We start from the raw sequence: 54,876 nt of genomic DNA on the forward strand, positions 1-54,876 counted from the left end.
AAATACTGGTCCCCCGTCAACCGCGTCGACAACGCATATGGCGACCGAAACCTCGTCTGCACATGCCCACCAATGGACGCATACGAAGAAGCCGCAGAATAAACACAAAACACAAAACCCCGCCGGAATACCGGCGGGGATTTTCGCCAATAGGAAACCTGTGTTCCAAATTGCGCACCCACCCTATGTCGTTTTCTGCAGGTGAACGGTCTTTTTTGCTTGCTGGATCTGCGAAGGCCTCATACCCCTGTCCGTGGGACACCCCTCCCCAACGAGGGGCGTGTATCTGGAAGGGTAATACACATGACCATCGAACAACCGGCAACGCGGCCGGCGAATCCGCGTTTTTCCTCGGGCCCCTGCGCCAAACCCCCCACATTTGATCTGTCCAAACTGGCCGATGCCGCGCTGGGTCGGTCGCACCGTGCAGCCGTTGGCAAGGACAAGCTGAAGGCGGCCATTGAAGGCACGCGCGAGGTGCTGGGCATTCCGGCGGATTACAAGATCGGCATCGTTCCCGCCTCGGACACCGGCGCGGTCGAGATGGCGCTGTGGTCGCTATTGGGCGAACGCAAGGTCGAGATGCTGGCCTGGGAGAGCTTTGGCTCGGGTTGGGTGACCGATGTTGTCAAACAGCTGAAGATCGACGCCGAGGTGAAAACGGCCGAGTACGGGCAGATCGTTGATCTCGCATCCGTCGATTTCGCCAATGACGTTGTGTTCACATGGAACGGAACCACCTCGGGTGTGCGGGTTCCCAATGGCGACTGGATTGCGGATGACCGTCAGGGTCTGACGATCTGTGACGCAACCAGCGCAGCCTTTGCGATGGACCTGCCCTGGGACAAGTTGGATGTCACCACCTTTAGCTGGCAGAAGGTGCTGGGTGGTGAGGCCGCGCATGGGATGCTGATCCTGTCACCCCGTGCGGTGGAGCGGCTGGAAAGCTACACACCCGCATGGCCGTTGCCTAAGATTTTTCGTCTGACCAAAGGCGGCAAGCTGATCGACGGCATCTTTACCGGTGCCACGATCAACACGCCTTCGATGCTGGCAGTCGAAGATTACCTGTTCGCGCTGGATTGGGCGCGCTCAGTTGGTGGTCTGCAAGGGCTGATCGCCCGAGCTGATGCCAATGCCGGTGCGGTGCATGCATTCTGTGACCGGAACGACTGGATCGCCAATCTGGCCGAGGATGCTGCGACGCAGTCGAACACTTCGGTCTGCCTGAAGTTCACCGATGACCGCATTCAAGATGGCGCAGTCTTTGCCAAAGCCGTGGCGAAACGGTTGGAGGTCGAGAATATCGCGCTGGATATCGGCGCCTATCGCGACGCGCCTGCGGGCCTGCGCATCTGGTGCGGCGGTACGGTCGAAACCTCGGATATCGAGGCGATGCTGCCCTGGCTGGCTTGGGCTTTTGAGGCTGAGATCGCGGCGCAAACCGAAGCCGCCTGACCTTTTTCACCGGGCCCCATCAGGCCCGGACCTTCCCTACAATTCAAGGACCAGAGATATGGCCCCCAAAGTACTCGTATCTGACAAGCTCAGCGAAACCGCCGTTCAAATCTTCCGGGATCGCGGCATCGATGTGGATTTCATGCCCGATCTTGGCAAGGACAAAGACAAGCTGGCCGAGGTGATCGGTCAGTATGACGGTCTTGCCATCCGTTCGGCCACCAAGGTCACGCCGACCCTGCTTGAAAAGGCTGACAACCTGAAAGTCATTGGCCGCGCTGGCATCGGCACGGACAATGTGGACAAAGAGGCTGCCTCGAAAAAAGGCGTGATCGTGATGAACACGCCCTTTGGCAACATGATCACCACGGCCGAGCACGCGATTGCGATGATGTTCGCTGTGGCGCGGCAAATCCCCGAGGCCAGCACCTCGACCCATGCGGGCAAGTGGGAAAAGTCCAAGTTCATGGGAATCGAGCTGACCAACAAGACCCTTGGCGTCATCGGCGCGGGCAACATTGGTGGTATCGTCTGCGAACGTGCCTTGGGTCTGAAGATGAAGGTTATCGCCTATGATCCCTATCTGGGCGAAGAGAAAGCCGCCAAGATGGGCGTAGAGAAAGTCGAACTGGACGAACTGCTGTCACGCGCTGATTTCATCACCCTGCACGTGCCGCTGACGGACCAGACCCGCAATATCCTGAGCCGCGAAAACCTGGCCAAGACCAAGAAAGGCGTGCGCATCGTCAACTGTGCCCGTGGTGGTCTGGTCGACGAGGACGCGCTGTCCGAGGCGCTGCAATCCGGTCATGTGGCCGGTGCGGCCTTTGACGTGTTCAGCGAGGAACCGGCCAAGGAAAACGCCCTGTTCAACCTGCCCAACGTCGTCTGCACGCCGCATCTGGGTGCGGCCACGACCGAGGCGCAGGAAAACGTGGCGCTGCAGGTGGCCGAGCAGATCTCGAACTATCTGCTGACAGGAGCGGTGGAAAACGCGCTGAACATGCCCAGCGTCACCGCCGAAGAAGCCAAGATCATGGGGCCGTGGATCAAGCTGGCCGGTCACTTGGGCAGCTTCATCGGTCAAATGACGGATGAGCCGATCAAGGCGATTAACATCCTCTATGACGGTGTCGCCTCCGAGATGAACCTGGCGGCCCTGAACTGCTCGGTCGTGGCGGGGATCATGAAGAAGTTCAACCCCGAGGTGAACATGGTCTCGGCTCCGGTCGTCGCCAAAGAGCGTGGCATTCAGATCTCGACCACCAACCAGGACAAGTCCGGTGCGTTCGAAGGCTATATCAAAGTGACCGTGGTGACCGAAAAGCGCGAACGCTCGATCGGGGGCACGGTCTTCAGCGACGGCAAGCCACGTTTCATCCAGATCAAGGGTATCAATATCGAGGCCGAGGTGGGTGCGCACATGCTCTACACCACCAACGAGGACGTGCCGGGCATCATCGGTGCACTGGGTCAGACCATGGGTGACAATGACGTCAACATCGCCAACTTTACCCTTGGCCGGGCGGAAGCAGGCGGCGAAGCCATTGCGTTGCTTTACGTGGACGAGCCGGTTCCGGCCGAGGCGCGCGCCAAGCTGGCGGAAACCGGTCTGTTCACCCAGATCAAACCGCTGGAGTTCGACGTCGCCTAAGCAGTGTTGAATTTCTGGAACAATTCTTGCCCGCGCCCTTCAAGGCGCGGGTATTTTCTTTTCCTGACGCGCATTTCGCGCCAAAAGCCGGGTACGCGTTTATCCGAGGGATTTTCATGACATCCGCCATCTACGCCATCGGCGATATCCACGGGCAGTTAGAGATGCTTGAAAATGCGCTGCACCTTATCGAACAGGACGGTGGGCGGGATGCGCGGATCGTGTTTTTGGGTGACTATGTAGATCGTGGGCCGGATTGTCGTGGCGTTCTGGACCTTTTGGTCGCTGGGCAAAAGGTCGGACGGAACTGGGTTTTTCTGTTGGGCAATCATGACCGGATGTTCGCCAGATTCATGCACGATGGTTCGACCGCCGAGGCCAAATTGCGGATCGGCGAACACTGGCTGCATGCGCGTTTGGGCGGGACCGAGACGTTGGCGTCGTACGGTGTGACGTACACCGAAGAAGAACGCGTTTACAAAATTCTCGACCGCGCAAGGGCAGCGGTGCCGTCGGACCATGTCGACTTTCTGAACCGGCTGGTGACGTACCATCACCAGGATGAGGTTCTGTTCGTCCATGCCGGGATTCGCCCCGGTGTATCGCTGGCCGATCAGACCGAGGAAGACCTGATCTGGATACGGGGCGAGTTTCTGGATGATCCGCGACCGCACCCGTGGCTGGTGGTCCATGGGCACACACCTGCGGAACAGGCTGAGCATCGCGGTAACCGGATCAATCTGGACGGAGGTGCCGGGATGGGGCGACCGTTGGTTCCGGCGGTGTTTGAGGGCCGGGATTGCTGGCTGCTCACCAACGATGGCCGTGTGCCGCTGATCCCTTAACCCTTGGTGAACAGGTCCTTGTAGTTCTCACGCAAGAAATTCTTTTGCACCTTGCCCATCGTGTTGCGGGGCAGCTCTTCCAGCACGATCAGTTTGCGTGGGTGTTTGAACCGGGCCAGCGAGTTCTGCACGTTGGCCAGAATGGCCTCGGGGTCCAGTGTCTGTCCCGGCTCGGGCACCAGAATGCCGACCGGTGTTTCACCGAAATCCGGGTGCGGCACGCCGATCACGGCGCTTTCCAACACTCCCGGCTGGTCATCCAGAACCAGCTCAACCTCTTTGGGGTAAATGTTGTACCCGCCCGAGATGATCAGGTCCTTGCCGCGCCCGACGATGTGGACATACCCGTCCGCATCCAAACGCCCCAGATCGCCGGTGATGAAAAACCCGTCTTCGCGCAGCTCGGCGGCGGTTTTCTCGGGCATTTGCCAATAGCCCTGAAACACGTTGGGGCCGCGCACCTCAAGCATGCCGATCTCACCCTGCGGCAGGTCTGCACCAGTTTCAGGGTCGGTCACCTTCAGTTCGACGCCGGGCAGGGGAAAGCCTACCGTGCCTGGACGGCGTTCGCCGTCATGGGGGTTCGAAGTGCTCATGTTGGTCTCGGTCATGCCGTACCTCTCAAGGATACGGTGGCCTGTGCGCGCCTCGAACCGCTCATGGGTCTCTGCCAGTAACGGCGCCGAGCCCGAGATGAACAAACGCATGTGCCGGGTCAGATCGCCGGTGAACCGCTCATCGCCCAGTAAGCGGGTGTAAAAGGTTGGAACTCCCATCATCGTCGTGGCCCGCGGCATCAGCCGCAACATGTCTTCAAGATCGAATTTCGGCAAAAAGATCATCGACCCGCCCGCGGACAGCGCCACATTTGTCGCCACGAACAGCCCGTGCGTGTGAAAGATCGGCAGCGCATGCAGCAGCACGTCATCCGCCGTGAACCGCCACTCCCGCACTAGCGTTTCAGCGTTTGAGAGCAGATTGGCCTGCGTCAGCATCGCGCCCTTCGATCGTCCCGTTGTGCCCGAAGTATAAAGGAATGCGGCCAGATCATCCTCGGACCGCTGGACCGGCTCAAACGCGGGCAACATCCCCAGCGCCCGCCGCATAAGGCTTCCCGAACCATCGGCGTTGAGCGTCTCTAACCGGGCGTTTTGGGCGGCGGCGATAGGGGCCAGCCCCTGTTCTTTTGCGGCGTCACAGACAACCAGTTTCGCACCGCTGTTTTCGATGAAATATTGTAACTCGGCCGTGGTGTATCCGGTATTCAGCGGCAGAAAAATCAATCCGGTCTGCACGCAGGCAGCATAGAGCGCCAGCGCCTGGGGCGATTTTTCAACCTGTACGGCCACGCGTTCACCGGGCTCAAGTTCGTATCCGCTTAGGGTATTGGCGATCTGCGCGGCCATGTCCAGAAAATCGGCATGGGTCAGGATCTGACCATCAGGAAGGTGAAGAAACGGTGTGTGTTTGCCCGCGTGAATGCCAAACAGCCGTTCGTACAGCGGGTTACCCATTTCGTCTTTCCTTTGCGCCTGCTCAATCTTAGGTGAATCTGTATCGGATTGAGCAGAGGGTAAAGAGAAATCCGGGTGCGGTTTAGAATTGCGTGGTCATGCGATACCCGGCGGCAAAGAACATCTTGGCAAAGGTCACGGGCTGACCCTGCAACCAGGTGATGCGCTCTCCGGTAAAGACCGGTTCTCCTTCGGGGACGTCCAGAAACCCGGCGAGTGTTGTATCGGCACGGCTGGCCAGAAAACTCAGTTCGACATTGGTGAAGGGCAGGGTCTGGATCAGCCACTCATTCGGTCCGATCTGCGAGAAATCTGCCTGCTCCACCTGCGGGACCGAGGCCATGACGATCCAGCGATCCTCAAACTGAAACGGCGTGTTGCCGTTGAAATGCATGCAGCGAACATGCATCACGCTTTGCTCCTCAGACAGAGCCAATCGGGCGCTTAGCCATTCCGGAGCAGTCTCTAACTTGGAAGAAACCAGCGCATAGCGATACGTGCCGCCCATCGCCTCAACCTCGTCCCGGACCATGGGGATGGTGAAACGGGCCTGTCGCTGCGGTGCGCTCAACACCCGCGTACCAGCCTTGCGCCGGCGTTCCAGATAGCCCTCGTCGGCTAACTCCCGCAGGGCGCGGTTCACTGTTGTGCGGGTGCAGGAAAACTCGACCGCAAGATCCTGTTCGTTGGGCAACAGAGAGTCGGGCTGCCACTCGCCCGATCGGATGCGGGACAGAACGGTTTTCTTGATGTCTTTGTAGCTGGTGGTGTCACTGGATTGGGGCATGATGACCGTTCCTTTAGACCGAGGCCAGCAGGCCCGCAATCGAGGATCTATAGGCGGATATGATCTGATCACGTGCGACGTGGCGGCCCTGTTTCACCATGTGGCGTCCGGCAGACCACAAGTCAGTTACCAGCCCATCAGGGGCGGCAAAACACAGCCCATCCAGCAATTGATCGTCCGTCAATGCACAGAGCGTCGGGTGGGTCCGGTCAATGGCCATCAGGTCAGCTAACTTGCCCTCGGCAATCTCACCGGCGTCACGTCCAAGCGCTTGGGCCCCACCTCGCGCGGCACCGGTATAAAGCGCATGCCCGACCGAGCCTTCGCCCGGTACTAGGACGGCACGTTGATGATCGCGCAAACGTTGGGAGTATTCCAGGGTGCGCAGTTCCTCGGGCAAGGAAATCCTAATATTAGAGTCTGATCCGACTCCAAATCGCCCGTTTTCCTCGGCATAGGTCGCGCCGTTGAAAATACCATCGCCCAGATTGGCCTCGGTGATCGGGCACAGCCCCGCCACAGCACCGGACTGGGCCAGCGTGCGGGTTTCGGCATCGGTCATATGGGTGGCATGGATCAGACACCACCGCGCGTTCACGTCTGCATTGTCCAGCAGCCAGGCCACCGGACGCTGGCCCAACGCGGATTGTACGTCGGCGACTTCCTGAACCTGTTCGGCGATATGGATATGGACCGGACCCTTGGGTGTGTTTTGCAGCAGTTCGCGCAGGTCTGTCGGTGAAGTTGCGCGTAAGGAATGTGGCGCAACCCCCAATATAGAGTCAGTGTGTGGCAGTTTTTTTTGGCAATCATCCACCAAATTCAAAAACCGGGACACATCATTGCTGAACCGCAACTGCCCACCTGACAGCGGGTCCTGCGCAACGCCGCCATAGGTGTAGAGGACCGGTAAATGAGTCAGACCGATCCCTGACTGGTGCGCGGCGGAAAAGATACGCTGGCTTAGTTCCGAGAGTTGATCGTAGGCCGCGCCGCCGGGTTGGTGATGGACATAGTGGAATTCACCGACCGAGGCATACCCGGCCTCCTGCATCTCCATGAAAACCAGTGCGGCGATGGCTTCGATCTGGTCGGGCGTCAACCGATCCAGAAAGCGATACATCAGGTTGCGCCATGTCCAGAAACTCTCACGTCCGGCCATGCGGGTTTCCGTCATGCCCGCCATGGCCCGTTGAAAGGCGTGGCTGTGCAGGTTTGCCAAAGCGGGCAAAAGAACGTCAACGCGCGTATCATCGGGCAATGCCGACACCTGATACTGCACCTGGCTGATACGCTCATGGTCGATTTCTACTCGCACATCGTGAACCCAATCAGAGCCTAATAAAGCTGTCTTGGCATGAATCTGCATTTTGATTTCCATAATGTGTAGACTTCATATCTTTACACCTATACATAAAAATCAAACAAGAGGGGAGCCGAAAAGAATCGCCATGACCAGAAAAGCGGTCTTACTCAGCGCCAGGATGGCCACGATGTCAGAAGGGGGCACGCCCTATGGGCTGTGTCGGGATGCAGCGATCGCCGTTAACGGGGCAAAGATTGTCTGGGTCGGCGAACGCCAGGACCTGCCGCCGGAATATGCCGATTGGCCGGTCGAGGATTTCGGTGAACGGTTGATCACTCCGGCGCTGATTGACGCGCATACCCATGTGGTGTTTGGCGGAAACCGCGCAACTGAGTTTGAAATGCGGCTGAATGGCGCCTCATACGAGGACATCGCCCGTGCCGGGGGTGGTATCCTCTCCACGGTCAACGCCACGCGGTCCGCCAGCGCTGATATGCTTTTGTCAGATGCTCTAACCCGCGTGGACGCCCTGATTGCCGAGGGTGTCAGCACCCTTGAGGTCAAGTCGGGCTATGGGTTGGATACCGAGACCGAATTGAAGATGCTGCGCGTTGCCCGCCGGATCGGTGAAACCCGCCCTGTCCGCGTCAAAACCAGCTTTCTGGGCGCACATGCGGTGCCGCCGGAATATGCCGAATGCCCCGACGACTATATTCGCGAGGTCTGCATCCCAACCCTGCGCGCGGCCCATTCCGAGGGGCTGGTGGACGCGGTGGATGGGTTCTGCGAAGGAATCGCCTTTAACCCTGCACAAATCGCCCTGGTTTTTGATGTGGCGCAAGAGCTGGACCTGTCGGTGAAACTGCATGCCGAGCAGTTGTCCAATCTGGGCGGCGCGCAACTGGCGGCCTCTTACGGGGCTTTGTCGGCGGATCACATCGAATACCTGGATGCCAATGGTGTATCAGCCATGGCAAAAGCCGGAACCACGGCCGTGCTGTTGCCGGGCGCGTTTTACACACTGCGAGAAACGCAGGTGCCACCCGTTGATCTGCTGCGCCAGCATCAAGTGCCAATGGCTTTGGCGACTGACTGCAATCCCGGTTCTTCGCCGCTGACCTCGCTGCTGCTGACCATGAACATGGGCTGCACACTGTTTCGTCTTACGCCTGAAGAGGCGCTGGCTGGTGTCACCCGCAACGCCGCGCGCGCGTTGGGGATCAACGATGCGGGCACTCTCGCGCCGGGGCATAGGGCGGATCTGGCGATCTGGAATGTCACTCATCCGGCGGAACTGGCCTATCGCGTCGGCTTCAACCCACTGCATAAACGTCTTTTCGGAGGGATCGAATGACGTCTCTGATTTTGCAGCCCGGTCAGGTTTCTTTGGCGCAGCTGGCCAAGATCTATTGGGATCAAACGGCTGTTTCACTGGATTCTGACTGCAAGCCCGCAGTCGATGCGGCGGCGCAACGTATTCAGGCGGCGGCTCGGGGCGATGACCCCGTCTATGGCGTCAATACCGGTTTTGGGAAACTGGCCAGCCTCAAAATCGCGGCGCAGGACACCTCGACCCTGCAGCGCAACCTGATCCTCAGCCATTGTTGCGGTGTTGGTCCCGCCATACCGCAAAGGCTGACCCGGCTAATGATGACACTCAAGCTGTTGTCCTTCGGTCGCGGTGCATCGGGCGTGCGGTGGGAGCTGATCGAGCTGTTGCAGCAGATGCTGGCCCGCGGGGTCACTCCGGTGATCCCGGCACAAGGTTCGGTTGGGGCATCGGGCGACCTGGCGCCGTTGGCCCATATGACCGCAGTGGTCATTGGCGCGGGCGAGGCCGAGGTGAACGGCACTGTCCTGCCGGGGGCTGAAGCACTGAAAACAGTTGATTTAGAGCCTATTCAACTGGGTCCTAAGGAAGGACTGGCCTTTATCAACGGCACCCAGTTTTCAACCACCTTTGCTTTGGCTGGGTTGTTCGAGGCTTGGCGCGCGGCGCAAAGCGCGTTGGTTGTTTCGGCCTTGTCGACCGATGCGATCATGGGGTCTACCGCACCCCTGCGGCCTGAAATTCACACTTTGCGCGGTCATCGTGGCCAGACCGAAGTCGCCGGCGCCATGCGCGCCGTGCTGGACGGGTCGGAAATTCGGGAAAGTCACCGTGAGGGCGACACCCGCGTTCAGGATCCTTATTGCATTCGCTGTCAACCGCAGGTCACGGGCGCAGCAATGGATGTATTGCGGCAGGCCGCCGCCACGCTTGAGGTTGAGGCCAACGCAGCCACCGACAATCCGCTGGTTCTGGCCGACGGGATTGTCTCGGGCGGGAATTTCCATGCTGAACCTGTAGGGTTCGCCGCTGATATGATCGCGCTGGCCGTGTCCGAGATCGGTGCCATCGCGCAGCGTCGCATTGCCTTGATGGTGGACCCGACGCTCAGCTTTGATCTGCCGCCTTTCCTGACCCCTGATCCGGGGTTGAATTCTGGCCTTATGATTGCGGAGGTCACCACCGCTGCATTGATGAGCGAGAACAAGCACCTCGCCAATCCCTGTGTCACCGACAGCACCCCCACCTCGGCCAACCAGGAGGATCATGTTTCGATGGCGGCCCATGGTGCGCGGCGCCTGATCCGAATGGTCGAGAATTTGAACTACATTCTGGGTGTGGAACTACTGTGTGCAGCTCAAGGGGTTGAATTTCGCGCGCCTCTGGTCACCAGCGGGCCTTTGCAGCAGGTCATTGCTCGGTTGCGGGCTGACATTCCGGCCCTGACCGAAGATCGTTATCTGGCCCCTGAGTTGGAGACCGCGAAACAACTGGTAGCCGGGGCGTCGATCCTACGGGCCGTTAGCACCCCAATGCCCGAGGTGGTGTGATGCAGGTGGTTAGCGTACAGCGCGGCGACAGCCCGATTGTTCTGGGCCAACCCCATGGCGGGACATTCGTGCCGGATGGTATTGCGGCTTGTCTCAATGACACAGGGCATACGCTGGCAGACACGGATTGGCACATTAATAGGCTCTATGAAGGGCTTTTGCGTGACGCGACCGTGGTGCAATCCCATATCCATCGCTATGTCATCGACGCCAATCGCGATCCCGACGGTGTTTCGCTTTACCCAGGGCAAAACACGACAACGCTGGTGCCATTGACCGATTTCGATGGGCAACCGATCTGGCGCGACGGGCAGGAACCGTCAGAGGATGAGATAGGTCAGAGGCGCGAAACCTTCCATGCACCCTATCATGCCGCACTTGCCGAAGAGTTGGAGCGCGTGCGGGCAAAGCACGGCGTGGCTGTTCTGTTCGATTGCCACTCGATCCGCAGTCGCATTCCATTTCTGTTTGAAGGCATGTTGCCCGACATGAATATTGGGACGGATTGTGGCGTAACGTGTGCGCCAGAAATAGAGTCTATTGCACATGAATTTGCCGCATCATCGCCCTACAGCACCGTTCTGAACGGGCGGTTCCGGGGTGGCTGGACGACCCGCCACTATGGCCGTCCGGCCGACGGTCTGCACGCCATACAGACGGAACTGGCGCAATCCACTTACCTGACAGCCGAGGCCGCCCCGTGGAGTTATGACACTGCCAAGGCCGACCGCCTACGTCGTTGGCTGCGCGATATTCTGGAAGCCATCCAAGACACTGCATTGGAGACGATCCCATGACCGACCCTCGCAAGAACACGCGCGATATCTATCCGCCGACAGGCCCCGAGCTGAACGCCAAAAGCTGGCTGACTGAGGCCCCGCTGCGGATGTTGATGAACAATCTGCACCCGGACGTGGCCGAAAACCCGCATGAACTGGTGGTCTATGGCGGTATCGGCCGCGCGGCCCGCACTTGGAAGGATTTCGACACTATTGTTGCCGGTTTGAAGGATCTGGAAGAGGACGAGACCCTGATAGTCCAGTCCGGCAAACCCGTGGCGATCATCCGCACTCATAAGGACGCGCCGCGGGTGCTGATCGCCAATTCGAATCTCGTGCCCCATTGGGCGACCTGGGATCACTTCAACGAACTCGATAAGAGGGGCTTGATGATGTACGGCCAGATGACCGCTGGCTCGTGGATTTACATCGGCACGCAGGGCATCGTTCAGGGCACTTATGAGACCTTTGCCGAGGCCGGGCGCCAGCATTATGGCGGCGACCTGACCGGCAAGTGGATTCTGACCGGGGGCTTGGGCGGCATGGGGGGCGCGCAACCGCTGGCCGCCGTTTTTGCCGGTGCCTGCTGTTTGGCGGTCGAGTGTAACCCAGACAGTATCGATTTCCGCCTGCGCACCAAATACCTCGACGAAAAGGCCGAGACTCTGGACGAAGCGTTGGAGATGATCGACCGCTGGACCAAAGCGGGCGAGGCAAAATCCGTGGGCCTGTTGGGTAATGCGGCCGAGGTGTTCCCAGAAATCTTCAAAAGAGGGAACGAAGGCGTCCGCCCGTATCCCGATATCGTCACCGACCAGACCAGCGCCCATGATCCGATCAACGGCTACTTGCCAATTGGTTGGTCCATGGCGCAGTGGCGTGAAATGCGTGAAACAGACCCTAAAGCAGTGGAAAAGGCTGCTCGGGCGTCGATGAAACAACACGTCGCCGCGATGGTTGATTTCTGGAACGCGGGCGTGCCGACGCTGGATTACGGTAACAACATCCGGCAGGTGGCACAGGATGAGGGGTTGGAGAACGCTTTTGCCTTCCCCGGTTTCGTTCCCGCCTATATCCGTCCGCTGTTTTGCAAAGGCATCGGTCCGTTCCGCTGGTGTGCGTTGTCAGGCGACCCCGAGGATATCTATAAGACCGACGCCAAGATGAAAGAGCTGTTCCCCGAGAACGAACATCTGCACCGCTGGCTCGACATGGCGCAGGAACGGATTGCGTTTCAGGGCCTGCCTGCGCGGATTTGCTGGATCGGGTTGGGCGACCGCCACCGCGCCGGGTTGGCGTTCAATGAGATGGTCGCCAATGGTGAGCTGAAAGCGCCGGTCGTGATCGGCCGGGATCACTTGGACAGCGGTTCCGTCGCTAGCCCGAACCGCGAGACCGAGGCGATGTTGGACGGGTCTGACGCCGTAAGCGATTGGCCGCTGCTGAATGCTCTGATCAACACCGCCAGCGGCGCGACCTGGGTCTCGCTGCATCACGGTGGTGGGGTCGGCATGGGGTTCTCTCAACATGCGGGTGTGGTGATCTGTGCCGATGGTACTGAGGACGCAGCCAGACGGTTGGAACGGGTGCTGTGGAACGATCCGGCCTCGGGCGTGTGGCGGCATGCGGATGCGGGGTATGACATTGCAAAGGATTGCGCCCGCGCCCATGGGCTGCGATTGCCTGGCATTCTGGGGTAAACATATCAACTGTCTCTGGTGAATTGGCGGCCCCTGCGTTATGCGCGGGGGAGCCTGCAGGAGACCGATGATGTACGTAGCCACTCTGTTGACCAATCCGAACATGCCGAAGCTCGAGCAGGCTTTGGTCGAGTCGTTGTGCAACGCGTGGGGCGGGGGCGATCTGGTTTGGCTCAGCGAAGATGAGGCGGCGCAGTTCACGTTTCCCGAGCTGCCTGACAATCAGTGGGACGTTTGGGCAGAACTGCAGTTGTTAGAGGTCGACCTGATCGTGCAGCCGTTCGGGAAACGCCGCAAGCTGATGCTGCTGGCCGATATGGACAGCACCATGATCCAGCAGGAATGCATTGATGAACTGGCCGATGAGGCGGGCGTGGGCGATCGCGTCAAAGACATCACCGCACGGGCCATGAATGGTGAGCTTGATTTCGAAGGTGCGCTGATTGAACGTGTCGGCCTACTGAAGGGCTTGGATGAGGCGGTGATCGGCAAGGTTCTGAACGAACGCATTACATTGATGCCGGGCGGTAAGGAACTGGTTGCGACGATGCGCCTGAACGGGGGCTATGCGGCCCTGGTGTCGGGTGGGTTTACGGCCTTCACCGCGAGGGTGGCTGATCTGCTTGGCTTTGATGAAAACCGCGCCAATACATTGCTGGCCGAAAACGGCAAGCTGACCGGCGATGTACAGCGCCCGATTCTGGGCAAACAGGCCAAGGTGGATGCGCTGGCGCAGATTACCAAGCGGCTGGGCCTGTCCGAGGCCGACGTGATTGCCGTGGGCGATGGCGCCAATGATCTGGGCATGCTGAGCCGGGCCGGAACCGGTGTGGCGCTGCATGCCAAACCTTCGGTCGCCGCCAAATGCGATATTCGGATCAACTACGGAGATCTGACGGCTTTGCTGTACCTCCAGGGCTATTCCCGCGCGGCCTTTACCGAGGTCTGATCGCAAGGGGCTTTCATTTATTTAACAAAAATGTTAAACAATGGTCATGAACACGCTTCTGACCGCATTTTCGGCATTGTCCGATGCCACCCGATTCTCGATCGTCGAGCAGTTGATGCTAGACGGTGAACTGCCCGCTGGTGACCTGATCGAAGGTCGCGGCATGTCCGGGGCCGCGATCTCGCGCCATCTGAAGGTGTTGCGTGCCGCCGGGCTGGTGCAGCAGCGAGTGCAGGGCAGTCAACGCATGTATTCCATCCAGCCCGAGGGGCTGCGGACCATCGCGGAATGGACCATCTCGAAACGGCAATTCTGGGAAAGCAGCCTCGACCGTTTGAACGATTTAATTGAAAGGGAGAATTCATGGCCGACCTGAAATTGGAACGCGCGTTTCCCACATCCCAGGAAAACCTGTTTGCCTGGATCAGCGATGGCGCAAAGCTGTTGAAGTGGTGGGGCCCCGAAGGGATGCATGTGCCCGAACATGATTTGGATTTTTCACGCCTTGGGCCGTGGCACTCGGTTATGGTGAATGCCGAAGGGCAGCGATACAAAGTATCCGGGCAGGTGACCCATGTTGATCCGCCGAATTCAGTGGGGTTCACTTGGGGCTGGCATGACGATCAGGATCAGCGCGGAGCGGAAAGCCACGTGACGCTGACGGTCACAGCGACGGAAGCTGGTGCAAAGCTGGTTCTTGATCACCGCGAATTGGCCGATGCCGAGGTCGCGGCCAACCACAACCAGGGTTGGACTTCGTCACTGCGCAAGCTGGAAGCTCAGTTTTAAGATTTTCATTAGGGAGGAAGAGAAATGCCTCAGTTCTTGTTTGTCTATCACGGTGGTCACACCCCAACCGACCCCGCCGAAATCGAAGCGACCATGGCCGCCTGGGGCGCATGGTTCCAGAATATGGGCGATGCGCTGGACATCCCCGGCAACCCGGTGGGCCAGTCCTATACCGTCAGCAACAGCGGTGTTGTCGACAATGGCGGTGCCAACCCGGCCTCGGGGTTCACGGTCATCAGGGCCGACAGCATCGACGCCGCCAACGAGATGGCCAAGGGCTGCCCCATGGTCGTCAACGGATCAGGCTCGGTCGAAGTGGCCGAGATTCATCCGATCGAGATGTGATCGCCTTAGCCGGGGAAACCCGGCGCAGGCTTGATGATGCCACATTCCAGCCCGCGGCGGCTGTACTGAATGGCGTTCATGAATTTGCGGGTGGCCGGGTGTTCGGCCTCCAGCACACCCAGATGGGCCAGAATGGATGCGATGGCGCATTCAGCGGCACGCGTGGTGCCGTCTGTGATCTTCAGTGCCACGCCCATGCGTTTTTCCGGAATGATGGCGATGAAAACAGCTTCGGCCCCGGTCTTGATCGCGGCGCGGCCCTCCATCGCGAGCATCAGTTCGGTACAGGCGCGGCTTTCGCCGGCAACCAGTTCGGGATGCTTGATCATCGCAGCGGTCAATTGCTGCGCCGCATCGCTGGCCCGGTCCGACCGGTCGGCGGCGGAGGCAAACCACGCCATCGATCGCGCCAACCCCACCAGCGAGGTGGCAAAATTCGGCGCTGAACATCCGTCTATCCCATAGGCGGGGCTGGCCTCACCGGTTGTTTCTTCGACGGCTGACAGACAGGCCTGCTGAACTGGGTGGTCGATTTCCAGATACTCAGGCCCGGCCCCCATATGCTGGGCCACGGTCAGGAACCCGCAATGCTTGCCCGAGCAGTTGTTGTGAATCTGGCAAGGCGTGTCGTCGGCCAGAATCAATCCGTCGCGCGCGGCCATATCCTGCGGCTCTTGCGGGCCGCAGCGCAGATCATGTTCGGACAGGTTTAGATGGTCCAACCAGGCGGTCACGCGGTCGGTGTGGATATGCGCGCCGCTGTGTGAGGCGCAAGCCAGTGCCAGATGCTCGCTGTTCAGCCCATATTTCGCCGCGGCACCTGAGGTGATCAGCGGCAGACCTTGGATCATCTTGGCCGAAGAGCGGGGGTAGATAATCGCACTTGGATCACCCCAGCATTGTACGATCTGGCCACTGTCATCGCAGATCACCGCGTGGCCCAGATGCAGGCTTTCCAACAAGGGACCGCGCCATAGTTCTGTCATTGGTACCGGCTGCGTCATCAGGCCTCTCCGTAATATGCGCAAAATTCTGCCAATCGCCCTTTCGCCTGTGGCGAAACCTGCGTTAGTGTGTGTATGTCGACAATCATCGGAATACGCAACTTACAGACGAACCGGCAGGGTGCGCAGGCTTTTCCGATGGGTATGAGGTAATAGGTCGAGCTAGGAGGCTGGACAGATGGGATTGAAACTCGTCCGTGTAATCGCGGGCCTGTGCATGGCAGGGATGGCCACTACGGCAACCGCTCAGCAGGCGTCAAGCACCAACCGTGTGGCAGCCAAAACCGATTGGAGCGTGTTCGTCGAAGACGATCCCACCGAATGCTGGAGCGTGTCTGCACCCAAGGAAACCGTCAACACACGCGGTGGCCGGGTGGTCTCGGTCCGCCGCAGCGATATCCTGCTGTTCGTGTTCTACCGTCCCAACGCCGAGGTGAAGGGGCAAGTGACCTTTACCGGCGGCTATCCGTTCGCGGCAGGCTCAACCGTCAATCTTGAAATCGACGGGACCGAGTTTGAACTGATCACCGAAGGCGAATGGGCCTGGCCTGCAACCGAAGGCGAAGACCTCAAGGTGGTTGCAGCGATGAAGCGGGGCACTGAGGCTGTTCTGACCGCCCGATCCGAGCGTGGGACGCAGACCAAGGACACATTCTCGTTGCTGGGTTTCACGGCAGCGATCGAAGACGCCGAGAAACGCTGCACAAACTGATACGTATCTGAAGACACGCGAGACCCCGTCATTTGGCGGGGTTTTCTTTTTTTGAAGCGCCAAGTGTCGAATTTACGCCACGTCTGTCTGCAAGTTTGATCCGTATCAAAGCGAGCCTCCGACATTTCTGAACTAATTAGTTCAGCTGAATAGAAGGAGCTTACGAATGCTGAATAAGCCTATTGTCGCGCTGATGATGGCAGTCGCCGTGTTGTTGAGCGCGTGTGAAAAAGATTCTGAAACCTACCCCGTATCCGGTGAGCAATGTGGGCCAGAGGATCCGGTAAAAACTTTGGATGCAGCAGATTGCGATATCCTGCCAGTGGGCATCTGAAGCGGCTTACCTGATAGCATTGATTTCGGCCGCATCGGCGTTGACGGTGCGGCCAATCTGTATTTGGGGCGCAGTAGTTCGCGTGCTACCGTCGGCAGTGGGAACCTCTGGCAGGAGCGAGTTATGCGGTACGTATTGATCATATTGTTGTTTTCCTCTGCGGCACTGGCAGACCCAACGTTGGAATGTTCAGACGCAAGTTCTCAGGTGGAAATTGGGGCGTGTGTTGGCGAGATGGAAGACCGGGTCAGTCTGGCGCTGGAGGAGAGCTACGGATTTGCCATGCAATCGGCCAAAGAGTTGGACGAGATCACCGAGCGGGTGGTGGCGCAGCCCGCCTTGGAAGCTTCGCAATCAGCCTGGGCAAGCTACCGCGATGCGCAGTGCGAAGCGGTGGGCGCTTCCTATGGCGGAGGGTCCGGTACTGGCATCGCCATCACCGCGTGCCGGGTCGATCTGGGACGCGCGCGTGTGGACGAGTTGCTGCGCTTTGCGAATTGATTGATACGATTCCTTTTGATCTTTGCCAGCGATCCTATATAGAGGCGCATCCCAAGCCAGAATCCTTTGAGATAGCCACATGTCGCCCAAAGCGCCGATCACTCAAGATGTCATGACCATCCCCCGCAAATTGCCCGAGGGGAAGATTAACCTTGTCGGCCTGACCCGCGCCCAGCTGCGTGAGGTTTTGATCGAACATGGCACGCCGGAAAAGCAGGCCAAGATGCGCACCGGTCAGATCTGGCAATGGATTTATCAATGGGGTGTGCGCGACTTTGCCGAAATGACCAATCTGGCCAAGGCCTATCGCGCACAATTGGCCGAAAACTTTGTGATCGAAATCCCTGAGGTTGTAACGCGTCAGGTGTCCGAGGACGGCACCCGCAAATACCTATGCCGTATTGCAGGCGGGCACGAGGTTGAGGTCGTGTACATCCCCGAAGAAGATCGCGGCACGCTGTGCATTTCATCTCAGGTGGGTTGCACGCTGACCTGTTCCTTCTGCCACACCGGCACGCAGAAACTGGTGCGCAACCTGACCGCGGCCGAGATTGTCGGTCAGGTCATGATGGCGCGCGACGATCTTGAGGAATGGCCGGTTCCAGGCGCGCCCAAGGACGAAACCCGTCTGCTGTCGAACATCGTTCTGATGGGCATGGGTGAGCCGCTGTATAATTTCGAAAACGTCCGCGACGCGATGAAGATCGCCATGGATCCTGAGGGGATTTCCCTGTCGCGTCGTCGCATCACCCTGTCGACCTCGGGTGTTGTGCCTGAAATCGCGCGCACGGCTGAGGAAATCGGTTGTCTGCTGGCGATCTCGTTCCATGCCACCACGGATGAAACCCGTGACGTGTTGGTGCCGATCAACAAGCGCTGGAATATCGAGGAACTGCTGGGTGCGCTGGCCAGCTATCCGAACGCATCGAATTCCGAACGGATCACCTTTGAATATGTGATGCTGGATGGCGTGAACGACAGAGACGAGGATGCGCATCGCCTGATCGACCATATCAAGCGTCATAACATCCCGGCCAAGATTAACCTGATCCCGTTCAATGAATGGCCGGGCGCGCCGTACAAGCGCAGCTCGAACAATCGCATCCGGGCCTTTGCGAATATCATTTACCAGGCAGGTTACGCCTCACCCATCCGTAAGACGCGGGGCGAGGATATCATGGCGGCTTGTGGTCAATTGAAATCGGCCACGGAACGCGCCCGAAAATCGCGCAAACAAATCGAGGCCGAAACCGGGGTGAAAAGCTGAGGCGTGTTATTGTCGCCAAGTGGTCGACAATAAATAAATTCTCGCCTTGCTGTTCTTTGCATTCGAAATTTGGTATGTTTTAAGCGTCGGGGCTGGATCGGCGCATGTCACTCTTGCGCACAAAGCGGTGAAAGCCGTGGTCTGGCCGTGGCGCGTTTGTTCAGGGCCGCTATCTTATTTCAAGCATGATAGGCGGCGTTCAGGCGAACCTTAAGAAACAGGTAGGCCATCCATATGTTTTTACGATTTAAACGTGTGTTTTCGATCTCACTGACAGTGCTGTCAATTTCGGGGTTGTCCGCAACCGACGGGTTTGCGCAATCAACTGGTGAGGACGCGCATATTGCCATCGAGAATCCAGCGGATTTGTCCAAGGGGGAAGCATTGCGCATCTATGAATCCCTGCAGCGGCGCATGGCGCGGGGTTATGGCGCTGCACAGCTGGATTTGCTCCTGAATTATCAGAACTGGCCATTGTTCAACGATGCGCCCTATATCTCGGCCACCCATGGTCAGCGGTATGTGAACAGCTATGCTAATCGCATGGCTCATAACTACGGAACGCTGGCCGAGGGGGAAAAGCTGCCCAAAGGCTCGGTTTTGGCCAAGGACAGCGTGACCGTCACGGATGAAGGCAATATCCATCCCGGCGCTTTGTTCGTAATGGAAAAGCTGGCCCAAGGCGAAAGCCCCGTCACGGGTGACTGGCGTTATATCATGGTGATGCCGGACGGATCGCTGTTCGGGGACACGATGGGTGCGCGCGCAAATTCGGTCGCCTATTGCCATGATTGCCACGAGGCGGTGGCCGACCGGGACTACACCTTTTTCGTGCCCGAAGAATACGTCGTCGACAATTGATCAACTGCGCTTGAGGCGGGCGGCTCCGATCACCTCGATCAGGGTCTGACGCACGGGTTCGGGCTGCGCTTCAACCGCGTTCAGCACCTCGCGCAGTTCTGCGCGCAGGCCGTGCATCTGGTCGATCAGCGAAATCATCATCGACAGCGCGTCGGGTTCCATCTCGTATTGCTCATGCAATTCGCAGGCCAGTTCCAGACGGGCGACGTCGAGGCTGTGATAGACCAAGCCCTTATCGGTTTGTTCGGGGATCACGATCTCGGCGGCCAAGTATTCGGTCAACCGGGTCGAGGTCAGGCGGGTGACGGTTGCGATCAGCTGCTCTTCGGTCAGAGTGCGGGTCATGACGGCATTCCTTTACGCGGATCATAACTGTGGCTCTCGCGCCATGTCTCCATGAATTGCTTTAGGTCTTCGTCGATCTGTCCGGGCATCGCGATGGTCAGTTCGATCAGCTGATCGCCGCGCTCGGTTGAGCCGCGTTTCTTAACCCCTTTGCCGCGCAGGCGCAGTGTCTTGCCGCTGCTGGTGCCCGCAGGAACGCTGACATTAACGCCACCGTCGATGGTGGGTGCAGGGACCTTGCCGCCCAGAATGGCCTCATCAATCGTGATCGGCAGAGTGATATGTATGTCGTCGCCCTGACGATCGAAGACGGGGTGTTTGGCAACCGAGACGGTCACTAGAGCATCACCCGGCGGCCCGTCGCCAAAGCCCGGATCGCCTTTGCCGCGTAGGCGGATGGTTTGGCCGTCGGTGATGCCAGCGGGAATCTTGACTTCGATCCGGTCGCCATCGGGCAGGGTCAGTTTCTGGCTGGCCCCAAAAACCGCATCCAGAAAACTGATCTGCAGGCTGTAGCCTCGATTGTGCCCCGGCGCGTGGAATTCATGGGTACGCTGGCCGTATCCGCCACGGCCCCGCATGAACTCGGCAAAGATGTCCGACATGTCATCGGGGTCTGCAGCCTGTCCCCGATAAGGGTTCCCGGCAGCCTCGGCGTAGTCGCGATAATAATGCTGCTGCGGGCGTTCCTGACCCGAGGCGTCAATCTCACCATTGTCGAATTGCGCCCGCTTTTCGGGGTCTTTGAGCAAGTCGTAAGCGGCGGCTGCCGCCTTAAACTTGGCTTCGGCCTCGGCATCGCCGGGCTTTAGATCCGGGTGGCATTCCTTGGCGATACGCCGATAAGCCTTTTTGATTTCGGCGGCGCTGGCGTCTTTGGCGACACCAAGGGCGGAATAGGGATCGTCGCTCATCTCACCTCTCGCGGGTCGGGCTGAACAGGTTGGTTTTATCATGCGATTTCAAGGACCCAAAAGGAAGAGGCTTTTGAAACCGCTCGCAAAACCCCGCAAGTCTGCTAACATATGCACGTTTCGAATTATTTTCTGACGGAGACCCCTATGACGCGCAGAATCAAATCCGCCTTGGCCCTGCTGGCCGGCAATGCCATCGGGTTGCTACTGGCCACGCTGCTGCTGTCAGGGTTTGCGATCAAGCCGATCTCTTTCATCGTCGTGGTGATCGTCTTTACGCTGGTGCAGGTGGTGGCCGAGCCGCTGATCCTGAAGCTGGGCGAGAAAAAAGCGCCGGCGCTGAAAGGTGGCATCGCGCTGATCGTTACCTTTGTGGGCTTGCTGATAACCGATCTTGTCACTGCCGGGTTGACGGTTGGAGGTATCTCAAACCTGTTGGCGGCCACGCTTCTGGTCTGGCTGGGGGCGCTGATCGCCAGCATAGTGCTGCCGATCTATGTGTTTACAGAATTGCGTGAGTCCAAGAAGAAATCATAGCGCGTTCAGGCTGATTTCAATCGCCTGCCACAGTTCCTCGACCGGTTCACAGCCGACAGACAGGCGGATGAAGGCGGGGTCGACATCGTCGCCCCAGCGCGCGCGGCGTTCTGCTGAACTGTGGACGCCACCAAAGGAGGTTGCGGGACGCAACATCGGGCAGGCGTTGATAAAGGCCTCGGCCTTGGCCTCGGTCTCAAGCGTGATCGACAGCAGGAACCCAAACCGCGACGTCTGTGCTGTGGCCAGCGCATGCGATGGATCGCTAGGTAGACCGGGATAGCGGATTTGCCGGACCATTGAGTGGACGGCCAACCGTTCGGCCAGCACCTGCGCCGAGGAACACATACGGTCGAACCGCACATCCAGCGTTTCCAGTCCGCGATGCAACAGCCAAGCCTCATGCGGGCCGGGGATCGCCCCAGAAACGCGACGCCATTCTACTACCCGTTCCATAATCTGTGCATTGAGGCTGGCCACGTGGCCCATCAACAGGTCGGAATGCCCACCCATGGCTTTCGTATCCGAGGCCACAACCACGTCGATGCCCATATCCAGCGGGCGCTGGCCCAGCGGGGTCAGGGTCGTGTTATCAGCAATCGTGATCCCGCCCGCTACACGTACAGCAGTGGCGATAGCAGGCAGGTCCAGCATGTCCAGCCCGGGGTTTGAGGGGCTTTCGACAAAGACCACATCAAAGCCGTCAAACCCGCCCTCGGTAAAGGTGGCCGTCGGGCGTTCGGTGACCGTTACACCCAGCCCGGACAGGAACTGATCGGCCAGCACGCGCGTGACATAGTACCCATCCGACGGAATAAGCAGGTGCGACCCGGCCTTCAGGGTTGCAAACAATGCGGCTGAAATTGCCCCCATGCCAGACGGAAAAGTCAGGCAGGGCGCACCTTCAAGATGGGCCAGCACATGTTCCAGATGCTCCCAAGTGGGGTTGTCGACTCGGCCGTATGTGGGCAGGCCGTCCGTCACGCCCGGCAGATGATACATACTGCTTTGAGTCAGCGGCAGCGTCACCGGCTCACCCGCGTTCAAGGCATTGCCGCGCAGGTGCAGCATCTCTCCGGTCTTCGGGGCCATGGTTCAGCGCCCCGGTATTTCGTCGCGGGGCGGGGCGGGTTCCCAGTTCTCGATGATCTCGACCGCCTCTTGCGCCGTGTCGACAAACCGGAACAGATCAAGGTCTTCGTCCGAGATGGTGCCCGCGTCCGCAAGCGCCTCCCAGTTGATGACCCTTTCCCAGAACTCGCGGCCAAACAGCAGGAAGGGCACGCGCTCCATCCGACCGGTTTGGATCAAGGTCAGGGATTCGAACAGCTCATCCATGGTTCCGAACCCGCCGGGAAAGATAGTGATGGCGCGGGCGCGCATCAGGAAATGCATCTTGCGGATGGCGAAATAGTGGAAGTTGAAGCTGAGCTCGGGGGTCACGTATTCGTTCGGCGCTTGTTCGTGCGGCAACACGATGTTCAGGCCGATGGAACAGCCGCCCGCATCCTGCGCGCCGCGATTCCCCGCCTCCATCACGCCGGGGCCACCGCCGGTGACGATGACGTTCTCGCGGCAGCCGGTTTCATTGGATTTCTCAGTCATCAGCCGGGCGAATTCGCGGGCCTCGTCATAGTACTCCGACAGGTTGGCCAGCGTCTGGGTCCGGGCGGTGTGTTTCTGCGACGGCTCGGGAATACGCGCACCACCGAACATGACGATGGTCGAGGTGATCTCACGCTCGGTCATGAGCATCTCGGGTTTCAGCAGTTCCAGCTGCAGGCGAACCGGGCGCAGCTCATCGCGGCACAGGAAATCGTCATCAGCAAAGGCAAGGCGATACGCGGGTGAGCGCGTTTGCGGCGTGTCCGGTACCTCGCTCGCGGTTGAGCGGTCGGTCTGCGCGTCGCGAAAAGGGCTGAGGCGGTCTTCTCTCATGTGTGATAGTTCCCTGCTTGCGTGTTCTTGAAACAGCTATAGGGTTCGCGGGCAGAGTGCCAGTCACGGAAGAACAAGAATGAATTGGAAGAGTGAAATATTGGCGGCCGCCGACAGGATCAACGGTTATGCGCAGGTGACGCCGGTGATGGAAAGCTGGGCCTTGGGGTTGGGTTACCCGGTTGAGATGAAGCTGGAACACCTGCAGCATACCGGCAGTTTCAAGGCGCGCGGGGCGTTCAATACATTGCTGAGCCAAGATGTGCCCGAGGCAGGCATTGTGGCAGCGTCCGGTGGTAACCATGGTGCGGCGGCGGCCTATGCGGCGCGTGCTTTGGGCTATCCTGCCAAGATTTTCGTGCCGGAAATGGCGGGGCCGTCGAAAATCACGCTGATCGAACGGACCGGTGCGGATCTGAGCGTGGTGCCGGGCGAATACGCCAATGCGCTGACCGGGGCGCAGGCGCATGAGGACACGACAGGCGCGATGCAGATCCATGCCTATGACGCGCCCGCAACCGTAGCCGGGCAGGGCACCTGTTTCGCCGAGTGGGAGGCGCAGGGTCTGCAGGCCGACACGGTTCTGATTGCGGTTGGCGGCGGCGGATTGATTGCAGGCGCACTGGGCTGGTTGCAGGGCGCGCGCAAGGTTGTGGCGGTCGAGCCCGAAACCTCATGCGCGCTGAACGCGGCACTTCAGGCCGGAGAGCCTGTGGATGTAACCGTTTCGGGTATTGCCGCCAACGCGCTGGGCGCGCGGCGGATCGGATCGATCTGTTTCGGGTTGGCGCAGGGGGTGACGTCGGTTCTGGTCAATGACGAGGCCATTGCCGAAGCCCAGCAGATTCTGTGGCGCGCGCATCGGATTCTGGTAGAGCCAGCGGGCGCGACCGCATTGGCTGCGCTGCTGTCTGGTGCCTATCAGCCGGAACCCAATGAGCGTGTGGCGGTGCTGGTTTGTGGTGGGAACCTCTCGCCAGACCCGCTGAACGGCTGAAACTGCAGCAATCAGCCGCAAAGCGCGCGTTCTGCGTCGCATTGCGGCCAGTCCCCTGCTTGCGTATAGGCAACACCAACGTGAACAGATTCTGCAGGGAGCCGCCAAATGTCCAACGCGCAACTGGAAGCCGCTATCGAAGCCGCCTGGGAGGCACGCGATACCATCACCCCCGCCACCTCTGGCGAACAACGCGAAGCGATCGAAGATACGCTGAACGCGCTGGACAGCGGTTCGCTGCGTGTGGCCGAAAAGATGGACAGCGGCGACTGGCATGTGAACCAGTGGGCCAAAAAGGCGGTTCTGCTGGGCTTCCGCATCAAGGACATGGAGATTCAGTCGGGCGGTCCGCAGGCAGGTGGCTGGTGGGACAAGGTGGACAGCAAGTTCGCCGGTTGGGGTGAGGATCAGTGGCGTACCGCCGGGTTCCGCGCCGTGCCGAACTGCGTGGTTCGCAAATCCGCCTACGTCGCGCCGGGCGTGGTGCTGATGCCGTCTTTCGTGAACCTGGGCGCTTATGTCGACGAGGGCACCATGGTCGACACCTGGGCCACCGTGGGGTCCTGCGCACAGATCGGCAAGAACGTACACCTGTCGGGCGGCGTCGGCATCGGTGGTGTGTTGGAACCGATGCAGGCAGGCCCCACCATCATCGAAGACAATTGCTTTATCGGCGCGCGCTCTGAGGTGGTCGAAGGCTGCATCGTGCGCGAAGGCTCGGTTCTGGGCATGGGTGTGTTCATCGGCAAGTCGACCAAGATCGTTGACCGCGAAACCGGCGAGGTCACATATGGCGAAGTGCCGCCCTATTCGGTGGTTGTTGCCGGGTCGATGCCGTCGAAGAACAATATCAGCCTGTACTGCGCGGTAATCGTGAAGCGGGTTGACGAAAAGACCCGCTCGAAAACCGGGATCAATGAATTGTTGCGTGATTGACAGGTCAGAACAAACAGAAATGCCCGAACGACGTTCGGGCATTTCATCTGGTTTAAGTTTGGCTATCGAAACAATCTGGATATCACGCTAGGTGAGGTCTGATCTCGTTTCCTGACCAACACTAGAAAATAACCGGTTAGCGATCTTCGCCTTGCCGTTCGACCGCGCTGCCTTCACCGCCAGAGTATCCACTGTCGTCGCTGTCGTCGGACTCGCCGTCGTCTGAGCCGTCGCTGGAGTCATCTTCGCTTTCGCCTTCGCTTTCGCCTTCGCTTTCGCCTTCGCTTTCGCTTTCGCCTTCGCTTTCGCTTTCGCCTTCGCTTTCGCCTTCGCTTTCGCCTTCGCTTTCGCCTTCGCCTTCGCTTTCGCCTTCGCTTTCGCCTTCGCTTTCGCCTTCGCCTTCGCTTTCGCCTTCGCCTTCGCTTTCGCCTTCGCTTTCGCCTTCGCTTTCGCTTTCGCTTTCGCCTTCGCTTTCGCCTTCGCCGCCGCCTTCGCTTTCGCCGCCGCCTTCGCTTTCGCCACCGCCTCCTTCGCCTTGCTCTTCAGCTTGCACAGGGTTCGTAGACGCGATTGTTGCAACAAACGCTACGGGAGCCAGAGCCAGAACGGATACGCTTGCAACAGTAGTTAGAAGTTTAGACAACGTACTCATCGAACTTTCCTTTTCAAAAAACACCGATCAATAGTGGGAGTATTCTAAATTTCGCATGCCATACCTCGTATCGACCCAAAGATGTGGCGCTGCCGTAAGCTAATTTCCGCGCAAATAAACTCAGATTGTCGGCGAAATTGTACCGATTTCAACCATGCGGATTCTCAATAATTTTCCTGTCAATCCAGCGGAGAAATTTTTGCAGTTCCTGTGTGTCAATTTTGCATGAAGGCGGATGCCTGTTGGCTTTGATGCAACGTATTTCGATTGCCCACAAACCGAATCAGGTCTTGCTGCCGGATCGTTCTATCAGTTGACCATGCCTTGTTGCGCCCGTAATGCAGGCGCCATGGAAAAGCAAAAGAAACCCTCGCGTCAGCAAGTCTATACCTTGCTTGTACAAATCGGCCGCAAGGATGGCGATGGCTTGCCTGACGGCGCGACCGGCGCGGCGCTGATGTGTTTCGCCAGCGGCGTAGATGAGGCCGAAGCCGTGCGCGAGACCGTGGCGATCCTGAAACAGGCAGACACCGCGCCGCTGGACGTCACCGGCTATGGCACATTGGCCGAGCGAGAAGCACAGGGCCATGACATTGACGCCGACGAGCGCGCGCTGATGCAGCGGGCATTGGATGAAAACGCGGTAATAGTCGCGCAGATGACGCCGTTTTTCGGCGATGAAGGGCAGGGTTAGTTTCGAACCCCGAACCACTTGCGGTATATTTCGTCATAGGTGCCGTCTTCACGCAGCGACAGCAGCGCCTGATTGACGTCCTCGACCAGGGGTGATCCCGTCGGGAAAGCGATCCCGTAATTCTCTCGCAAGAACACGCCGCCGGTCACCGATGCGATCCGTCGCCCTTCGTGCGAGGCATAGTAAGACAGGATCGGCGCATCAAAAACAACCGCGTCCAGCTCTTTGTCTTGGAAGGCGGTCAGCATCTCATCCAGACCGGAATATCCGGTAAACTCGATCTCGCGCCGGTTCAGGAAATTGGCGGCGGTTGAGTTTGAAATCGTGCCCACCTGTTTGCCATACAGATCGTTGACCGAATTCACGTTGCCGCTGATCGCATCAACCGTCATGACCGAGGTGATGCGCGCGGTAAATACCGACACGATGAACAGGGATGACACCACGAGAACGACGCCCAGCACACGGCCAAACGGGGTGCGCGGCATGCGTTCTTCGAAACCGCCATTGACCACCAGGTTCAGTGCCCACCAGAAGGATGGGAACCATGCCTCATTCAATTTGCGGTCGAAATAGGGCTGCGAGCGGCGCTCGAACCCCCACATCAGCATGCCACCGCCCAACAGGATGGCAAAGGCCAGGCCAATGGCGATGAACAATTCGGTCGACAGCAATGCATGCAGCAGCGAGGGTCGGCGTGCGGCCTCGGACGGGACCATGATCTGCAAACCGGCCTCAAAGATCGGCTGGCTGAAATCCATCTGCGTTTCGCGCGCCGCGGTGATAGAGATGTTGGCGATGGCCAGATCGGCGGTGCCGTCCTGCACCGCACCCAGCATGTCGCTGAACGCCTCGACCCGGTTGACCGAATAGTCCCAATCCAGCGACTGGGCCAGCGCCGCCAGCAGATCCATGGAAAAACCGGTCTGTGCCCCGTCTTCGACATAGGAAAACGGAGGGCGGGTCACGGTGGTGACGTCCAGTGTCTGCGCCTGGGCTTGTTGTGCAAGCGTGGCGAAGGTCAGGCAGATCAGTGCGAATAGGGCGCGTATCATCGTCAGTTTACCTGTTTGGCGCGGCTCTAACGCAATTTTGACGGGTGCGGCAAGGTGGTCGCGGGGTCAAGGCCCGTGTTTTATTGGGGTATCGGCGCGATACAAACAGAAAAAAGCCCGTGGAATCGGGCGTGCGGGGGTTGGCAATCGGCCCAATTCGTTGAATCTGTGCGCGAACCAGCGCCCGAATGAAGCAAAGAGGTCTCACCATGACAGATCCGGTAGAATTGACAGCGGACCTAATCCGTTGCCCATCGGTCACACCCGAAGAAGGTGGCGCGCAGGTGTTGTTGGAAAAGTTATTGTCGGATGCGGGGTTCGATTGCACGCGGGTCGATCGCGGGGGTGTCGCCAACCTGTTTGCGCGCTGGGGCAAAAAGGGCCATGCGCGCAGCTTTGGGTTCAATGGCCATACCGATGTTGTTCCGGTCGGGGATGAAGCCGCCTGGACCATGCTGCCCTTTGGGGCGGAAATCCGCGACGGCGTGATGTACGGGCGGGGGACGACCGACATGAAATCCGGCGTGGCGGCCTTTGCGGCAGCGGCGGTGGATTTCGTGCAAGACACGCCACCAGACGGTGCAGTCATTCTTGCCATCACCGGGGATGAAGAGGGTGATGCCGTGGACGGCACGACCGCGTTGCTGGATTACATGGAGCGCGCCGAGGAACGGATGTCGGTCTGTCTGGTCGGCGAACCGACCTGCCCGAACACGATGGGTGAGATGATGAAGATCGGGCGTCGTGGCTCGATGACGGCGTGGTTCACGGTGACCGGTGTACAGGGGCATTCCGCCTATCCGCATCGCGCCAAAAACCCGCTGCCTGCAATGGCGCGGTTGATGCACGATCTGGCCAGTCATGAGCTGGATCAGGGCACGGACCATTTCGATGCCTCGACGCTGGCCGTTGTGAATATCGATACCGGGAACACAGCAACCAATGTAATCCCGGCGCAATGCTGTGGGGCGGTGAATATCCGGTTCAATGATATGCATTCGGGCACAAGCCTAAGCGACTGGTTGCGGGCCGAAGCGCAGCGTGTGGCCGAATCCTATGACGTCGAGGTCGACATCAAGATCAAAATCTCAGGTGAAAGTTTTCTGACCCCGCCCGGCCCGCTCTCGGATCTGGTGGCGCAAGCGGTCGAGGCGGAAACGGGCCTGCGCCCCGAGATGTCCACGACCGGCGGTACATCGGACGCGCGGTTTGTGAAAAACCACTGCCCGGTGGTCGAATTCGGCCTGGTTGGCCGCACGATGCATCAGGTGGATGAATGCGTCGAGGTGGCGCAGATCGACCAGCTCAAGGCGATCTACATGCGCATCCTGCAGGATTATTTCGCCTGATCCATGCAGCGGACTCTGGTCATCATGGTCAAGGAACCGCGCCCGGGGCGGGTAAAGACCCGTTTGGGTCGCGATATCGGCATGGTCGGCGCAGCCTGGTGGTTTCGGCATCAGACCCAGTCGTTGATCCGGCGGTTACGCGATCCGCGCTGGCAGATTGTCCTGGCGGTCTCCCCGGACCGCGAGGGGCTGAACAGCCGTATCTGGCCGGTGGATCTGCTGCGAGCGCCACAGGGGAACGGTGATCTGGGCGATCGCATGGGCCGGATGTTGCGGGACATGCCAAAAGGTCCGATCTGTTTAATTGGTGCGGATATTCCCGGCATCACGCGGTGGCATATTGCGCGGGCGTTCAAGGCGCTGGGCTCGGCGCAAATGGTGTTCGGGCCTGCGCCGGACGGGGGCTACTGGCTGGTTGGCGCGCAACGCTATGGGGCAATGCCCACGAACCTGTTCCGCGATGTCCGCTGGTCCACGGAACACGCACTGGCCGATACTCTGGTCTCAATCCCCGGAACGCGGGTGGCTTTTCTGGATCATCTGCGTGACGTGGACACGGTTGCCGATCTGAAACCCTGATCTTTTTTAGTCATGACGCCGTCGCATCCCCGTGATACGCCGGACTCATGACTCGCATCCCTACCAAGCAAGAGGTCCTCGATTGGATCTCGGCGAACCCCACCCTGACCTCGAAACGCGATATCGCCAAGGCCTTTGGCATCAAGGGTGCAGATCGAATTGATCTGAAGCGTATCCTCAAAGAGCTTGAGGCCGAAGGGCATCTGGAAAAGCGCAAGCGCAGCTATCGTGACCCGGACCGGTTGCCGCCAGTCAGCGTGTTGCAAGTAAAGGCTCCGAATGCCGATGGTGACCTGTTCGCGCGCCCGCTGGAATGGCATGGTGAAGGCGTTGAACCCATCGTTCTGATCGTTGCGCGCGCCAGCGATCCGGCGCTGGGCGAGGGCGACCGCATTCTGGCTCGCCTGACGGTGGTACATGAAGAAGACCACAATTACGAAGCGCGCTTGATCCGACGTATCGGAACCAATCCGCGCAGGATCGTCGGTATCTTCCGCAAAAGCGCCGAAGGTGGACGGATCGTCCCCATCGACAAGACCGGCTCGACCGAATGGCTGGTGCATGACGGTGCGGTACTGGGCGCCAAGGATGGCGAACTGGTCGAGGCCGAACAGGCAGGCCCCAAGAACCGCATGGGTCTGCCGCGCGCCCGTATCGTCGAGCGGCTGGGTGACCCATCGGCACCCAAGGCGGTGTCGCTGATCGCGATCCACCAGCACGGTATCCCAGACGATTTCCCTGACAAGGTGATTGCCGAGGCCGACAAGGCCAAACCCGTCGGCCTGAAAGGGCGCGAAGACCTGCGGGACATGCCGCTGCTGACCATCGACCCCTCGGACGCGCGCGACCATGACGACGCCTGTTATGCGCATGCCGACGACGACCCAAAAAACCCTGGCGGCCACGTGATCTGGGTCGCCATCGCGGATGTTGCTGCTTATGTGCAGCCGGGAACCGCACTGGATCGGGAGGCGCGAAAGCGTGGTAACTCCAGCTATTTCCCGGATCGTGTGGTGCCGATGTTGCCGGATCGCCTGTCTGGCGATCTGTGTTCGCTGCACGAAGGCGTTCCGCGCGCCTGTATCGCCGTACGGATGCAGATCGACGCAGACGGCAACAAGATCGAACACCGGTTTGTGCGGGGCCTTATGCGTTCGGCCGCTTCGCTGCACTATGCCGAGGTGCAGGACGCCATTGACGGTAACCCGAATGACCGCACCGGACCTTTGTTGGAAACTGTTCTGAAACCGCTCTACGCAGCTTATGCGGCCCTGAAGAAGGCGCGCGCCGAACGGCAGCCGCTGGAGCTGGACCTGCCGGAACGCAAGATCGTCCTCAGCGACGCGGGCGAAGTGACCAGCGTGGCGTTCCGCGACCGGTTGGACGCCCATAAGCTGATCGAGGAGTTCATGATCCTCGCCAACGTCGCCGCCGCCGAGACCCTGATTGCCAAGCGCCGCCCGCTGCTGTTCCGCGTGCATGAAGAGCCCGCGCCTGAGAAACTGGAAAGTCTGCGGGAAACGGCGCAGGCCGCCGGTCTTAATTTGGCCAAGGGCCAGGTTCTGCAAACCCGGCATCTGAATGCGCTGTTGAACGCCGCCGCCGGGACCGAGGATGCCGAGTTGATCAACCTCAGCACATTGCGGTCGATGGCGCAGGCGTATTACAACCCGGAAAACTTCGGGCATTTCGGGCTGGCGCTGCGGAACTATGCGCATTTCACCTCGCCCATTCGTCGCTATTCTGACCTGATCGTGCATCGGGCGCTGATCACGGCGCATGGTTGGGGTGACGACGGTCTGACCGAGGATGAAATCGCCAGGCTGGAAGAAACCGCCACCCATATTTCGGACACCGAGCGGCGTTCGATGATGGCCGAACGGGATACGACAGATCGCTACCTGGCTGCCTATCTCAGCGAGCGCGTAGGCAATGAGTTCAGTGGCCGTATCAGTGGTATCGCCCGGTTCGGGGCCTTTGTGAAAATGGACGAAACCGGTGCGGATGGTCTGGTGCCCGTCCGATCGCTGGGGCGCGAGTTCTTCCATTTCGACCGTGAGGCAGGGACGCTGATGGGATCGGACACCGGGCTGATCATCGCCATCGGACAGCGTGTCACCGTGCGTCTTACCGCGGCGACGCCTGTGACCGGCGGTTTGGAACTGGAATTGTTGTCCATTGACGATCAGGCCCTGCCACGGGGACGCGGTGCGAAAGGGCGGCCAACCCGACGCAAAGCGGTTAGCAACAGGCGCAAGAAAGACAAGATCAAACGCAAGGTCGAACGCAAACGCCGTCAGAGGTGATAGGTCAGCGCCCGCGCAATCAGCCAGCCATGGCGCGTCGGGTCGATCTGCGCGGGGTCGTCAAACAATACGGCCCTGTTGCCATCCAGCCGATCCTCGCTGGGAAAGGCCGAGGTGAAATCACCCATCAACCGGCTTTGGCAATGCACATACAGTGCAAACTGCGCGGCCTTATGCTTGCCGATCCGGATTGTTGAACCCTTTGGGGCCAGATAGGCGGGCTGACCCCAGCGCAGCGATTCCTGCAAAGGCTGCGCGTCGGGCGAGGACGCGGCAGTGTCAAAGATCAAGTCACGCAGGGCAAGCGCCCCGACACGAGCATCAATTGGCAGCGCGTCAAATACGGCGGCAACTTTTGGATCGTCAAAGGGTGTCATCTCAGCAGCTTATTCCGTTTGGCCGGGCGCGTCAGGCATTTTGACTTGAGCGCTTTGTGAATCTCTCATTTTGCGCTATCCTGAGGGCGAGCAGTAATCAGGAATTTCGGAATGCGTAAATGCGTAAGTGGCATCATAGCCGCTGCATTATGGGCATCCATTGTGCAGGCGGAATCCCACAATTCAGCAGATGGGTCACAGACCTTTCAGCTGGCCTCGGCTGATATAACCGTGTCCCTCCGACCGGTCGTGCGGCCTTCAGCTAAGGAGTATCGGGTGTCGACCGAAGGAAACGCGCGGTTTCAGGCGTGGCTGGGGGCGTTCCGCGAACGGGCAGAACAACAGGGCATTTCAGCCGCGACGCTTGACCGGGCACTGGCGGGCCTGACCTATGACAAGAAAATCATCGAACGGGATCGCAATCAGGCCGAGTTTTCAAAACCGATCTGGGAGTATCTGGATGCCGCTGTGTCAGACACGCGAATCCGCAACGGTCGCGCCGGGCTGGAACGCCATCACGCGACCCTGACCCGGATCGAAGCGCAATATGGCGTCGAGAAAGAGGTTGTGACGGCAATCTGGGGGCTCGAGACCTCGTTCGGGACGTTTAGGGGCAGTGATCAGACCATCCGCTCGCTGGCGACACTGGCCTTTGACGCGCGGCGGGCGCAGTTTTTTGAAACTCAATTGATCGCGGCTTTGCGGATCGTTCAGGCCGGGGATGTCAGTGCCGGGAATATGGTCGGCAGCTGGGCGGGTGCGATGGGTCACACGCAGTTCATGCCGACCTCATACTTGGATCACGCGGTGGATTTCGATGGCGACGGGCGGCGCGATATCTGGTCCGAGGACCCGACCGACGCGTTGGCCTCTGCCGCCGCCTACCTAGCGCGGCACGGCTGGATCAAAGGTCAGCCTTGGGGTGTCGAAGTACGTTTGCCGCAAGGGTTCGACTATGCCGTGGCCAAGCGGGATTATACATTGATGCCCTCTGACTGGGCCGCGCGCGGTGTGTTGGGTCGCAATGGTACGCCGGTGCCGGATTACGGACAGGCGGCCATTCTATTGCCCGCCGGAGGGCAGGGTGTGGCGCTGATGATCTTCGACAATTTCGGCGTGATCGAGAAATATAACGGTGCCGACGCCTATGTTATTGGCATCGGCCACCTGTCCGACCGTTTGGCCGGACGCGTTCCCTTTCACGCCAACTGGCCACGCGGCGACCGGGTGCTGAGTTTCACTGAGAAAAAGGAACTGCAATCCCGCCTGACCGAGGCTGGCTTTGATACGCAGGGCATCGACGGGCGCACCGGACCAAACACGACCGACGCCGTCCGCGCGTATCAGTTGGCGCAGGGGCTGCTCCCGGATGGATATGCCAGTTTGAAGCTATTGGAGCGGTTGCGGTGATAACGAACGGGTCCTGTATAGTGTTTAGGTGCGTGGTGCGGACATTCTCTCAGTTTTCGGCTTTATGGGATGAGTAACCTCCCGACTACCGGCACTCACTACGATAGACGGGAGGTGGACCCAGCAGTTTAGCGGGTCGCGACGCCAGTAGAGGTAATAAAAAACCGGATCGCATTCATATATTTGAATCTAAGATGCTTTAAATCAAGTTTTTTATCGCGCGACAATTTTTATATTCCCGCGCGATGCGGTTGCATTGCTCGTGTGCTGAGCTTTGCTAAGCGCTTAAAACTGCTAGCACGCCTGACAGAAGCTGGGACTGATACACAGGGTTTAGACACAGGCGAACCGAGCCAAACACGACCGGCGTCGTACGAACGTACCAACTGTGCCGAATTTACTGCCGGATGATTTCGTCAGCTTGAATATGCAAGGGCGGCTTCAAACACTAACGTCACTGAGGTGTCTTAGTCTGAATCTTATGGTCTCGGCCGCCATTTTGTTGTGACTACCCGCCACGTATATTGCCGGTAGCTTCATCAATCCCAAGTGTGCCTCAAATGATGAGGCCGCACTATGACCGAAGACACACCACAACCAGCGCAGTACTATGACAAACACGACATCTGGACGTTGGATCCAACGTCCACGGACAAAGAGGTCTATGATGTCTTTGCTACCGAAGTCGCCAAACTTGTTCAGTTGCTGGATGAAAACGAGCCACTCATGTCGCGGGATTTTTACGCACGACTTTTTGTGTCACTATTGGGGTTGTCCCGAGTTTTGGGAGAGTACGATGATAGCTGGAGCCGGAGTAGCTTTTCTCCGGACGAAATCTAGCTCTGTCACATTTAACCTAATGAGGCAGAACAAGACTCGGATCTTCAAAGCTAAGGGCGGTTGCTAATCCAACCGCCCCTTGCGTTTCGTAGATACTCTGAACGCAGACCTATGCCGCCACCTTCATCAATCCTTGCGCGATGATTTCGGCATGTGCCTCATCCAGCGACTTGTAAATCCGCACGAACATCTCGTCGATATCCGCAGGGGTCAGGATCAGCGGGGGTGAGATGATCATCCGGTCACCCACATGGCGCATGATCAGGTTGTTGGCAAAGCAGCGGTCGCGGCAGATATAGCCCACGGTGCCGGGGTCCGAGGCAAACTTAGCACGGCTGGCCTTGTCTGGCGTCAGCGCGATCGAGGCCATCATGCCGACGATTTTGGCCTCACCGACCAGCGGGTGATCGGCCAGCGCCTCCCATTTCTCTTTCAAATAGGGCGCGGCCACGTCGCGGACGTGTTCGACGATCTTCTCCTCTTCGAGGATGCGCAGATTTTCCAGCGCAACGGCCGCCGCGACCGGGTGGCCGGAATAGGTGTAGCCATGGTTGAACTCGGTGCCGCCGATAACCTTGGCGATCTCATCACTGACGATGGACCCCCCGATGGGCGCATAGCCCGAGCTGAGCCCCTTGGCGATGGTCATGATATCCGGTCGGATACCTACGGTTTCTGAGCCGAACCAGTTGCCCGTGCGGCCAAATCCGCAAATCACCTCATCCGCGATCAGTAGGATATCGTATTTATCGCAGATCCGCTGAACCTCGGGCCAGTAGCTGTCGGGTGCCACGATCACGCCGCCCGCACCTTGCACGGGTTCGGCGATAAAGGCGGCAACGCGGTCTTCGCCAAGCTCCAGAATGGCGTCTTCCAACTCGCGCGCGCGGGCTAGGCCGAATTCCTCGGGGGTCATGGTGCCGCCTTCGGCCCACCAGTTCGGTTGGTTAATGTGGTGGATGTTGGGGATCGGAATGCCGCCCTGCGCGTGCATCCCGGCCATACCCCCGAGAGACGCGGACCCCACGGACGAGCCGTGATAGGCGTTGTGGCGGCTAATGATGATGTTTTTATCGGGCTGGCCTTTTTCGGCCCAATAGGTGCGCACCAGACGGATGTTGGTGTCATTCGCCTCGGATCCGCCACCGGCGAAGAAGACGTGGTTCAGATCGCCCGGCGCCAGTTCTGCCAGCTTCGCGGCGAGCGCGATAACAGGCACATGGGTCGTTTTGAAGAAAGTGTTGTAATACGGCAGCTCGCGCATCTGGCGGGCGGCGACCTCGGCCAGTTCATCGCGACCATAGCCGATATTGACGCACCACAGACCGGCCATGGCGTCCAGAATCTCCTCGCCCTCGCTGTCGGTCAGATAGACGCCATTGGCGCGGGTGATGACGCGGGCGCCTTCCTGGCCAAGCGAACCATTGGCCGAGAACGGGTGCATGTGATGGGCAGCATCCAGCGCCTGCAATTCAGCGGTGGGCATGTGATTAGTGATGGTGGACATCCGGACGTCTCCTGCAAAAGCGGTTGGCATTTACAATATGATCAAATTTTTCCCTGTCAATCGAATCGCCAATTTCTAGCCGTCGGTCAGGGCGTCGGCCATCAGTTCCATCCCCTGTTCGATATCCTGAGCCGTGGCTTTTGCTGCCATTTTCGCATCTTTTGCGCGCAGCGCGGTGATAATGTCCTTATGCCGGTCCGGCAGGCTTTGCGTGCCGAAACGGCCACAGACCACACGCAGAGACGGCCCGAATCTCAGCCAGAGCCGCTCGGTCAGATCAAGCAGAATTGGGGCGTCAGCGTAGGAATAGAGGGTTTCGTGAAACGTGTGGTTCAGATGCAGATAACCGCTGACGTCGCCATCCGCGATTGTGCGGTCAAGCCGCTGATCGATCCGTTCAAGATTATCGATATCCGCGCTGTTCATATTCGCAGCCGCGCGGCTTGAAAGCTCTGATTCTATTGAAATTCTGGCAAATATCATCTGTTCAACATCTCCCGCCGACAACAGCGGTACGCTGACCCTGCGGTTGCCCTGAAACACCAGCGCGCCATCCGAGATCAAGCGGCGAATCGCCTCACGCACGGGGGTCATTCCCACCCCCAGCGAATCAGTCAGCCCTTGTATCGTGACGGGCTGTCCCGGCACCAAGTCGCCGAACATGATCTGCGCTTTGAGGGTTTGATAGACCTGTTCGTGCGCGGGTCGTTTTTCGGTCTCTACCTTCGCGCTGGATGCCTTATTTTTGATCAAATCCAATTGGTTTGCCCCGTTTCCAGTGATGATGTCTTGCCAGGTTTCAGGCCTCGTGAAACCATACGCGGGATCGAGGGAAAACGCAAAACTTGATCAAATCCAAAAAAACGGGATTATACCCGTACACTTGCAGGGAGAAGAAAATGACAATCAAAACGCTGACCATGACAGCGGTCATCGCGCTGGGGACTTCTGCGGCCTTTGCCGAAGAAGTGCGTGTTTACAACTGGTCTGACTATATCGATGAGGAACTGCTGTCCAAGTTCGAGGAAGAAACTGGCCTGACGCTGATCTATGATGTGTTCGACAGCAATGAGGTTCTGGAAACCAAGATGCTGGCGGGAGGGTCCGGCTATGACGTGGTTGTGCCGACAGCGGATTTTCTGCAGCGGCAGATTCAGGCGGGTGCCTTCCAGAAACTGGACAAAACCAAACTTCCGAACATCGGGAACATGTGGGACGTGATCCAGGAACGCACAGATCAATATGATCCGGGCAACGAATATGCGATCAACTACATGTGGGGTACTACCGGCATCGGCCTGAATGTCGACAAAGTAAAAGAAGTGCTGGGTGAAGACGCTCCGCAGAACAGCATGGACTTGGTGTTGAAGCCCGAGAACATGGAGAAGCTGGCGGAGTGCGGCGTATATTTCCTCGACGCACCGACCGAAATCGTCCCGATGGTGTTGAAGTACCTTGGGGAAGATCCGAATAGCCAGGATCCTGATATCATCGCCAAGGTCGAAGAACCTCTCATGGCTGTTCGCCCGTATATAAAGAAGTTCCATAGCTCGGAATATATCAACGCGCTGGCCAATGGAGACATCTGCGTTGCCGTCGGCTGGTCCGGTGATGTGTTGCAGGCGCGTGATCGCGCCGCCGAAGCCGATAACGGCGTCGAGATCGCCTATAACGCCTTTGCTGAAGGTTCGCTGATGTGGTTCGACATGATGGCAATCCCGACGGATGCGCCGAATGTGGACGGCGCGCACATATTCCTGAATTTCATCATGGATCCGCAGAATATGGCGGATGCGTCAAATTATGTGTATTTTGCCAATGGCAACAAGGCGTCGCAAGCCTTGCTGGCAGAAGACGTGATCGGCGATCCGGCGATTTATCCGGACGAGGAAACGGTTAAAAACCTCTACACGTTCTCACCTTACCCGTCGAAAACGCAGCGGGTCGTGACCCGTCTGTGGACCAAGATCAAATCGGGCACCTGACCGGTTATCTGCACAGGGCGGATTGGCCCGCCCTGTGCCATTTCCCAGATTGATGCACGGGGGCCGTTTTGAACTCTGACGTCTTTGAGCCGTGGAATGATCCACAGGCGCAACCTTTGATCCAGTTCCGGAATGTCACCAAACGGTTTGGTGAATTCACGGCCATCGACAACCTGTCTCTGGATATCTTCGAAAAAGAATTCTTCGCATTGCTGGGGCCTTCGGGCTGCGGCAAGACCACCATGATGCGGATGCTGGCGGGGTTCGAAACCCCAACCGAAGGGCACATTATGCTGGGCGGTCAGGACATCGACCCGATCCCGCCGAACAAGCGGGCGGTGAACATGATGTTCCAGTCCTATGCCCTGTTCCCGCACCTCAGTATCTGGGACAATATTGCCTTCGGCCTGCGCCGAGACAACATGCCCAAGCATGACTTGGAAGAGCGTGTCGAAGAGATGCTGCGCCTGACCCGGCTGGAACAATTTGCCCGCCGCAAGCCGCATCAGATCTCGGGTGGGCAACGTCAGCGTGTGGCGCTGGCGCGGTCGCTGGCAAAGGCACCAAAGCTGCTGTTGCTAGATGAACCGCTTGGCGCGCTGGACAAGAAACTGCGGCAGGACACGCAGTTTGAACTGATGGACATTCAGGAAAAGACCGGCACCACCTTTGTGATCGTGACACACGATCAGGAAGAGGCGATGACCGTCGCCAGCCGCGTCGCGGTGATGGACCAGGGCAGGTTGATGCAGGTGGAAACGCCGGACCGCATCTATGAAAACCCGAACTCGGTTTATGTTGCGGATTTCATCGGGGATGTGAACATCATCGAGGGTCGGGCGTCCGCCAACGGCGAAGACTCTTATCAGATCGACTGGGCCGAGGGGCAGGCACCGCTAACGGCAACCTCAGCAAATGGGTTTTCTAGCGGTCAGACCTGCCATCTGGCGATCCGGCCCGAAAAAGTGACGATCTCGGCGGATCGCCCGGCAGATGCGATCAACGCAGTGCAGGGCAAGGTTCATGACATCGCCTATCTGGGCAACCTGTCTACCTATCATGTCGAGCTTGCAAACGGCACGATCATCAAGGCGCAGACGGCCAATACCCGTCGAATCTCGCGCCGGTCGTTCACCTGGGAAGACCCGGTCTGGCTGTCTTGGACAGCGACGGCCGCGGTTCTGCTGGCCAGCTGATGCGCCGCGCATTTCTGATTGCCGTTCCCTATGTCTGGCTGTTGGCGCTGTTTCTGGTGCCGTTCTTCATTGTTTTGAAGATCTCGTTGTCGGATACCGAACTGGCCATCCCGCCCTATACGCCAACACTGGACCTGTCGCAGGGCTGGGCCGGGATCAAAGAGTTCTTCAGCCAGCTGGATTTCGAAAACTTCGTCTGGCTGACCGAGGATGACCTGTATTGGAAAGCCTACCTGTCCAGCGTCAAGATCGCGGTGATCTCGACTTTTCTGACGCTGTTGGTGGGCTATCCGATTGCCTACGGCATGGCCCGCGCGCCGGTCGAGTGGCGGCCCACGCTGATGATGCTGGTGATCTTGCCGTTCTGGACCTCGTTCCTGATCCGCGTTTACGCGTGGATGGGGATTTTGTCGAACGAAGGCTATCTGAACCAGTTTCTGCTGTGGCTGGGCATCATCTCGACCCCGCTGACCATTCTGAACACGCAATGGGCGGTCTATATCGGCATCGTCTACACGTATCTGCCGTTCATGATCCTGCCGGTTTATTCGTCACTGGAGCGTATGGACGGGTCCCTGATCGAAGCGGCTGAGGATCTGGGCTGCTCACGCCTGCAGGCCTTTTGGCTGGTGACTGTTCCGCTGTCGCGCCCTGGCATCATCGCGGGGTGTTTTCTGGTGATGATCCCAGTGATTGGTGAGTTCGTGATTCCATCATTGTTGGGCGGCTCGGGCACATTGATGATCGGCAAGGTGCTGTGGGAAGAGTTCTTCTCGAACCGCGACTGGCCGGTGGCCAGCGCCGTGGCGGTGGTACTGCTGCTGATCCTTGTCGTCCCGATTGTGCTGTTCCAGCGCAACCAGCAAAAGCAGACGGAGGCCGAGCAATGAACAGGCTAAGCTGGTTCAACGCGGTGTCCCTGACGCTGGGATTTGCGTTCCTCTATATCCCGATGATCATCCTGATCATCTTCAGCTTCAATGAGAGCAAGCTGGTGACAGTCTGGGCCGGGTTCTCGACCAAATGGTATGGCGAAGTGATCCAGAACGAAGCCTTTCTGGATGCAGCCTGGGTGACCGTGCGCGTCGCGGTATTCTCATCCACATTGGCGACAATCTTGGGTACCGCCGCGGCCTATGTGTTAGTGCGCGGTGGGCGGTTCTTTGGTCGCACGCTGTTTTCCGGCATGATCTACGCGCCGCTGGTGATGCCCGAGGTTATCACCGGGCTGTCGCTGCTGTTGCTGTTCATCGGCATTGGGTTGGATCGGGGTATCCTGACCATCGTTCTGGCGCATACGACCTTTTCGATGTGTTTCGTCTCGGTCGTCGTGTCTTCACGCCTAGTGACCTTCGATAAATCTTTGGAAGAGGCTGCGCTGGATTTGGGCTGTTCACCCGCTCAGGCGTTCCGGCTGGTGACTTTGCCGATCATCGCGCCTGCTGTGATCTCGGGTTGGTTGCTGGCGTTCACTCTGTCGCTGGATGATCTGGTGATTGCGTCGTTCACCTCTGGGCCGTCGGCGACAACCCTGCCGATCAAGATCTTTTCGGCCGTGCGCCTGGGTGTCAGCCCCGAGATCAACGCATTGTCCACGATCATGATCGCGATTGTGACGGTGGGCGTTATCACCGCATCATTGGTCACAAAACGCGCGATGGTGCGGCAAAAGCAGGATGAAATGGCTGCTGCGCGTACCGAATGAAGCGGCTGTTCCCGGATTACACCTATGGGCCCGGCCCTCGGACCAACTGCTGGTGGGACGAAACGATTGCCAGCCCCGACTGGCCGGTTCTCAACGGTGAACAGAAGGTAGACGTCGCCATTGTTGGTGGCGGTTTCACCGGGCTGTCAGCGGCGCTGCATCTGGCAAACGCGTGTGTTTCGGTTGCGGTGCTTGAGGCCCGGACACCTGGTTGGGGCGCCTCGGGGCGCAATGGTGGCTTTTGCTGTCTGGGCGGATCAAAACTGAGCTACAGCGCAATGGTCCGCCAATTCGGTGAGGCGGCTGCACACAGTTATGATCAAGCTGAAATGGACGCGGTTCACCTTGTCGCTGATCTGCTGAAAACCAATGCCATAGATGCGGATGTGCATTCACAGGGTGAAACCCAACTGGCCCACACCCCCCGTGCGATGGAAAGGCTGCGCAAACGGGCCGAGGCCACGGGCACTTTGCACGCCCCAGATGATCTTCCCGGACTTGGGTTTGGTGGTCGGTTTTATGGCGGGTACACCAACCCGGTCGGATTTGCACTGAACCCCAGAAAATACCTGTTCGGGCTGGCGCAAATGACCCAGACACTGGGCGCCAAGCTGTTTCAGAACAGTGCGGTGCAGACAATTCGGAAGACGCAATCTGGCTTTGACTTGGAGGCAGCCTCGGGTCGGATCAGCGCCGCAAACGTTCTGATCTGCACCAATGGTTACTCCAGCGAGGACGTGCCGCCCTGGCTGGCTGGCCGGTATATGCCTGTCCAATCCACGGTTCTGGTGACGCGCCCCTTGTCCGACGCTGACTTGCAAGCTCAGGGTTGGACATCTGACCAGATGTCTTACGATACCCGCCATTTGCTGCATTATTTCCGCCTGATGCCCGACCGACGGTTTCTGTTCGGAATGCGCGGCGGGTTGCGCGCGTCTCCGCAGGCTGAGGCGGCCATTCGCCGGAAGGCTCTGAACGATTTCAGGCAGATGTTCCCGGAATGGGCGTCGGTCGATGTCACCCATATGTGGTCCGGTATGGTCTGCCTGTCGCGAGGGTTAACGCCGTTTGTAGGTCCCGTGACGGATCAACCGGGGATGTTCGCCGGGTTTGCCTATCACGGTAACGGGGTGGCGATGGGGACCTATTGCGGACGGGCGCTGGCCCGGATGGTTTTGCAGCATGAGACCGGGCTACCTGAACCCATAACACGTGTCCCGGCGCGGTTTCCGCTGGGACGCTGGCGGCGCGCATTGATGCCGCCGGCCTATGCCATGATGGGGCTATTGGACTTATGACCGCTCTAGCACTACGCGTTCTAGTTCCAACCCCGTGGCATAATCCGGTGACCCGTTTTCGATCCGCCACAAACAATAGGCCGCCATCCGCCAGGCATACCAACGACGCAGCGATTTGAACCGGGTCACGATGTCTGCGCGTCTGTACGAGGACAGAAACTGATCTTCTTCCTCAGGTGTCAAAGCTGACCCCCGGTACAGGTGCTGCATTGCGGGCGACATAAACAGTGCAACGTCTTCGCACGGATCGCCCTGCACCGGGCATTGCCAGTCGATCAGGGTCAGCCCGGATGGCGCAACCAGAATGTTCCCCGCAACCGGGTCGCCGTGTATCAGGCAAGTCTGTTGGGTCGGTTGTACCTGTTCGTCAGGTTTTAGCTGTTCCAATTGGTGCCGCATGGCCGAGGTGCATCCGTCAAGGATGCTCTGGCCGTGCCGGGCCAGATCCGCACTGCCATTGCATCCGCGGGGCGCCGGAACCGACACATCCAGTCCATGTAGTTTGCCGAGCAATTGGGCAACGTCGGTTGTGTCCTTACGCCAGGGCGTACCCGGCGCGTGTTCGTAAAACACCCATCGACCGTTTTGATGTTGACCCGCCGCGCGCAGACGCGGGGCAAATCCGGTCGGCTCCAACGCGGTTAGGCACTGCGCTTCCAACTCGGCATCGTTGCGAAACAACGGATTGCGCAACCCTGTTCGGTACAGTTTCAAAACCTTGCCGCCGTTCTCTTCCAGCACTTTCCAGACCTTATTGGTCCGACCGCCATACAGGGTTTGAAACTGTGCATCAGGTGCGATCAGCCTTCGGTGACGCAGGTCATCAACAAGATCCAAAGGGGGGAGTGTCGGGGCGGGCAGTGGGTTCACCAAAAAAACGAGTCGCAGTTTGCACTGGTTTGGCCTGTCCCGCCCTGCAGATCAAGTTCCGGTTCGGACCCCGGTCACCATCCCTGCCGGAACCACCTGCCCGCTTTCCAACGTCAGCACGACAGTGTCCTCGCCAACCTGTGCCTCGACCACCTGACTGTAGGTTGAGACAGGCTGGACTGAAAGCAACTCTTCCCCGTCATAGCTTTCCAATGTGGCTGAATAGCTGCCGGTCGGCAAAGGGCTGCCATCGCTCGTTGTCCCGGCCCAGTCAAATTCGGTCCGGGTCACCGGTACGGAAATCCTTTCGATCTCGGTGCCGTCACTGTCCCGGATCACCATCACCGCACTGTCTGCCGCCGGTTCAGCCTGCGCGGACAGGGTCACAGGCTCGCCATCAAAGTGGAACGCTGCGGTGGTCTGGACATCCATACCGACCCAATTGGCAAGATCCTCCAGCTTTATACCGCCCAGAGACAGCGCCAGTTCGGACAAAAGCTCGTTGCTCTGAACCTGTTGTTCAACCATCGAAAATTGCGCCAATTGCGAGGCGTACTCGGTCGAATCCATCGGCTCCAACGGGTCCTGATTTTGTGCCTGGGTCGTCATCAGCAACAGGAAAGTGTCGAAATCCGACGCGATCGAGGTTGCCTGTGACTGGGATGCTGATTGGGCCTGGGTATTGGCTTGCGTCGTCGATTGGGTTGGGGTGATCATGCTCAAAGCCTCATGTCGATCCGGCCGTCGGGGCCTAGTTTCTGAATGGTGGGGCCCGCCTCGGTGACAGGCTCGTCCTGCGTTTCCGCAAACCGGGTGCCGTCGCCCGAGTCAGACCTATCCTGCTGTGCGTCTGCAGAGGTGCCCAGATCAAAGGACAGGTCGCCCAGCCCAAAGTTCTGGAATTCGGCCTCCAGCACCGAGATGTGACGGCGCATCATATCCAGTGTTTCCGGCCGTTCCGCCGAGATTATTATGTGCAGGCCATCATCGCGACCATTCAAGATTATCGAAACGCGTCCCAGTTCTTCGGGGTTTAACGCGACCTCGATTGTGCCTTGCTGTCCACGGGTCGAAACAACGGTTGCCATTTGATTGGCAACCGAGCGTGCCGTTTCAGCGCGCGCCGTCGATGTCATGGTCTGTGTTAATGGTGCCGAATCTCGGGCAGAGGACAATGTCGGGGTCTCTCTGGTGGTCGATATCTCTTCGACTTCGGGAAAGGTCTGAAGCTCGGTCCGCGTGTTGGTTTGATCTTTGGCCAAAAGCTGCATTTGTATAAGTGTTGGCGCCCGATCAGGCACCACCGCTTGCGATTGCGCCACCTGTGGCGTCGCGGGGACACTTGGTCCGCCCAGGTCAGGTCGGATGATGGGCGAATGATCCAACATCTCTTTCGGGAGCATGTTCGGTGTTACAAGCCCGGCGGGAAAGCTTGGCGGATTGGTGGCCGCCTGGGGCGTTCTTCTTGGCGAAACTGTACCGAAAAGCGTGGCTTGAACGGCTGGAGATACCGCACGCCGAGCAGAGCCCGCCGCGGGTTCCAACCTGTCTTTTTGAGGGGGCGGGTGCGTCTCATCTACCGTTGCAGCCTCCGCCTCAACAGTCGATGACGTCATGGTTGGTTTTCCAGCCAAGGTCATGGCAACCGGAGCCTGAACAGCTTCCGGCACAGCCGCGCGGAGTTCGGCAGGCGGCTGATCCTCGGGGGTATCGGAAACATCCGGAATTTCAACGTTTGCTGCGATGTCGTCCACCTCTGACACCGTGTCTGGGTCCTGAACCAAAAGGCCGGTGAGATCGGGCTTGGCTGACTGCGGATCGCCCTCTTGATCCATGACCATTTGAAAGGACGCGGCCCCTTTGGACGCACGAGGTTCTTGCGGTGTTGCATCGGGTTTCGCGGCGGTGCCGGACGAAGACAACAGTGCTGAAAGTGGGTTGGGCATTTTGCTCCGACTCCGTTTGTGTGAACGGAAATCTGCCCGCAGGAGGTTACGTTTATTTTAACCGCTTTCGCCTTTGATCGAGAAAGTTAGATGCAAATTTCGGAGAAAGTGATGAAGATTTCCACAACCCTTCCTACCGCGCAGCCCCCCACCACGGCCGAGAAATTGCAGGCTGCGGCGGTCGAGTTGGAGGCCGCGTTTCTGGCGGAAATGCTCAAGTCTTCTGGGTTGGGCAAGGCCAGCGAATCTTTTGGCGGCGGTGCCGGCGAAGATCAGTTTTCGTCCTTCCTCGTGCAACATCAGGCGCGTGCGTTGGCCGCATCCGGCGGCCTTGGCCTGTCCGAAATTTTGTTCCAGTCCATGATGGAGAAAACCGATGCCGACCAATTCTGAAACCGACCTGATCCGATCCCTTGAGGAAGTGCTGGATCTTGAGCGATACGCGCTTGTCGACGGGGATCTGGACCGGCTGAGCCATATGGCGCCGGAAAAGGAAAAGCTGATCGGTGCGATCAATGAATTGCAGGTTTTGGACAGCGCCGAATTGATTCGCCTGCAGCAGAAAGTCGAACGGAACCAGGCGCTGTTGAACAGTGCCGCCGAAGGGATTCGGGCCGTTGCCAGCCGTATGGCTGAATTGCGGCGCGTTCGGCAGGAGTTCAGCACCTACGGAGCGGACGGGCAGCGCAACGGATACGCCGTGCGTCGCAATGCGAAACTGGAAAAACGGGCATAGGAGCGAGTTTGATTCAAATCCGAATTTTCTGAGTGAGGGGCTTTAGCATTCCGTTAGGGGATCAGGGGCAAAAGTGGCCGGGCATCTGAAACAACAGGTGGCGCGAACAGCCCGACGGTGGATCGCATTGATCAGAAAGACGTCAAAGCCCGCATGTGGTGCGGGGTAAGCATGGGCGCAAAGGGCCCGAACGGAAAAGGAAGAAAGCTATGTCCAGCATTCTGACAAACAATGGCGCAATGGTGGCGCTGCAAACCCTGAAATCGGTCAACAAGAATCTGGAGATGACCCAGAACGCGATCTCGACCGGTAAGGACGTCGCAACTGCGAAGGACAACTCGGCCGTCTGGGCAATCTCCAAAGTCATGGAGTCGGACGTCAAGGGCTTCAACGCGATCAAAGACAGCCTGGCGCTGGGAGAATCGACCGTTGCAGTGGCGCGGAACGCGTCGGAAACCGTGACCGATCTGTTGACGCAGATGAAAGAGAAAATCGTCGCCGCGCAGGAGGACAACGTTGACCGCGGCAAGATCAACGATGATGTGACCGCTCTGCGGGATCAGATTGCGTCGGTTGTTGGTGCGGCACAGTTCAACGGGCTTAACCTTGTGGACGGCTCGGCCGGTACTGCTTCGATCTTGTCCTCACTTGATCGGGATAGCACTGGTGCAGTGAATTCGTCGTCGATTTCGGTCGCAAGTCAGGACCTGTCCATTGGCGGTTATACTGCCAAAGGCGTACTTGCAGGTTCGGGAGGCGCGACCACCGACAATGATGTTGCAGGCTTTACCATGGATAAAGCCGGCGGGTCAGGTGACATTGTGATCGACAGCTCGACTGACAACTTTGAAGTCGGTGATAGTGTCTCGATCCGAGTCGGTGATCAGGATGTGTCGTACACCATTCAAGCCAGCGATCTGGATCCCTCTGGAACCTATGACGATGCCTATACAGATGCTCTTGTTGCTGTTGGCCTCAAGAACCAGGTTGATGCGCTGGGCATCACAGGTGTTGCAGTCGACTATGACTCGGGATCGCCGAACACCCTGTCCTTTACTACAGGTACGGCAACGGCTGGTGCGGATGCGGATCAGGACATTACCGTGTCGGCTCAATTCACTAATGCTGGTTCCGGTGGGCTTGGCGCACTCAGCTCGATTAACGTTTCGACAGATGCAGGCGCGGCAGCCGCGCTGGGCACCATCGAAACACTGATCGACACGTCGATTGATGCAGCGGCAGCCTTTGGTTCGGCGCAAGGCCGTATCGAAACACAGCAGGATTTCGTTTCCAAACTGACCGACTCGTTCAAGTCCGGCATCGGTTCGATGGTTGACGCCGATATGGAAGAGACCTCGGCTCGTCTGCAAGCTCTTCAGGTTCAGCAGCAGCTGGCCACTCAATCGCTGTCGATTGCCAATCAGGCGCCGCAGTCGATCCTGTCGCTGTTCCGTTAATTTTCGGAACCTGGTCGGGGCGCCCAGACGCGCCCCGACTCTGACCGCCAAAAGACGGCCTATTGGAAGGATTTCAAGTGACACCGCAAACTCTTGCACAACGTGCCTACGCGCAGACCGCCCCGACCCGCACCCCGCGCGATACCGAGTACGAGGCGATTTCGAAGATCACGCATCGGCTCAAGGTTGCGGCGGCCCGACGCAAAACCGATTTCGGAGGGTTCGTTCACGCGCTACACGAAAATCGTCGCTTGTGGACCGTTCTGGCAACTGGCGTGTCCGACTCGGACAACGCGCTGCCCAATGAATTGCGCGCGCGAATCTTCTATCTGGCAGAATTCACCGAGCAACACAGCAGTCAGGTTCTGGGCAATAAGGCGACCGTTGAGCCGCTGCTTGAGATCAATATGGCCGTCCTGCGCGGCCTGCGTCAGATGGGTGCTACCTGATGGGGGGGCTGGTTCTGAAACTGGCACCGAAAGAGAGGGTGCTGATAAACGGCGTGGTTGTCGAAAACGGAGATCGCCGCAGCCGCTTTTCAATCATGACGCCGGACGCAAATGTCCTGCGCCTGCGCGATGCCATTCATCCGGATGAGGTGACTACCCCGGTGCGGCGGGTGTGTTATGCCGCCCAGCTTGTCTTGTCCGGCGATATGGAGCCTGAGCGGGCGCGGCAACAGCTTTTGCGGCGGGTTGAAGAGTTGAGTCAGGTCTTCACCGATGCCGACAGTCGTCGTGTACTGTCCGAAGCTACTGAGGCTTTACTGGCCGAACAGTATTACAAATGCCTGAAATCCCTGCGGGCGTTGCTGCCGCGTGAAGAACGGTTGATGGCGTATCAGCAATGACATTCCGGCCTGTCATCCCCTCTGATGGTATTGTCGGCTGGCGTTTTTTGCAGCGTACCTATGATACGCAGCTCGAAAGCTTTTCGGCCTCGCCAGTCAATGAACGAGAGACAAAGTACTTTCTGGACAATATCGGCAAGGTACAGACGGCTGAGGAATTGGTTTCGGATAGGCGGTTGCTGCAAGTGGCGCTGGGCGCCTTCGGGCTAGAGGATGACATCAACAATCGCTATTTCATCCAGAAAATTCTGTCCGATGGGACAAGCGCCGAGGATGCATTGTCCAACCGTCTGGCCGATAAGCGGTATCGGGAGTTTTCCGAAGCCTTCGGCCTGGGTCCGGGCGAGGTGCGCAGAACGGGTTTGACCACCTTTATGGAAGCAATAGCGCAGGGCAATGTCGTGTCTCGGTTCGAAATCGCTGTGGGTGAGAGCGATGAGACGATGCGCATATCGCTTTACACGCAACATACCTTGGCGGATCTGGCCGCGCAGGACAGCAGTTCGGACACAAAGTGGTTTGACCTGATGGGGCAACCGCCGCTGCGAAGCATGATGGAGACGGCGCTGGGGCTGCCATCAAGTTTCGCGCAGTTGGACATCGACAGGCAGCTTGAGGTATTCAAGGATAGATTGTCGGGCCTGACTGGATCAGACGATCTGGCCCAATTTACCGACGAGGCGTCGGTGGCCCGGCTGACAGACCAATATCTTGCACGCAGCCAGATTGCACAGCTGCAAAACACGATTTCCCCTGCTCAAACGGCCCTGATTTTGCTGGGGGCGTAACCTAGGCGCGACACAGGTAACTATTCGAAAACTCAGGCGTTCAACACGGCATCCGCCGAAGTTCTGAGTGCAAATGAGGTCACTGGCTGGGACACATTGTGCAGCTTGACCTCGCCCAATGACAAAGCATCCGCGCATGCAGGCTGAATATCGGCCGAGACGACAATGCGCTGACCGATCGTTTTGCTGTATTCCCCCAACCGGGCCGCGACATTTGCGGCCTGTCCGATGACGGTGAAATCCAGCCGTTCGCGCGATCCGACATTGCCATATGTGACCCGACCATAGGCAACCCCGATCGAGCAATCGCAATGAACGTCTGAGCCAGATTGGCGCAACTCACCAAGTTTTTCGACAATTTCAACGGCTGAGCGTTGCGCGTTTCGGCGCGCGACCATGGAATCTTCACCCTCGGGAAAGACTGCCAGAACAGCGTCACCGATGAACTTCAATACTTCGCCGCCATTGTTATGCACGATATCGGACACGGTTTCGAAAAAGTCGTTCAGCACGTTGATATAGGCGGTACGGCCAAGCTGCTCTTCTAGGCTGGTCGAATTGCGCAGGTCGCAGAACATAATGGCCGCATCAATCTCATCCCCGTCGCCGCGCCGGATTTCACCGCCCAGCACCCGCGCGCCCGAGCGTTTGCCGACATAAGTCTCAAGCAACACCTGTGCGTTCTCGCGCTGCATGAAAACTTCGTAAAAGCGGGCAATGACAGATGAGCACTCGAACACCAGCCCGAGGTTTTCTGTTGTAAACCCGTCAGGATGATCGCAGGTCAGGGTCAGGACATTTGTCCGCCCGTCCGAGAACGGCAATGGCATGGCGACGTAATCGGTGGCACCCTTGGCCCGCAGGTCCTCCATAATCGGGAAGCTGTTTTGGGGGTTTTCGTCGTTCAACCGCTGGCGCACACCACCCAGCCCGTTCGAGACGTGACGCAGGGGGCTGTTGATATAGGCCGGGTGATCGTGGATTTCATACGTGGGCACGTTGGTCGAAATCTCGGCCTCACCCTTTTCCCAGATATAATGCTTGCCCGCGATCAGCGGATGCAGAGACCAGGCCAAAATGCTGAGCCGTTGAATGGCGATGCCGTGTTCCAACATCTTTTCGGCCAATGCCTTGGTGAAGGCTTCCGGCGTGCTGAGGTTGGATGCACCACGCATCAGCCAATCAATCAGAGGGCCGCTGATATTGCCATCCTCGGTATCTCGCAGTTGGTTTTCGCCCAAGTCGACCCGTGTATAGGCCGAGGGCATAAACCCGACATAGCCCTGAATGGCGGCGCTTTCAGGCAGTGCTTCTTCATAGGCCCAGACCGAGTTGGTCAGCCGTTGCCCATTCAGAATGACATCGTGATAGGTCGCCGTTCCCTTGAATGGGCAAAACGTCTGCAACTCGGTTTCTGCACCAAGATCGACACAGACATCTGCGCGCGGGACGTAAATTGTGGCCGGCAGCCGCGTTTCATACATGACTTTCGCGTCGGTGCTTTCGGCCAACAGGGTGTCATCCCGATAGATCGCGATCCGACCTTTCAGCGATTCGACCGATATCCCATAGCCTTTGGTCGGCGGTGTGGTATGGACGTTCATCATCAGTTTCCCTGACCCGCTTAGTAATAGGATGGGCCTTTGGGGCAAGCATTCCAAGGGGGATAACTGGCATTTTATCACACATACCTTGTGCGATGCGGCAAAGTCAGACCATCTGAATCACATCTTTTTCGATCGACAGCATATAGCCTTTTTTGGCGATATTCTTGACCAGCAACTCACTGACCATCTGATTGCCCAAGGCATCGCGCAGCCGTTTGATCCGTGTGGCACCTGCGGCCTCGTCACAATCGGCGGTGTCTTTGCCCGAAATCATCGACTCGATCTGGACGCCGGACAGGACCTCGTCGTCCAGCCGGGATTCGGCCAGCACCGACAAGGTCTCCATTGCCGCGGGGGTCAGTTTGAAATCCATGTTGTTCAGATAGACGGTATTTTCCTCGCGGCTGATCAACAGCGAGGTGACCTGAATGCCGGTGCGTTCGATCTGTGCCATTCGCCGGTTCAACAACACCAGCATTACCAGAAACACCAGCGCCGTTACCAACATAGCAGTGGCAAAAACCAGCAACACGAAAATCACCATTCGGTAGCTGGACAGTGTATCGGCAAAAGCGGTGCCCGATTGCGCCAATATCTCAAGCAAGCGGATTTCAGTTTGCGAGGTTAGATCGCTTTCGATGAACAATCGTTCGACCCGGGCGTTGAATGCGTTCGCATCGGGCAGGGTCCAGAATAAAAAGATGGCCGCTGTTACCAGAATCACCACGATCGCCGCGATGCCCGCGCCGACCAGTCTGACACCAGATCGGCGGGCCTCAGTAACGGAGATAGAATTTTCCGGCATTGGCCTTCCTTTTATCCAACCCTTCCGGCCCGAACACGGACATGACGTTCAGCAGGGTCCAGCCCGACCCCTTGAGGCGCTGGGCGACTTCTTTTTTAGCCTGCCCTTTACCGCAAGCCGATACCTGCATGACGCCGTAGTGCAGGCGCAGTGGATTGTCTTGCTTGGCCTTGTAGTCGGCATAGCAATCGGCCGCCGAAGCGGTGGTGCCAAGCGATATCAGGGCCAACAGGGCCAGAGAAGAGAGGATCTGTTTCATAGGCCGCATCCTGCGCATGTGTTGGCACGATATTCAATAACCTAAGGGGTTTCGCGGGCCTGATATCGGATAACACCGGGCCGTTATTGCCTGTCTGAACGAGGCGCGGCCAGTGTCGGGTCATCAGCACACGGCCCGCCACCGGGTCACCTCAAGACTACTGAAGGACAAGCACCATGCATAAGAAATTCATTGCCCTGATCGTGGCCTCGGCAGTTGCCATCACCGGTATTTCCGCGTCTCAGGCGCGGGCCGCGGATGTCGAGGATATTCTTGGCGGGCTTGCAGCCATTGCGCTGATTGGCGCCGCTGTGAAGCATTTCGACGACAAGAGCAAAAAGAACAACGTGACGCACAACTACAATCACATATATAAGGCGCCCCAGAAACACGTACACACCCGGCCAAAGCACCGGCCACATCACGTACGCCCGCTGCCTCCGCGTGTTGCGCGTTACAGCCTGCCGCAACGATGCTTGCGCACGTTCAAAGGGTATTCGCCCAATCAACGACTGTTGGGGCAGACCTGTCTGGGCAAGCATTACAAATACAGCAATAGCCTGCCTAACCAGTGCAAGGTCAGGTTCTGGAATGGCAAAAAGGTCGAGCGGGCATACCACCCCGGTTGTCTGCGCCAGAAAGGATACCGCGTTAGTTACAAGTAACGGTTTTCGAGCAGGAGCGGCGCCACAGAAGCGCTGTGCGGGAGAGGGCGGCGCAAGCTGCTCTCTCCTTTTTTCTTGCGGTGGGTGGCAAAACGCGGTTTTCCGGGGGTATGACGACTCCGGATTATGAAATTGAGAATGCCGCATCGGCGCGTGGATTTCTGCGGATCGCAGGTGTCGACGAGGTTGGGCGCGGACCGCTGGCCGGACCGGTGGTTGCCGCAGCCGTGGTTCTGAACCCCAGTGATATTCCTGACGGGCTGAACGATTCCAAAAAGCTGACGGCGAAACGGCGCGCTGCGTTAGAGGCAGCCCTGCGTGAGAAGGCCGAGATCGCAATTGCCGAGGCGTCAGTGGCCGAGATTGACGAACACAATATCTTGCGGGCTTCGCATCTGGCGATGGAGCGCGCGGTGGCAGCGCTGGACCCGCCGCCTGATTACCTGCTGATCGATGGGAACATGATTCCACGCGGCCTGACGATCCCCGCGAGGGCGGTGGTCAAAGGCGATGCGCATTCTGTGTCGATTGCGGCGGCTTCGATCGTCGCCAAAAACTGGCGCGATCAACTGATGGTGGATTTGGCGCAACAGCATCCGGGCTACGGATGGGAGACAAACGCCGGTTATCCGTCGAAACAACACAAGGACGCGCTGCAAAATCTTGGTGTGACCCCACACCATAGACGTTCCTTCAAGCCGGTACACAATATCTTGTATCAAGAGTAAATCTTAAGTCGCTGATTCAAAAAAGAAATTGACGGCGAATCGACTTTGACTCATCCTTGTCTCAACCAAATGAGCGCAAAAGCGCCGTGGATACTTGAGGCAGTACAAATGACAACAACCACTAAAAAGGGCGCAAAAGCGCTCCCTTTAAACACGATTCTATCCGGGGACTGCATCGATGTGATGAACAGTCTGCCCGAGGCGTCGGTGGACCTGATTTTCGCGGATCCGCCCTATAATCTGCAGTTGAAGGGTCAATTGCACCGCCCCGATAACAGTCAGGTAGATGCGGTTGACGATCATTGGGATCAATTCTCCAGCTTTGCCGTTTATGACCAATTCACCCGCGAATGGCTGAAGGCAGCGCGTCGTCTGCTTAAGCCAAATGGCGCGATCTGGGTGATTGGGTCTTACCACAATATCTTCCGTGTGGGTTCGGCCCTGCAGGACGCGGGCTATTGGATTCTAAACGACGTCGTGTGGCGCAAATCCAATCCGATGCCGAACTTCCGCGGCAAACGCTTTACCAACGCGCATGAGACGATGATCTGGGCGTCGAAACGCGAAGGGGCAAAGTACACGTTCAACTATGAAGCCCTAAAGGCGCTGAACGAGGGCGTTCAGATGCGCAGTGACTGGGTGCTGCCGATCTGCACCGGGCACGAGCGCCTGAAGGATGAAAACGGCGACAAGGCGCATCCGACGCAGAAACCGGAATCGCTGTTGCACCGTGTGCTGATCGGCTCGACCAATCCGGGCGATGTGATCCTTGATCCGTTCTTCGGTACCGGAACCACAGGTGCAGTTGCCAAGATGCTGGGCCGCGAATTCATCGGCATCGAGCGCGAGGAAAGCTATCGCAAGGTCGCTGAAAAGCGCATCTCGAAGGTCCGTAAGTTCGACCGTGAGGCGCTGGAGGTCAGCGCCAGCAAACGTGCCGAGCCGCGCGTGCCCTTCGGCCAACTGGTTGAACGTGGGATGCTGCGCCCGGGTGAAGAACTGTATTCCATGAACCAGCGCCACAAGGCCAAGGTCCGTGCCGACGGCACGCTGGTGGGTAACAACGTCAAGGGCTCGATCCACCAAGTGGGGGCGCAGCTGGAAAACGCGCCGTCCTGTAACGGCTGGACCTACTGGTGCTTTAAACGCGACGGCAAAACGGTGCCGATTGACGTGTTGCGTCAGCAGATCCGGGCCGAGATGAACTGATTTTACCAACACCGCCGGTGCCTGTGGCCTGACACAAGGCACTAAGCCTTGCCCCGCCGATCTCGGCGGGGTCTTTTGTTTTTCAACATCTGGTTTCGAAACGGGCCTTCTGTATCCTGCGGTGCAGTGAAGGAGCTTGTGCAATGTCGGAAACCACAGCCAGCGAGTCCCGCTTTGACCGGTTCTTTGTGACCCGCCCGGACAATTTCGATCTGGAAAACAAATATACCGAAGCCGCGATGGAACGACACAAGCGCGAGGGGCTTGAACTTGCGGTCCGCGCTCGCTGGATCGCGATGGCGCTGACTGGTGTGCTGCTGATCTACCTGAATCCGCAATGGGAAGTGCTGTGGTATCACTTCATCTTGCTGCTGATCTGCGCCAACGGCTGGTTTATCCGGCGCGCGGGGCGTGTGGGGCAATCGCGGACCGAGCTGCTTTTGATCTTTGTGGACCTGCTGATCATGACACTGGGGATGATTGTGCCCAACCCGTTCAGCGACGATGTCCGACCGTTGGCGATGCAGTACCGGTTCGACAATTTCCAGTATTTTTTCATCATTCTGGCGGCCGGTACGTTGGCCTATTCCTGGCGCACGGTGATTGCGATCGGATCATGGACGGCAGGGGTCTGGACAGCAGGATGGATCA

59 protein-coding genes (1 of these 59 only partly in view) are annotated in these 54,876 nt (G+C 58.4%); 40 read left to right on the plus strand and 19 right to left on the minus strand.

Going from position 1 to position 54,876, the window contains the following annotated elements:
• The first annotated feature begins 303 nt into the window (after positions 1 to 303).
• The 3 genes from ACR0JB_RS15360 to ACR0JB_RS15370 all read left to right on the plus strand — a co-directional run bounded on the left by ACR0JB_RS15360 (position 304) and on the right by ACR0JB_RS15370 (position 3,957).
• Positions 304 to 1,458 carry a phosphoserine transaminase gene (locus ACR0JB_RS15360; RefSeq protein WP_170400091.1) on the plus strand — a complete coding sequence of 385 codons (1,155 nt, stop codon included), beginning with the start codon at positions 304 to 306 and terminating at the stop codon, positions 1,456 to 1,458.
• Positions 1,459 to 1,516: 58 nt separating this feature from the next.
• Entirely contained in the window at positions 1,517 to 3,112 is a 1,596-nt protein-coding gene (gene serA / locus ACR0JB_RS15365) for a phosphoglycerate dehydrogenase (protein ID WP_170400093.1), read from the plus strand.
• 116 nt (positions 3,113 to 3,228) lie between these two features.
• Positions 3,229 to 3,957 carry a metallophosphoesterase family protein gene (locus ACR0JB_RS15370; protein ID WP_170400095.1) on the plus strand — a complete coding sequence of 243 codons (729 nt, stop codon included), beginning with the start codon at positions 3,229 to 3,231 and terminating at the stop codon, positions 3,955 to 3,957.
• Here ACR0JB_RS15370 and ACR0JB_RS15375 read toward each other — a convergent pair.
• The 3 genes from ACR0JB_RS15375 to ACR0JB_RS15385 form a co-directional block, all read right to left on the minus strand.
• A complete protein-coding gene (locus tag ACR0JB_RS15375; protein ID WP_480790051.1) occupies positions 3,954 to 5,471 on the minus strand; it encodes a malonate--CoA ligase in 1,518 nt (505 codons plus the stop codon). The genes ACR0JB_RS15370 and ACR0JB_RS15375 overlap by 4 nt on opposite strands.
• Positions 5,472 to 5,553: 82 nt before the next feature.
• Positions 5,554 to 6,258 (minus strand): GntR family transcriptional regulator, encoded by a 705-nt coding sequence (locus ACR0JB_RS15380; protein ID WP_170400100.1) that lies wholly within the window; start codon positions 6,256 to 6,258, stop codon positions 5,554 to 5,556.
• Between the two features lie 13 nt (positions 6,259 to 6,271).
• Positions 6,272 to 7,627, minus strand: coding sequence for a formimidoylglutamate deiminase (locus ACR0JB_RS15385; RefSeq protein ID WP_170506788.1), 1,356 nt, complete (start codon positions 7,625 to 7,627; stop codon positions 6,272 to 6,274).
• Between the two features lie 82 nt (positions 7,628 to 7,709).
• Between ACR0JB_RS15385 and hutI the strand changes: the two genes are divergently transcribed.
• From hutI to ACR0JB_RS15425, 8 genes are all read left to right on the plus strand, one after another.
• Positions 7,710 to 8,918, plus strand: a complete 1,209-nt coding sequence (gene hutI, locus ACR0JB_RS15390; RefSeq protein ID WP_170506785.1) for an imidazolonepropionase — start codon at positions 7,710 to 7,712, stop codon at positions 8,916 to 8,918.
• Positions 8,915 to 10,444, plus strand: a complete 1,530-nt coding sequence (hutH, locus tag ACR0JB_RS15395) for a histidine ammonia-lyase (protein WP_170506782.1) — start codon at positions 8,915 to 8,917, stop codon at positions 10,442 to 10,444. Before hutI ends, hutH begins: the two co-directional genes overlap by 4 nt.
• Positions 10,444 to 11,241, plus strand: coding sequence for an N-formylglutamate deformylase (gene hutG, locus ACR0JB_RS15400; protein WP_170506779.1), 798 nt, complete (start codon positions 10,444 to 10,446; stop codon positions 11,239 to 11,241). Before hutH ends, hutG begins: the two co-directional genes overlap by 1 nt.
• On the plus strand, positions 11,238 to 12,923 hold the full coding sequence (hutU, locus tag ACR0JB_RS15405; RefSeq protein ID WP_170506776.1) for a urocanate hydratase: 1,686 nt from the start codon (positions 11,238 to 11,240) through the stop codon (positions 12,921 to 12,923). Before hutG ends, hutU begins: the two co-directional genes overlap by 4 nt.
• A gap of 70 nt (positions 12,924 to 12,993) precedes the next feature.
• The gene (serB, locus tag ACR0JB_RS15410) at positions 12,994 to 13,872 is read left to right on the plus strand and encodes a phosphoserine phosphatase SerB (RefSeq protein WP_170400111.1); all 879 of its coding nucleotides are present in this window, start codon (positions 12,994 to 12,996) and stop codon (positions 13,870 to 13,872) included.
• Positions 13,873 to 13,918: 46 nt separating this feature from the next.
• On the plus strand, positions 13,919 to 14,248 hold the full coding sequence (locus tag ACR0JB_RS15415) for an ArsR/SmtB family transcription factor (RefSeq protein WP_170400114.1): 330 nt from the start codon (positions 13,919 to 13,921) through the stop codon (positions 14,246 to 14,248).
• On the plus strand, positions 14,236 to 14,661 hold the full coding sequence (locus ACR0JB_RS15420) for an SRPBCC family protein (RefSeq protein ID WP_170400116.1): 426 nt from the start codon (positions 14,236 to 14,238) through the stop codon (positions 14,659 to 14,661). Before ACR0JB_RS15415 ends, ACR0JB_RS15420 begins: the two co-directional genes overlap by 13 nt.
• 24 nt (positions 14,662 to 14,685) lie before the next feature.
• Positions 14,686 to 15,006 (plus strand): YciI family protein, encoded by a 321-nt coding sequence (locus ACR0JB_RS15425; RefSeq protein ID WP_170351117.1) that lies wholly within the window; start codon positions 14,686 to 14,688, stop codon positions 15,004 to 15,006.
• Between the two features lie 5 nt (positions 15,007 to 15,011).
• Here ACR0JB_RS15425 and ACR0JB_RS15430 read toward each other — a convergent pair whose 3' ends face one another.
• The gene (locus ACR0JB_RS15430; protein WP_170400118.1) at positions 15,012 to 16,010 is read right to left on the minus strand and encodes an asparaginase; all 999 of its coding nucleotides are present in this window, start codon (positions 16,008 to 16,010) and stop codon (positions 15,012 to 15,014) included.
• Positions 16,011 to 16,188: 178 nt separating this feature from the next.
• Between ACR0JB_RS15430 and ACR0JB_RS15435 the strand changes: the two genes are divergently transcribed.
• From ACR0JB_RS15435 to ACR0JB_RS15455, 5 genes are all read left to right on the plus strand, one after another.
• Positions 16,189 to 16,722 (plus strand): invasion associated locus B family protein, encoded by a 534-nt coding sequence (locus ACR0JB_RS15435; protein ID WP_170351115.1) that lies wholly within the window; start codon positions 16,189 to 16,191, stop codon positions 16,720 to 16,722.
• Between the two features lie 166 nt (positions 16,723 to 16,888).
• Positions 16,889 to 17,056, plus strand: a complete 168-nt coding sequence (locus tag ACR0JB_RS15440) for a hypothetical protein (protein ID WP_170506771.1) — start codon at positions 16,889 to 16,891, stop codon at positions 17,054 to 17,056.
• Positions 17,057 to 17,179: 123 nt separating this feature from the next.
• The gene (locus tag ACR0JB_RS15445; RefSeq protein WP_170362802.1) at positions 17,180 to 17,557 is read left to right on the plus strand and encodes a lysozyme inhibitor LprI family protein; all 378 of its coding nucleotides are present in this window, start codon (positions 17,180 to 17,182) and stop codon (positions 17,555 to 17,557) included.
• A gap of 79 nt (positions 17,558 to 17,636) precedes the next feature.
• Entirely contained in the window at positions 17,637 to 18,824 is a 1,188-nt protein-coding gene (rlmN, locus tag ACR0JB_RS15450; RefSeq protein ID WP_170506768.1) for a dual-specificity RNA methyltransferase RlmN, read from the plus strand.
• 234 nt (positions 18,825 to 19,058) lie between these two features.
• On the plus strand, positions 19,059 to 19,685 hold the full coding sequence (locus ACR0JB_RS15455) for a cytochrome P460 family protein (protein ID WP_170506765.1): 627 nt from the start codon (positions 19,059 to 19,061) through the stop codon (positions 19,683 to 19,685).
• Here ACR0JB_RS15455 and ACR0JB_RS15460 read toward each other — a convergent pair whose 3' ends face one another.
• Together ACR0JB_RS15460 and ACR0JB_RS15465 are read right to left on the minus strand one after the other, a co-directional pair.
• Positions 19,686 to 20,030 (minus strand): hypothetical protein, encoded by a 345-nt coding sequence (locus tag ACR0JB_RS15460; RefSeq protein ID WP_170378197.1) that lies wholly within the window; start codon positions 20,028 to 20,030, stop codon positions 19,686 to 19,688.
• Positions 20,027 to 20,944, minus strand: coding sequence for a DnaJ C-terminal domain-containing protein (locus ACR0JB_RS15465; RefSeq protein ID WP_170351109.1), 918 nt, complete (start codon positions 20,942 to 20,944; stop codon positions 20,027 to 20,029). The genes ACR0JB_RS15460 and ACR0JB_RS15465 overlap by 4 nt, the downstream gene beginning before the upstream one ends.
• Before the next feature lie 147 nt (positions 20,945 to 21,091).
• Here ACR0JB_RS15465 and ACR0JB_RS15470 point away from each other — a divergent pair, with 147 nt between their 5' ends.
• Complete coding sequence (locus tag ACR0JB_RS15470) at positions 21,092 to 21,481, plus strand: hypothetical protein (RefSeq protein WP_170362792.1); 390 nt, start codon at positions 21,092 to 21,094, stop codon at positions 21,479 to 21,481.
• Here ACR0JB_RS15470 and ACR0JB_RS15475 read toward each other — a convergent pair.
• Entirely contained in the window at positions 21,476 to 22,573 is a 1,098-nt protein-coding gene (locus ACR0JB_RS15475) for a cystathionine gamma-lyase (RefSeq protein ID WP_170400122.1), read from the minus strand. The genes ACR0JB_RS15470 and ACR0JB_RS15475 overlap by 6 nt on opposite strands.
• Positions 22,574 to 22,576: 3 nt before the next feature.
• The gene (locus ACR0JB_RS15480; protein ID WP_170400124.1) at positions 22,577 to 23,419 is read right to left on the minus strand and encodes an LOG family protein; all 843 of its coding nucleotides are present in this window, start codon (positions 23,417 to 23,419) and stop codon (positions 22,577 to 22,579) included.
• A gap of 79 nt (positions 23,420 to 23,498) precedes the next feature.
• On the opposite strand from ACR0JB_RS15480, the gene ACR0JB_RS15485 reads away from it, so the two are divergent.
• Together ACR0JB_RS15485 and dapD are read left to right on the plus strand one after the other, a co-directional pair.
• Positions 23,499 to 24,416, plus strand: coding sequence for a threonine/serine dehydratase (locus ACR0JB_RS15485; protein WP_170400126.1), 918 nt, complete (start codon positions 23,499 to 23,501; stop codon positions 24,414 to 24,416).
• Positions 24,417 to 24,524: 108 nt separating this feature from the next.
• Entirely contained in the window at positions 24,525 to 25,352 is an 828-nt protein-coding gene (gene dapD / locus ACR0JB_RS15490) for a 2,3,4,5-tetrahydropyridine-2,6-dicarboxylate N-succinyltransferase (protein WP_170400127.1), read from the plus strand.
• Between the two features lie 136 nt (positions 25,353 to 25,488).
• Here the strand turns inward: dapD and ACR0JB_RS15495 are convergent, their stop codons facing one another.
• Positions 25,489 to 26,004 (minus strand): hypothetical protein, encoded by a 516-nt coding sequence (locus ACR0JB_RS15495; protein WP_480790052.1) that lies wholly within the window; start codon positions 26,002 to 26,004, stop codon positions 25,489 to 25,491.
• 349 nt (positions 26,005 to 26,353) lie between these two features.
• Here ACR0JB_RS15495 and ACR0JB_RS15500 point away from each other — a divergent pair, with 349 nt between their 5' ends.
• The gene (locus ACR0JB_RS15500; RefSeq protein WP_170398113.1) at positions 26,354 to 26,698 is read left to right on the plus strand and encodes a hypothetical protein; all 345 of its coding nucleotides are present in this window, start codon (positions 26,354 to 26,356) and stop codon (positions 26,696 to 26,698) included.
• Here the strand turns inward: ACR0JB_RS15500 and ACR0JB_RS15505 are convergent.
• Complete coding sequence (locus ACR0JB_RS15505; protein ID WP_170398116.1) at positions 26,695 to 27,753, minus strand: transporter substrate-binding domain-containing protein; 1,059 nt, start codon at positions 27,751 to 27,753, stop codon at positions 26,695 to 26,697. The genes ACR0JB_RS15500 and ACR0JB_RS15505 overlap by 4 nt on opposite strands.
• Positions 27,754 to 27,962: 209 nt before the next feature.
• Here ACR0JB_RS15505 and dapE point away from each other — a divergent pair, with 209 nt between their 5' ends.
• From dapE to rnr, 3 genes are read left to right on the plus strand one after another with little or no spacing between them, the layout of a single operon-like run.
• Positions 27,963 to 29,102 (plus strand): succinyl-diaminopimelate desuccinylase, encoded by a 1,140-nt coding sequence (gene dapE / locus ACR0JB_RS15510; RefSeq protein WP_480790053.1) that lies wholly within the window; start codon positions 27,963 to 27,965, stop codon positions 29,100 to 29,102.
• 3 nt (positions 29,103 to 29,105) lie between these two features.
• Positions 29,106 to 29,681: a TIGR04282 family arsenosugar biosynthesis glycosyltransferase gene (locus tag ACR0JB_RS15515; RefSeq protein WP_170378213.1), complete on the plus strand. Its 576-nt coding sequence runs from the start codon at positions 29,106 to 29,108 to the stop codon at positions 29,679 to 29,681.
• A 47-nt stretch (positions 29,682 to 29,728) separates the two neighbouring features.
• Positions 29,729 to 31,987 (plus strand): ribonuclease R, encoded by a 2,259-nt coding sequence (gene rnr, locus ACR0JB_RS15520; RefSeq protein ID WP_480790054.1) that lies wholly within the window; start codon positions 29,729 to 29,731, stop codon positions 31,985 to 31,987.
• Here rnr and ACR0JB_RS15525 read toward each other — a convergent pair.
• On the minus strand, positions 31,978 to 32,364 hold the full coding sequence (locus ACR0JB_RS15525) for a DUF1801 domain-containing protein (protein WP_480790055.1): 387 nt from the start codon (positions 32,362 to 32,364) through the stop codon (positions 31,978 to 31,980). The two genes, rnr and ACR0JB_RS15525, sit on opposite strands and share 10 nt — an antisense overlap.
• Before the next feature lie 111 nt (positions 32,365 to 32,475).
• Between ACR0JB_RS15525 and ACR0JB_RS15530 the strand changes: the two genes are divergently transcribed.
• Positions 32,476 to 33,774 carry a lytic murein transglycosylase gene (locus ACR0JB_RS15530; protein WP_170398129.1) on the plus strand — a complete coding sequence of 433 codons (1,299 nt, stop codon included), beginning with the start codon at positions 32,476 to 32,478 and terminating at the stop codon, positions 33,772 to 33,774.
• 576 nt (positions 33,775 to 34,350) lie between these two features.
• Positions 34,351 to 34,614: a hypothetical protein gene (locus tag ACR0JB_RS15535; protein ID WP_170362386.1), complete on the plus strand. Its 264-nt coding sequence runs from the start codon at positions 34,351 to 34,353 to the stop codon at positions 34,612 to 34,614.
• A gap of 109 nt (positions 34,615 to 34,723) precedes the next feature.
• On the opposite strand, the gene ACR0JB_RS15540 is transcribed toward ACR0JB_RS15535, so the two are convergent.
• Positions 34,724 to 36,121 carry an aspartate aminotransferase family protein gene (locus ACR0JB_RS15540; protein ID WP_170351094.1) on the minus strand — a complete coding sequence of 466 codons (1,398 nt, stop codon included), beginning with the start codon at positions 36,119 to 36,121 and terminating at the stop codon, positions 34,724 to 34,726.
• A gap of 75 nt (positions 36,122 to 36,196) precedes the next feature.
• Positions 36,197 to 36,880: a GntR family transcriptional regulator gene (locus ACR0JB_RS15545; RefSeq protein WP_170362385.1), complete on the minus strand. Its 684-nt coding sequence runs from the start codon at positions 36,878 to 36,880 to the stop codon at positions 36,197 to 36,199.
• Between the two features lie 140 nt (positions 36,881 to 37,020).
• Between ACR0JB_RS15545 and ACR0JB_RS15550 the strand changes: the two genes are divergently transcribed.
• From ACR0JB_RS15550 to ACR0JB_RS15570, 5 genes are all read left to right on the plus strand, one after another.
• The gene (locus ACR0JB_RS15550; RefSeq protein WP_480785870.1) at positions 37,021 to 38,106 is read left to right on the plus strand and encodes a polyamine ABC transporter substrate-binding protein; all 1,086 of its coding nucleotides are present in this window, start codon (positions 37,021 to 37,023) and stop codon (positions 38,104 to 38,106) included.
• Positions 38,107 to 38,174: 68 nt separating this feature from the next.
• On the plus strand, positions 38,175 to 39,302 hold the full coding sequence (locus ACR0JB_RS15555; RefSeq protein ID WP_480785871.1) for an ABC transporter ATP-binding protein: 1,128 nt from the start codon (positions 38,175 to 38,177) through the stop codon (positions 39,300 to 39,302).
• Positions 39,302 to 40,192: an ABC transporter permease subunit gene (locus ACR0JB_RS15560; protein ID WP_170362382.1), complete on the plus strand. Its 891-nt coding sequence runs from the start codon at positions 39,302 to 39,304 to the stop codon at positions 40,190 to 40,192. The genes ACR0JB_RS15555 and ACR0JB_RS15560 overlap by 1 nt, the downstream gene beginning before the upstream one ends.
• The gene (locus ACR0JB_RS15565) at positions 40,189 to 41,007 is read left to right on the plus strand and encodes an ABC transporter permease (RefSeq protein ID WP_170351089.1); all 819 of its coding nucleotides are present in this window, start codon (positions 40,189 to 40,191) and stop codon (positions 41,005 to 41,007) included. Before ACR0JB_RS15560 ends, ACR0JB_RS15565 begins: the two co-directional genes overlap by 4 nt.
• Positions 41,004 to 42,305, plus strand: a complete 1,302-nt coding sequence (locus ACR0JB_RS15570; protein WP_170398147.1) for an NAD(P)/FAD-dependent oxidoreductase — start codon at positions 41,004 to 41,006, stop codon at positions 42,303 to 42,305. Before ACR0JB_RS15565 ends, ACR0JB_RS15570 begins: the two co-directional genes overlap by 4 nt.
• Here ACR0JB_RS15570 and ACR0JB_RS15575 read toward each other — a convergent pair.
• The 3 genes from ACR0JB_RS15575 to ACR0JB_RS15585 all read right to left on the minus strand — a co-directional run bounded on the left by ACR0JB_RS15575 (position 42,300) and on the right by ACR0JB_RS15585 (position 45,121).
• Complete coding sequence (locus ACR0JB_RS15575; protein WP_254440527.1) at positions 42,300 to 43,142, minus strand: phosphotransferase family protein; 843 nt, start codon at positions 43,140 to 43,142, stop codon at positions 42,300 to 42,302. The two genes, ACR0JB_RS15570 and ACR0JB_RS15575, sit on opposite strands and share 6 nt — an antisense overlap.
• 84 nt (positions 43,143 to 43,226) lie before the next feature.
• A complete protein-coding gene (locus tag ACR0JB_RS15580; RefSeq protein ID WP_170398150.1) occupies positions 43,227 to 43,892 on the minus strand; it encodes a flagellar hook capping FlgD N-terminal domain-containing protein in 666 nt (221 codons plus the stop codon).
• Positions 43,893 to 43,894: 2 nt separating this feature from the next.
• On the minus strand, positions 43,895 to 45,121 hold the full coding sequence (locus tag ACR0JB_RS15585; protein WP_170506750.1) for a flagellar hook-length control protein FliK: 1,227 nt from the start codon (positions 45,119 to 45,121) through the stop codon (positions 43,895 to 43,897).
• A gap of 111 nt (positions 45,122 to 45,232) precedes the next feature.
• Between ACR0JB_RS15585 and ACR0JB_RS15590 the strand changes: the two genes are divergently transcribed.
• The 6 genes from ACR0JB_RS15590 (at position 45,233) to ACR0JB_RS15615 (ending at position 48,952) form a co-directional block, all read left to right on the plus strand.
• Positions 45,233 to 45,514: a rod-binding protein gene (locus ACR0JB_RS15590; RefSeq protein WP_170351085.1), complete on the plus strand. Its 282-nt coding sequence runs from the start codon at positions 45,233 to 45,235 to the stop codon at positions 45,512 to 45,514.
• Positions 45,498 to 45,857 (plus strand): flagellar biosynthesis protein FlgN, encoded by a 360-nt coding sequence (locus ACR0JB_RS15595; protein ID WP_480790056.1) that lies wholly within the window; start codon positions 45,498 to 45,500, stop codon positions 45,855 to 45,857. The genes ACR0JB_RS15590 and ACR0JB_RS15595 overlap by 17 nt, the downstream gene beginning before the upstream one ends.
• Before the next feature lie 209 nt (positions 45,858 to 46,066).
• Positions 46,067 to 47,314: a flagellin N-terminal helical domain-containing protein gene (locus ACR0JB_RS15600; RefSeq protein WP_480790057.1), complete on the plus strand. Its 1,248-nt coding sequence runs from the start codon at positions 46,067 to 46,069 to the stop codon at positions 47,312 to 47,314.
• A gap of 77 nt (positions 47,315 to 47,391) precedes the next feature.
• Complete coding sequence (gene flaF, locus ACR0JB_RS15605; RefSeq protein ID WP_170398159.1) at positions 47,392 to 47,763, plus strand: flagellar biosynthesis regulator FlaF; 372 nt, start codon at positions 47,392 to 47,394, stop codon at positions 47,761 to 47,763.
• Entirely contained in the window at positions 47,763 to 48,164 is a 402-nt protein-coding gene (gene flbT, locus ACR0JB_RS15610; protein WP_170362374.1) for a flagellar biosynthesis repressor FlbT, read from the plus strand. The genes flaF and flbT overlap by 1 nt, the downstream gene beginning before the upstream one ends.
• Positions 48,161 to 48,952 (plus strand): DUF1217 domain-containing protein, encoded by a 792-nt coding sequence (locus ACR0JB_RS15615; protein WP_170398165.1) that lies wholly within the window; start codon positions 48,161 to 48,163, stop codon positions 48,950 to 48,952. Before flbT ends, ACR0JB_RS15615 begins: the two co-directional genes overlap by 4 nt.
• A 32-nt stretch (positions 48,953 to 48,984) precedes the next feature.
• Here ACR0JB_RS15615 and ACR0JB_RS15620 read toward each other — a convergent pair whose 3' ends face one another.
• The 3 genes from ACR0JB_RS15620 to ACR0JB_RS15630 all read right to left on the minus strand — a co-directional run bounded on the left by ACR0JB_RS15620 (position 48,985) and on the right by ACR0JB_RS15630 (position 51,623).
• A complete protein-coding gene (locus tag ACR0JB_RS15620; RefSeq protein WP_170398168.1) occupies positions 48,985 to 50,556 on the minus strand; it encodes a DUF427 domain-containing protein in 1,572 nt (523 codons plus the stop codon).
• 106 nt (positions 50,557 to 50,662) lie between these two features.
• Positions 50,663 to 51,364, minus strand: coding sequence for a winged helix-turn-helix domain-containing protein (locus ACR0JB_RS15625; RefSeq protein WP_170351079.1), 702 nt, complete (start codon positions 51,362 to 51,364; stop codon positions 50,663 to 50,665).
• Positions 51,336 to 51,623: a hypothetical protein gene (locus ACR0JB_RS15630; protein ID WP_170362372.1), complete on the minus strand. Its 288-nt coding sequence runs from the start codon at positions 51,621 to 51,623 to the stop codon at positions 51,336 to 51,338. The genes ACR0JB_RS15625 and ACR0JB_RS15630 overlap by 29 nt, the downstream gene beginning before the upstream one ends.
• Positions 51,624 to 51,799: 176 nt before the next feature.
• Between ACR0JB_RS15630 and ACR0JB_RS15635 the strand changes: the two genes are divergently transcribed.
• The 4 genes from ACR0JB_RS15635 to ACR0JB_RS15650 form a co-directional block, all read left to right on the plus strand.
• Positions 51,800 to 52,288, plus strand: a complete 489-nt coding sequence (locus tag ACR0JB_RS15635; RefSeq protein ID WP_170578136.1) for a hypothetical protein — start codon at positions 51,800 to 51,802, stop codon at positions 52,286 to 52,288.
• 110 nt (positions 52,289 to 52,398) lie between these two features.
• Complete coding sequence (locus ACR0JB_RS15640) at positions 52,399 to 53,016, plus strand: ribonuclease HII (protein WP_170578134.1); 618 nt, start codon at positions 52,399 to 52,401, stop codon at positions 53,014 to 53,016.
• A 108-nt stretch (positions 53,017 to 53,124) separates the two neighbouring features.
• Positions 53,125 to 54,225, plus strand: a complete 1,101-nt coding sequence (locus ACR0JB_RS15645) for a site-specific DNA-methyltransferase (RefSeq protein ID WP_170362369.1) — start codon at positions 53,125 to 53,127, stop codon at positions 54,223 to 54,225.
• A gap of 143 nt (positions 54,226 to 54,368) precedes the next feature.
• Positions 54,369 to 54,876: the start of an adenylate/guanylate cyclase domain-containing protein gene (locus tag ACR0JB_RS15650; RefSeq protein ID WP_170578132.1), read on the plus strand. Its footprint extends 881 nt past the window's final position; the window shows 508 of its 1,389 coding nt (coding positions 1–508); it begins with the start codon at positions 54,369 to 54,371; the stop codon falls past the right edge of the window.

The organism is Ruegeria sp. BI7 (genome assembly GCF_056537925.1).

Excerpts from the sequence above, each read along its gene's own strand:
- ACR0JB_RS15360 (WP_170400091.1), top strand. The coding sequence starts at position 304 with ATGACCATCGAACAACCGGCAACGCGGCCGGCGAATCCGCGTTTTTCC.
- serA (WP_170400093.1), top strand. The coding sequence starts at position 1,517 with ATGGCCCCCAAAGTACTCGTATCTGACAAGCTCAGCGAAACCGCCGTT.
- ACR0JB_RS15370 (WP_170400095.1), top strand. The coding sequence starts at position 3,229 with ATGACATCCGCCATCTACGCCATCGGCGATATCCACGGGCAGTTAGAG.
- ACR0JB_RS15375 (WP_480790051.1), bottom strand. The coding sequence starts at position 5,471 with ATGGGTAACCCGCTGTACGAACGGCTGTTTGGCATTCACGCGGGCAAA.
- ACR0JB_RS15380 (WP_170400100.1), bottom strand. The coding sequence starts at position 6,258 with ATGCCCCAATCCAGTGACACCACCAGCTACAAAGACATCAAGAAAACC.
- ACR0JB_RS15385 (WP_170506788.1), bottom strand. The coding sequence starts at position 7,627 with ATGCAGATTCATGCCAAGACAGCTTTATTAGGCTCTGATTGGGTTCAC.
- hutI (WP_170506785.1), top strand. The coding sequence starts at position 7,710 with ATGACCAGAAAAGCGGTCTTACTCAGCGCCAGGATGGCCACGATGTCA.
- hutH (WP_170506782.1), top strand. The coding sequence starts at position 8,915 with ATGACGTCTCTGATTTTGCAGCCCGGTCAGGTTTCTTTGGCGCAGCTG.
- hutG (WP_170506779.1), top strand. The coding sequence starts at position 10,444 with ATGCAGGTGGTTAGCGTACAGCGCGGCGACAGCCCGATTGTTCTGGGC.
- hutU (WP_170506776.1), top strand. The coding sequence starts at position 11,238 with ATGACCGACCCTCGCAAGAACACGCGCGATATCTATCCGCCGACAGGC.
- serB (WP_170400111.1), top strand. The coding sequence starts at position 12,994 with ATGTACGTAGCCACTCTGTTGACCAATCCGAACATGCCGAAGCTCGAG.
- ACR0JB_RS15415 (WP_170400114.1), top strand. The coding sequence starts at position 13,919 with ATGAACACGCTTCTGACCGCATTTTCGGCATTGTCCGATGCCACCCGA.
- ACR0JB_RS15420 (WP_170400116.1), top strand. The coding sequence starts at position 14,236 with ATGGCCGACCTGAAATTGGAACGCGCGTTTCCCACATCCCAGGAAAAC.
- ACR0JB_RS15425 (WP_170351117.1), top strand. The coding sequence starts at position 14,686 with ATGCCTCAGTTCTTGTTTGTCTATCACGGTGGTCACACCCCAACCGAC.
- ACR0JB_RS15430 (WP_170400118.1), bottom strand. The coding sequence starts at position 16,010 with ATGACGCAGCCGGTACCAATGACAGAACTATGGCGCGGTCCCTTGTTG.
- ACR0JB_RS15435 (WP_170351115.1), top strand. The coding sequence starts at position 16,189 with ATGGGATTGAAACTCGTCCGTGTAATCGCGGGCCTGTGCATGGCAGGG.
- ACR0JB_RS15440 (WP_170506771.1), top strand. The coding sequence starts at position 16,889 with ATGCTGAATAAGCCTATTGTCGCGCTGATGATGGCAGTCGCCGTGTTG.
- ACR0JB_RS15445 (WP_170362802.1), top strand. The coding sequence starts at position 17,180 with ATGCGGTACGTATTGATCATATTGTTGTTTTCCTCTGCGGCACTGGCA.
- rlmN (WP_170506768.1), top strand. The coding sequence starts at position 17,637 with ATGTCGCCCAAAGCGCCGATCACTCAAGATGTCATGACCATCCCCCGC.
- ACR0JB_RS15455 (WP_170506765.1), top strand. The coding sequence starts at position 19,059 with ATGTTTTTACGATTTAAACGTGTGTTTTCGATCTCACTGACAGTGCTG.
- ACR0JB_RS15460 (WP_170378197.1), bottom strand. The coding sequence starts at position 20,030 with ATGACCCGCACTCTGACCGAAGAGCAGCTGATCGCAACCGTCACCCGC.
- ACR0JB_RS15465 (WP_170351109.1), bottom strand. The coding sequence starts at position 20,944 with ATGAGCGACGATCCCTATTCCGCCCTTGGTGTCGCCAAAGACGCCAGC.
- ACR0JB_RS15470 (WP_170362792.1), top strand. The coding sequence starts at position 21,092 with ATGACGCGCAGAATCAAATCCGCCTTGGCCCTGCTGGCCGGCAATGCC.
- ACR0JB_RS15475 (WP_170400122.1), bottom strand. The coding sequence starts at position 22,573 with ATGGCCCCGAAGACCGGAGAGATGCTGCACCTGCGCGGCAATGCCTTG.
- ACR0JB_RS15480 (WP_170400124.1), bottom strand. The coding sequence starts at position 23,419 with ATGAGAGAAGACCGCCTCAGCCCTTTTCGCGACGCGCAGACCGACCGC.
- ACR0JB_RS15485 (WP_170400126.1), top strand. The coding sequence starts at position 23,499 with ATGAATTGGAAGAGTGAAATATTGGCGGCCGCCGACAGGATCAACGGT.
- dapD (WP_170400127.1), top strand. The coding sequence starts at position 24,525 with ATGTCCAACGCGCAACTGGAAGCCGCTATCGAAGCCGCCTGGGAGGCA.
- ACR0JB_RS15495 (WP_480790052.1), bottom strand. The coding sequence starts at position 26,004 with ATGAGTACGTTGTCTAAACTTCTAACTACTGTTGCAAGCGTATCCGTT.
- ACR0JB_RS15500 (WP_170398113.1), top strand. The coding sequence starts at position 26,354 with ATGGAAAAGCAAAAGAAACCCTCGCGTCAGCAAGTCTATACCTTGCTT.
- ACR0JB_RS15505 (WP_170398116.1), bottom strand. The coding sequence starts at position 27,753 with ATGATACGCGCCCTATTCGCACTGATCTGCCTGACCTTCGCCACGCTT.
- dapE (WP_480790053.1), top strand. The coding sequence starts at position 27,963 with ATGACAGATCCGGTAGAATTGACAGCGGACCTAATCCGTTGCCCATCG.
- ACR0JB_RS15515 (WP_170378213.1), top strand. The coding sequence starts at position 29,106 with ATGCAGCGGACTCTGGTCATCATGGTCAAGGAACCGCGCCCGGGGCGG.
- rnr (WP_480790054.1), top strand. The coding sequence starts at position 29,729 with ATGACTCGCATCCCTACCAAGCAAGAGGTCCTCGATTGGATCTCGGCG.
- ACR0JB_RS15525 (WP_480790055.1), bottom strand. The coding sequence starts at position 32,364 with ATGACACCCTTTGACGATCCAAAAGTTGCCGCCGTATTTGACGCGCTG.
- ACR0JB_RS15530 (WP_170398129.1), top strand. The coding sequence starts at position 32,476 with ATGCGTAAATGCGTAAGTGGCATCATAGCCGCTGCATTATGGGCATCC.
- ACR0JB_RS15535 (WP_170362386.1), top strand. The coding sequence starts at position 34,351 with ATGACCGAAGACACACCACAACCAGCGCAGTACTATGACAAACACGAC.
- ACR0JB_RS15540 (WP_170351094.1), bottom strand. The coding sequence starts at position 36,121 with ATGTCCACCATCACTAATCACATGCCCACCGCTGAATTGCAGGCGCTG.
- ACR0JB_RS15550 (WP_480785870.1), top strand. The coding sequence starts at position 37,021 with ATGACAATCAAAACGCTGACCATGACAGCGGTCATCGCGCTGGGGACT.
- ACR0JB_RS15560 (WP_170362382.1), top strand. The coding sequence starts at position 39,302 with ATGCGCCGCGCATTTCTGATTGCCGTTCCCTATGTCTGGCTGTTGGCG.
- ACR0JB_RS15565 (WP_170351089.1), top strand. The coding sequence starts at position 40,189 with ATGAACAGGCTAAGCTGGTTCAACGCGGTGTCCCTGACGCTGGGATTT.
- ACR0JB_RS15570 (WP_170398147.1), top strand. The coding sequence starts at position 41,004 with ATGAAGCGGCTGTTCCCGGATTACACCTATGGGCCCGGCCCTCGGACC.
- ACR0JB_RS15580 (WP_170398150.1), bottom strand. The coding sequence starts at position 43,892 with ATGATCACCCCAACCCAATCGACGACGCAAGCCAATACCCAGGCCCAA.
- ACR0JB_RS15585 (WP_170506750.1), bottom strand. The coding sequence starts at position 45,121 with ATGCCCAACCCACTTTCAGCACTGTTGTCTTCGTCCGGCACCGCCGCG.
- ACR0JB_RS15590 (WP_170351085.1), top strand. The coding sequence starts at position 45,233 with ATGAAGATTTCCACAACCCTTCCTACCGCGCAGCCCCCCACCACGGCC.
- ACR0JB_RS15595 (WP_480790056.1), top strand. The coding sequence starts at position 45,498 with ATGCCGACCAATTCTGAAACCGACCTGATCCGATCCCTTGAGGAAGTG.
- ACR0JB_RS15600 (WP_480790057.1), top strand. The coding sequence starts at position 46,067 with ATGTCCAGCATTCTGACAAACAATGGCGCAATGGTGGCGCTGCAAACC.
- flbT (WP_170362374.1), top strand. The coding sequence starts at position 47,763 with ATGGGGGGGCTGGTTCTGAAACTGGCACCGAAAGAGAGGGTGCTGATA.
- ACR0JB_RS15615 (WP_170398165.1), top strand. The coding sequence starts at position 48,161 with ATGACATTCCGGCCTGTCATCCCCTCTGATGGTATTGTCGGCTGGCGT.
- ACR0JB_RS15620 (WP_170398168.1), bottom strand. The coding sequence starts at position 50,556 with ATGAACGTCCATACCACACCGCCGACCAAAGGCTATGGGATATCGGTC.
- ACR0JB_RS15625 (WP_170351079.1), bottom strand. The coding sequence starts at position 51,364 with ATGCCGGAAAATTCTATCTCCGTTACTGAGGCCCGCCGATCTGGTGTC.
- ACR0JB_RS15630 (WP_170362372.1), bottom strand. The coding sequence starts at position 51,623 with ATGAAACAGATCCTCTCTTCTCTGGCCCTGTTGGCCCTGATATCGCTT.
- ACR0JB_RS15635 (WP_170578136.1), top strand. The coding sequence starts at position 51,800 with ATGCATAAGAAATTCATTGCCCTGATCGTGGCCTCGGCAGTTGCCATC.
- ACR0JB_RS15640 (WP_170578134.1), top strand. The coding sequence starts at position 52,399 with ATGACGACTCCGGATTATGAAATTGAGAATGCCGCATCGGCGCGTGGA.
- ACR0JB_RS15645 (WP_170362369.1), top strand. The coding sequence starts at position 53,125 with ATGACAACAACCACTAAAAAGGGCGCAAAAGCGCTCCCTTTAAACACG.